The sequence below is a fragment of the Candidatus Omnitrophota bacterium genome (assembly GCA_028715415.1).
Taxonomy (GTDB): domain Bacteria; phylum Omnitrophota; class Gorgyraeia; order Gygaellales; family Profunditerraquicolaceae; genus JAQURX01.
Genome location: JAQURX010000006.1, coordinates 1 through 57671, shown reverse-complemented (window position 1 = coordinate 57671; position 57671 = coordinate 1). Strand labels below are relative to the sequence as shown.

58 protein-coding genes, 2 tRNA genes and 1 riboswitch (1 of these 61 running past the window's edge) are annotated in these 57671 nt (G+C 39.0%); all 60 genes read right to left on the bottom strand.

The window, feature by feature from the left end:
* Window positions 1-249: the 5' portion of a cobalamin-binding protein gene (locus PHO70_03780; protein ID MDD5432089.1), read on the bottom strand. It extends 588 nt beyond the left edge of the window; 249 of the gene's 837 nt are visible here — the first part of the coding sequence; the start codon lies at window positions 247-249; its stop codon lies beyond the left edge, outside the window.
* 99 nt (window positions 250-348) lie between these two features.
* Window positions 349-563, bottom strand: a riboswitch (cobalamin riboswitch).
* A 253-nt stretch (window positions 564-816) separates the two neighbouring features.
* Window positions 817-1269 carry a hypothetical protein gene (locus PHO70_03775; protein ID MDD5432088.1) on the bottom strand — a complete coding sequence of 151 codons (453 nt, stop codon included), beginning with the start codon at window positions 1267-1269 and terminating at the stop codon, window positions 817-819.
* Between the two features lie 2 nt (window positions 1270-1271).
* A complete protein-coding gene (locus tag PHO70_03770; protein MDD5432087.1) occupies window positions 1272-2303 on the bottom strand; it encodes a bifunctional methionine sulfoxide reductase B/A protein in 1032 nt (343 codons plus the stop codon).
* An 18-nt stretch (window positions 2304-2321) separates the two neighbouring features.
* Window positions 2322-3461, bottom strand: a complete 1140-nt coding sequence (locus tag PHO70_03765; protein ID MDD5432086.1) for a PAS domain-containing sensor histidine kinase — start codon at window positions 3459-3461, stop codon at window positions 2322-2324.
* Window positions 3462-3463: 2 nt separating this feature from the next.
* Window positions 3464-3829 carry a response regulator gene (locus PHO70_03760; protein MDD5432085.1) on the bottom strand — a complete coding sequence of 122 codons (366 nt, stop codon included), beginning with the start codon at window positions 3827-3829 and terminating at the stop codon, window positions 3464-3466.
* A gap of 8 nt (window positions 3830-3837) precedes the next feature.
* The gene (locus PHO70_03755; GenBank protein MDD5432084.1) at window positions 3838-4257 is read right to left on the bottom strand and encodes a hypothetical protein; all 420 of its coding nucleotides are present in this window, start codon (window positions 4255-4257) and stop codon (window positions 3838-3840) included.
* Complete coding sequence (locus tag PHO70_03750) at window positions 4250-4714, bottom strand: DUF2062 domain-containing protein (GenBank protein MDD5432083.1); 465 nt, start codon at window positions 4712-4714, stop codon at window positions 4250-4252. Before PHO70_03750 ends, PHO70_03755 begins: the two co-directional genes overlap by 8 nt.
* Window positions 4711-5436, bottom strand: a complete 726-nt coding sequence (locus PHO70_03745) for a hypothetical protein (protein MDD5432082.1) — start codon at window positions 5434-5436, stop codon at window positions 4711-4713. Before PHO70_03745 ends, PHO70_03750 begins: the two co-directional genes overlap by 4 nt.
* Before the next feature lie 27 nt (window positions 5437-5463).
* Entirely contained in the window at window positions 5464-5850 is a 387-nt protein-coding gene (locus PHO70_03740) for a PilZ domain-containing protein (GenBank protein MDD5432081.1), read from the bottom strand.
* Window positions 5851-5986: 136 nt separating this feature from the next.
* Complete coding sequence (locus PHO70_03735; protein MDD5432080.1) at window positions 5987-6370, bottom strand: hypothetical protein; 384 nt, start codon at window positions 6368-6370, stop codon at window positions 5987-5989.
* Window positions 6371-6384: 14 nt separating this feature from the next.
* Window positions 6385-7536, bottom strand: a complete 1152-nt coding sequence (gene gguB / locus PHO70_03730; protein MDD5432079.1) for a sugar ABC transporter permease — start codon at window positions 7534-7536, stop codon at window positions 6385-6387.
* Entirely contained in the window at window positions 7523-9052 is a 1530-nt protein-coding gene (locus PHO70_03725; protein MDD5432078.1) for a xylose ABC transporter ATP-binding protein, read from the bottom strand. The genes gguB and PHO70_03725 overlap by 14 nt, the downstream gene beginning before the upstream one ends.
* Before the next feature lie 10 nt (window positions 9053-9062).
* On the bottom strand, window positions 9063-10067 hold the full coding sequence (gene chvE / locus PHO70_03720) for a sugar ABC transporter substrate-binding protein (GenBank protein MDD5432077.1): 1005 nt from the start codon (window positions 10065-10067) through the stop codon (window positions 9063-9065).
* 73 nt (window positions 10068-10140) lie between these two features.
* Window positions 10141-11691: a carbohydrate porin gene (locus PHO70_03715; protein MDD5432076.1), complete on the bottom strand. Its 1551-nt coding sequence runs from the start codon at window positions 11689-11691 to the stop codon at window positions 10141-10143.
* Window positions 11692-11784: 93 nt separating this feature from the next.
* Window positions 11785-12363 carry a rubrerythrin family protein gene (locus PHO70_03710; GenBank protein MDD5432075.1) on the bottom strand — a complete coding sequence of 193 codons (579 nt, stop codon included), beginning with the start codon at window positions 12361-12363 and terminating at the stop codon, window positions 11785-11787.
* Between the two features lie 18 nt (window positions 12364-12381).
* The gene (gene carB / locus PHO70_03705) at window positions 12382-15618 is read right to left on the bottom strand and encodes a carbamoyl-phosphate synthase large subunit (GenBank protein ID MDD5432074.1); all 3237 of its coding nucleotides are present in this window, start codon (window positions 15616-15618) and stop codon (window positions 12382-12384) included.
* Window positions 15619-15814: 196 nt separating this feature from the next.
* Window positions 15815-16177 carry a response regulator gene (locus PHO70_03700; GenBank protein MDD5432073.1) on the bottom strand — a complete coding sequence of 121 codons (363 nt, stop codon included), beginning with the start codon at window positions 16175-16177 and terminating at the stop codon, window positions 15815-15817.
* 2 nt (window positions 16178-16179) lie between these two features.
* The gene (locus tag PHO70_03695) at window positions 16180-20562 is read right to left on the bottom strand and encodes a PAS domain S-box protein (protein ID MDD5432072.1); all 4383 of its coding nucleotides are present in this window, start codon (window positions 20560-20562) and stop codon (window positions 16180-16182) included.
* 197 nt (window positions 20563-20759) lie between these two features.
* On the bottom strand, window positions 20760-21782 hold the full coding sequence (locus PHO70_03690) for a DUF1646 family protein (protein ID MDD5432071.1): 1023 nt from the start codon (window positions 21780-21782) through the stop codon (window positions 20760-20762).
* A gap of 11 nt (window positions 21783-21793) precedes the next feature.
* Window positions 21794-22720 (bottom strand): hypothetical protein, encoded by a 927-nt coding sequence (locus tag PHO70_03685; protein MDD5432070.1) that lies wholly within the window; start codon window positions 22718-22720, stop codon window positions 21794-21796.
* A 2-nt stretch (window positions 22721-22722) separates the two neighbouring features.
* A complete protein-coding gene (locus PHO70_03680) occupies window positions 22723-23976 on the bottom strand; it encodes a hypothetical protein (GenBank protein ID MDD5432069.1) in 1254 nt (417 codons plus the stop codon).
* On the bottom strand, window positions 23973-25070 hold the full coding sequence (locus PHO70_03675; GenBank protein ID MDD5432068.1) for a hypothetical protein: 1098 nt from the start codon (window positions 25068-25070) through the stop codon (window positions 23973-23975). Before PHO70_03675 ends, PHO70_03680 begins: the two co-directional genes overlap by 4 nt.
* Window positions 25071-25075: 5 nt before the next feature.
* Window positions 25076-26314, bottom strand: coding sequence for a rhodanese-like domain-containing protein (locus tag PHO70_03670; GenBank protein ID MDD5432067.1), 1239 nt, complete (start codon window positions 26312-26314; stop codon window positions 25076-25078).
* A gap of 12 nt (window positions 26315-26326) precedes the next feature.
* Window positions 26327-26674 carry a stress response translation initiation inhibitor YciH gene (locus tag PHO70_03665; protein ID MDD5432066.1) on the bottom strand — a complete coding sequence of 116 codons (348 nt, stop codon included), beginning with the start codon at window positions 26672-26674 and terminating at the stop codon, window positions 26327-26329.
* 15 nt (window positions 26675-26689) lie between these two features.
* Window positions 26690-26926, bottom strand: coding sequence for a hypothetical protein (locus PHO70_03660; GenBank protein ID MDD5432065.1), 237 nt, complete (start codon window positions 26924-26926; stop codon window positions 26690-26692).
* 99 nt (window positions 26927-27025) lie between these two features.
* Entirely contained in the window at window positions 27026-27436 is a 411-nt protein-coding gene (locus tag PHO70_03655) for a response regulator (GenBank protein MDD5432064.1), read from the bottom strand.
* An 86-nt stretch (window positions 27437-27522) separates the two neighbouring features.
* Window positions 27523-28233, bottom strand: coding sequence for a lysophospholipid acyltransferase family protein (locus tag PHO70_03650; protein ID MDD5432063.1), 711 nt, complete (start codon window positions 28231-28233; stop codon window positions 27523-27525).
* Window positions 28234-28237: 4 nt separating this feature from the next.
* Entirely contained in the window at window positions 28238-28591 is a 354-nt protein-coding gene (locus PHO70_03645) for a YkgJ family cysteine cluster protein (protein MDD5432062.1), read from the bottom strand.
* A gap of 82 nt (window positions 28592-28673) precedes the next feature.
* Window positions 28674-29663: an omptin family outer membrane protease gene (locus PHO70_03640; protein MDD5432061.1), complete on the bottom strand. Its 990-nt coding sequence runs from the start codon at window positions 29661-29663 to the stop codon at window positions 28674-28676.
* Between the two features lie 20 nt (window positions 29664-29683).
* On the bottom strand, window positions 29684-31303 hold the full coding sequence (locus PHO70_03635; protein ID MDD5432060.1) for a thiamine pyrophosphate-binding protein: 1620 nt from the start codon (window positions 31301-31303) through the stop codon (window positions 29684-29686).
* Window positions 31304-31453: 150 nt separating this feature from the next.
* Window positions 31454-31870, bottom strand: a complete 417-nt coding sequence (locus PHO70_03630; GenBank protein MDD5432059.1) for a secondary thiamine-phosphate synthase enzyme YjbQ — start codon at window positions 31868-31870, stop codon at window positions 31454-31456.
* 88 nt (window positions 31871-31958) lie between these two features.
* The gene (locus PHO70_03625; protein ID MDD5432058.1) at window positions 31959-32867 is read right to left on the bottom strand and encodes a cation diffusion facilitator family transporter; all 909 of its coding nucleotides are present in this window, start codon (window positions 32865-32867) and stop codon (window positions 31959-31961) included.
* A 50-nt stretch (window positions 32868-32917) separates the two neighbouring features.
* Window positions 32918-34303 carry a PIG-L family deacetylase gene (locus PHO70_03620; GenBank protein ID MDD5432057.1) on the bottom strand — a complete coding sequence of 462 codons (1386 nt, stop codon included), beginning with the start codon at window positions 34301-34303 and terminating at the stop codon, window positions 32918-32920.
* A 50-nt stretch (window positions 34304-34353) separates the two neighbouring features.
* A complete protein-coding gene (locus PHO70_03615) occupies window positions 34354-37275 on the bottom strand; it encodes an autotransporter domain-containing protein (protein MDD5432056.1) in 2922 nt (973 codons plus the stop codon).
* A gap of 36 nt (window positions 37276-37311) precedes the next feature.
* The gene (locus tag PHO70_03610) at window positions 37312-37701 is read right to left on the bottom strand and encodes a DUF3568 family protein (GenBank protein MDD5432055.1); all 390 of its coding nucleotides are present in this window, start codon (window positions 37699-37701) and stop codon (window positions 37312-37314) included.
* Window positions 37702-37752: 51 nt separating this feature from the next.
* The gene (locus PHO70_03605; protein ID MDD5432054.1) at window positions 37753-38007 is read right to left on the bottom strand and encodes a GIY-YIG nuclease family protein; all 255 of its coding nucleotides are present in this window, start codon (window positions 38005-38007) and stop codon (window positions 37753-37755) included.
* 281 nt (window positions 38008-38288) lie between these two features.
* Entirely contained in the window at window positions 38289-38414 is a 126-nt protein-coding gene (locus PHO70_03600) for a desulfoferrodoxin FeS4 iron-binding domain-containing protein (GenBank protein ID MDD5432053.1), read from the bottom strand.
* A 15-nt stretch (window positions 38415-38429) separates the two neighbouring features.
* Window positions 38430-39704: a metallophosphoesterase gene (locus PHO70_03595; GenBank protein MDD5432052.1), complete on the bottom strand. Its 1275-nt coding sequence runs from the start codon at window positions 39702-39704 to the stop codon at window positions 38430-38432.
* 214 nt (window positions 39705-39918) lie between these two features.
* Complete coding sequence (locus tag PHO70_03590) at window positions 39919-40326, bottom strand: peptide chain release factor-like protein (protein MDD5432051.1); 408 nt, start codon at window positions 40324-40326, stop codon at window positions 39919-39921.
* Window positions 40327-40329: 3 nt separating this feature from the next.
* Window positions 40330-40578, bottom strand: coding sequence for a DNA mismatch repair protein MutS (locus PHO70_03585; GenBank protein ID MDD5432050.1), 249 nt, complete (start codon window positions 40576-40578; stop codon window positions 40330-40332).
* Entirely contained in the window at window positions 40575-41210 is a 636-nt protein-coding gene (locus PHO70_03580; protein ID MDD5432049.1) for a hypothetical protein, read from the bottom strand. Before PHO70_03580 ends, PHO70_03585 begins: the two co-directional genes overlap by 4 nt.
* Window positions 41211-41542: 332 nt before the next feature.
* Complete coding sequence (locus tag PHO70_03575; protein MDD5432048.1) at window positions 41543-41701, bottom strand: DNA-directed RNA polymerase; 159 nt, start codon at window positions 41699-41701, stop codon at window positions 41543-41545.
* A gap of 82 nt (window positions 41702-41783) precedes the next feature.
* Window positions 41784-41939, bottom strand: coding sequence for a hypothetical protein (locus tag PHO70_03570; protein MDD5432047.1), 156 nt, complete (start codon window positions 41937-41939; stop codon window positions 41784-41786).
* A 59-nt stretch (window positions 41940-41998) separates the two neighbouring features.
* Window positions 41999-43891 (bottom strand): ATP-binding cassette domain-containing protein, encoded by a 1893-nt coding sequence (locus PHO70_03565; GenBank protein ID MDD5432046.1) that lies wholly within the window; start codon window positions 43889-43891, stop codon window positions 41999-42001.
* A 118-nt stretch (window positions 43892-44009) separates the two neighbouring features.
* Entirely contained in the window at window positions 44010-44210 is a 201-nt protein-coding gene (locus PHO70_03560; GenBank protein MDD5432045.1) for a cold shock domain-containing protein, read from the bottom strand.
* Window positions 44211-44472: 262 nt separating this feature from the next.
* Window positions 44473-45963 (bottom strand): efflux transporter outer membrane subunit, encoded by a 1491-nt coding sequence (locus PHO70_03555; protein MDD5432044.1) that lies wholly within the window; start codon window positions 45961-45963, stop codon window positions 44473-44475.
* 1 nt (window position 45964) lies between these two features.
* Window positions 45965-49117 (bottom strand): efflux RND transporter permease subunit, encoded by a 3153-nt coding sequence (locus PHO70_03550; GenBank protein ID MDD5432043.1) that lies wholly within the window; start codon window positions 49115-49117, stop codon window positions 45965-45967.
* Between the two features lie 26 nt (window positions 49118-49143).
* On the bottom strand, window positions 49144-50265 hold the full coding sequence (locus PHO70_03545; GenBank protein ID MDD5432042.1) for an efflux RND transporter periplasmic adaptor subunit: 1122 nt from the start codon (window positions 50263-50265) through the stop codon (window positions 49144-49146).
* A gap of 7 nt (window positions 50266-50272) precedes the next feature.
* Window positions 50273-50893 (bottom strand): TetR/AcrR family transcriptional regulator, encoded by a 621-nt coding sequence (locus tag PHO70_03540; GenBank protein ID MDD5432041.1) that lies wholly within the window; start codon window positions 50891-50893, stop codon window positions 50273-50275.
* A gap of 170 nt (window positions 50894-51063) precedes the next feature.
* Window positions 51064-51567, bottom strand: coding sequence for a hypothetical protein (locus PHO70_03535; GenBank protein ID MDD5432040.1), 504 nt, complete (start codon window positions 51565-51567; stop codon window positions 51064-51066).
* A 154-nt stretch (window positions 51568-51721) separates the two neighbouring features.
* On the bottom strand, window positions 51722-52723 hold the full coding sequence (locus PHO70_03530; protein MDD5432039.1) for a M28 family peptidase: 1002 nt from the start codon (window positions 52721-52723) through the stop codon (window positions 51722-51724).
* Between the two features lie 43 nt (window positions 52724-52766).
* A complete protein-coding gene (locus tag PHO70_03525; GenBank protein ID MDD5432038.1) occupies window positions 52767-53300 on the bottom strand; it encodes a glycine zipper domain-containing protein in 534 nt (177 codons plus the stop codon).
* A 47-nt stretch (window positions 53301-53347) separates the two neighbouring features.
* Window positions 53348-53989: a flagellar basal body-associated protein FliL gene (locus PHO70_03520; protein MDD5432037.1), complete on the bottom strand. Its 642-nt coding sequence runs from the start codon at window positions 53987-53989 to the stop codon at window positions 53348-53350.
* Window positions 53990-54013: 24 nt separating this feature from the next.
* Window positions 54014-54091: transfer RNA gene (locus PHO70_03515), tRNA-His, on the bottom strand.
* A gap of 9 nt (window positions 54092-54100) precedes the next feature.
* The gene (locus PHO70_03510; GenBank protein MDD5432036.1) at window positions 54101-54559 is read right to left on the bottom strand and encodes an HNH endonuclease; all 459 of its coding nucleotides are present in this window, start codon (window positions 54557-54559) and stop codon (window positions 54101-54103) included.
* Window positions 54560-54687: 128 nt separating this feature from the next.
* The gene (locus PHO70_03505) at window positions 54688-55932 is read right to left on the bottom strand and encodes a DUF748 domain-containing protein (GenBank protein ID MDD5432035.1); all 1245 of its coding nucleotides are present in this window, start codon (window positions 55930-55932) and stop codon (window positions 54688-54690) included.
* 113 nt (window positions 55933-56045) lie between these two features.
* Entirely contained in the window at window positions 56046-56504 is a 459-nt protein-coding gene (locus PHO70_03500) for a group I intron-associated PD-(D/E)XK endonuclease (GenBank protein ID MDD5432034.1), read from the bottom strand.
* Between the two features lie 274 nt (window positions 56505-56778).
* Window positions 56779-57231, bottom strand: coding sequence for a tetratricopeptide repeat protein (locus PHO70_03495; protein ID MDD5432033.1), 453 nt, complete (start codon window positions 57229-57231; stop codon window positions 56779-56781).
* 165 nt (window positions 57232-57396) lie between these two features.
* Window positions 57397-57471: transfer RNA gene (locus PHO70_03490), tRNA-Pro, on the bottom strand.
* A gap of 18 nt (window positions 57472-57489) precedes the next feature.
* Complete coding sequence (locus tag PHO70_03485) at window positions 57490-57630, bottom strand: non-canonical purine NTP pyrophosphatase (GenBank protein ID MDD5432032.1); 141 nt, start codon at window positions 57628-57630, stop codon at window positions 57490-57492.
* Window positions 57631-57671: the final 41 nt, after the last annotated feature.

Sequence of the window (57671 nt, the reverse complement as noted above, 5' to 3'; positions counted from 1 at the left end):
AAAAACATAATCCGGATTTAAAGAAGCTATTTTTTCCAGATTAGGATAACTAAAATCTCCTACCTTTTCTTTATTCTTAGCCTCCGGAGGATAATTGCAAAAAGTGCTTACTCCAACGATTTCTGATTCAAGGCCAAGCGCAAAAAGAATTTCTGTTGTTGAAGGCGCTAGAGAAATATATCTTTCTCCAGCTTGTGCCTTTGATACTAAAAAAACCAACGGAATCAATAATATTAATAGCTTCTTCATAATAAACCTAATGAGTTGTGCTCTTAAAAAAGAAAGCCTCTGACGACTAAATTTGTCATCAAAGGCTTCACCCTAATATTATTCTTAGCCCTTTCCACGAGGAGTTACTTTTTTATAGGCAGGTCTTCTGGCTTCCTAAACACTTTTGGCTTACCTTCCCATCAAATTTTTTGACAGTGGCTTTATCTCTTGCCAAAAGTTTACTTTTCTTTCAAAAAGTACTTAGGTTACAGCGGCGGGACCGCATCAGCATTTACTGATTTCCCTTGTCCTATAATCTCAAGTTGTCAATTGCTACTTTATCAGCTTAAGAAAAACTTGTCAATGTTTATTTAACGGTAGAAATCAAATTATAATTCCTAATCTGCATTTCGCTAGTTTTCAATACTTACTCAAACTTACTCATAGTTACCTATTTTCATATACTTATGTATCACTAGATTTACTCAAACTTACTTTAAACTACCTATTCTTTAAATTTCTACTTACTCAAACTTACTTTATTTTACTTTTATAATAATATATTTTAATCATAACTTACTTATTATTACTTTTATTTACTTATCTTTAATATTCATAAGAGCTCTTTTCTATCTTCTTCTTTGTTACTTTAAAAAATGCAGAGGCAGTTCCTCGTCCCTGATCTTTTAAATAAAACTGCTCAACAGACCAAGTATACGTCTTTGCATCATCAAGTAAAGCTGTATCAATCTTTATCTTTGTAATGTTAGGTGGCAGCCTTTTTTGAAAAATCAAATTTATCTCCTTAGCATCTTCTCCTTCGTATAACCTAAATACTGAATGCCGCCTGTTCACTAAATCCGTAGCGTACATAGCCCAATGAAACTCCAGGAAATCTTTATCCGTAAGGTCAACTTCATCATTAACCGGATAAAGTAATTTAGGGTCAACTACTACACCTAATATTGTTTTCATTCGGCTATCATCCAATGATTGCGCACAAATAGGCGCGTTTAACACAACGAGCAATAATAATAAAAGAATAGTTAGTTTTTTCATTCCTACCTCTTTGTGGGTAATTGACAAGCTGGTTTTAATCCGTGTTTTTCATAATAACGCTGGTGATATTCTTCTGCTTTGAAAAAATCGCCAGCGGGAATAATTTCAGTCACAATCCTACCTTTAAATTTCTTTGATTCTTCAAGTTTTTTCTTAGCTTCCTTTGCTAATTTTTCCTGCTCCGGGGTATGATAAAAAATCACCGAACGATACTGGCTGCCGATGTCCGGGCCTTGCTTATTAAGAGTAGTTGGATCGTGTATACTCCAAAAAACATTCAACAAATCCTCATATGAAACAACCTTAGGATTGTATTCTATCTGCACCGACTCCGCATGCCCGGTTTTATTAGTGCACACATCTTCATAGGTAGGATTTCTTAATTTTCCTCCTGTATATCCGGAAATTACTTCCTTAACTCCATTTACTCCCCTAAAAGACGCTTCTACTCCCCAAAAACAACCAGCTGCAAATGTAGCTAATTCCGTTTTATCGGCTTTGTGTTTATCTATTTTTTTAAACTTAAGGGCAACCGAATTAATACAATAACGCTTACCTGTTGGAGGAGGCCCATCATCAAAAACATGGCCTAAATGTGCATCGCATCTTGCACATAAAACTTCAACCCTATGCATACCAAAACTATCATCGGATTGTGTTTTGACATTTAAATCTGAAACCACTTCCCAGAAAGAAGGCCAACCAGTACCAGATTCAAATTTTGAACCCACTTTAAATAAATCCGTCCCGCAACAAACACACTGATACACCCCTTCTTCGCCCTTTTTAGGAATCGGGCAAGTGCCACTAAAGGGCTTTTCTGTCTCTTTAAGCCTCGTAATTTTAAACTGCTCAGGAGTTAAAATCTTCCTCCATTCAGCATCAGTTTTCACGACTTTCTCAACCTCTCTAACCTCTCCCGTTGCGGCATCAAAGATTTTAACCTTCTCTATATCTTTAGCAAAATCTTTCATATGCCCTCCTAATAAAAAAACAAGCAGTAATAAAGCGGTTTTCACGACTTTATTATTCATTTTTACAACTCCTTGTTTTTATTTTTTAACTGGCAGGGTAAAATAAAACTTTGTTCCTTTGTCTTTACCTTCACTCTCAAACCACATCTTTCCACCATGCATCTCAACGAACTTTTTGCTTAAAGGCATACCTAAACCGGTTCCAGAATATTTACGTGAATATTCACTGTCTATCTGCTCAAATTCCGAGAAAACTTTTTTCTTGTCTTTTTCTTCAATGCCTATACCATTATCCCATACACAAGCTAAGACTTCATTCTCATTGGTCTTTTTGGCTTCAATACCAATATTGCGCCCATCCGGAGTAAACTTCAATGCATTGGAGAAAAGATTGAATATTATTTGCTTAATTTTCCTCTCATCAGCAACAATTAATCCGATATCATCATTAATGGTTTCAGAAAAATTAATCTGATGCTCCCTCATTTTATCTTTTACAAATAGAGAACTGTTCTTGAGAAGCTCTTTTAAATCAAATTCACTTAAATCCAGCTCCATCTTGCCTGCTTCAACTTTAGACAAATCAAGAATATCGTTTATCAAAGAAAGAAGATGCTTGCCACTCTCGTTAATTAAACCAAGATACTCCTTCTGTTTTTCATTAACCGGGCCGATCACCTGATCCTTCATCATTTCTGAAAAACCGATTACCCCATTAAGCGGGGTCCTTAATTCGTGCGACATATTCGCTAAAAATGCGCTCTTTGTCTTATTTGCCGCCTCTGCTGCTTCTTTCGCGTTTAATATTTCTACCTCTGCCTCTTTAAGCCTCGTAATATCATTTCCAATGCAGAGTATTTCTTTAAGGCGCTTATTACTATCAACAATAGCCCTATTAGTCCAAGCAATCCAAACCCGGCTGCCGTTTGAAAGCATATTTTCATTCTCGTTATTAACGTAGCGCTCAGGATGGATCATTATATCGTCAATCATTTTTGTAAGGTCCTGCCCGGATGTATCCTTCAAAGGGACAATCGAACCTATCACGTTTTTCCCCAAGATATCTTCTTCTTTAAACCCGAAGAATTTCTGCGCAAAATTATTAAAGAAAGTAATATTTCCTTTCACGTCCATTCGCAAAATAATGCTATTCGCGTCCTCAACAAGGGTACGATAGTCCTTTTCAATTTGCAATTTACTTTTTTGATTTCCCCACATGATTACTCTCCGGAGAGATTTTTAATTTTAACAAGGAAACTCTTTAAATCATAAGGCTTCGGAATAAAATCATCAAAACCTGCAAGCCTTACTTTTTTCTCATCTTCTTTCATTACCGAAGCGGAAACTGCAACAACCTTAATACCCTTTAACGAGTTATCCTGCTTAATCAATTTAAAAACTTCAAACCCGTTTAATCCAGGCATATTCATATCAAGGATTATAAGGTCTGGAGTAGTTTGTTTTAGAGCCTCCAAGGCATCCTTGCCATCTGAGCATTTTAAAACATTAAACCCGTTAAACTGGAGATAATCAGAGGTTAGCTGCATATTAATCGGGTCATCTTCTGCAACCAGTATTGTCTTCATATAAAAACCTAGAAAGTAACCATTCCAAATTCCCAATTCGGCCGGTACAATGAATCAGAAAAATCAGAATTATTTTTATTCAGCCATTGCACGTATTCGCTCTCTTTGGTGATTTTTTTATCCATCTTTCCATCGTGGTTCTCATCAACATCAGCTGACATGAACTTTCCTTCAAAAACATTGACTACTACATCAACCTTCCCATCGTAATTGGTATCAGCTTCTATTTTATCAATCTTCTTGCCATCAGAGCTATGATACACAATATCAGGTTTACCGTCTTTATTAACATCAACCGATTTGGTTGCTGCCTTTTGCATACTTACCGCAGAGTTTGGCACAACTAGAACTTCCTGCGAATAAGCTGAACAATTGAACATACAGGACAAAACAAATAATACTCCCAGCGTACTAATAAACCTACCCATTCAACCCTCCTTGTTTTTTGTTGTATCTTCTTTTCATAACGCTTTTAATGATAAAATAAGTCAGAAAATAAAAAATCACCGCGCAAACCAATCCTAAGACTATGCTACCTAAAAATAAAGGCGGATAAAGATCGGCTATTTTTTTGAAAGTAATGCCCTTAAAATCAGACCATGCCAAGGAAGGCAAGTCGTCTCTTAAAATAAACTTCCCAATCTCATACCCTGCCCAAGTAATAAAAGGAACTGTTGGAGGAAGAGAAATATTCGTCCCAAGCAAAATCGCAATTTTGTTAGATTTCTTGACAAGGATTGCCGCGATAACAACCATTACCGTATGCAAGCCATAAAGCGGCATTATTGCGATAAAAACTCCAAGCGCAACTCCGAGTGCAATTTCATGCGGGGTGTTATTTAACCGCAGTAACTTAACTAAAACCTTCTTAATCTTCCACTTCAATTGTTTTCTTTCTTTGATTCTGTAATGCGTTCTTTCATGGACAGAGTATACGAAAAGACCCCATCCCCGCGGATTTTTACAGGAAGACGCAAATCATCATCGCTGATCCAGATATCAAATTTATGCGGAGTACTTGTAAAATACAGTGTTTTAAATTTTCCAGCGGGAACTTCAATTTCCTCCTTAGAAACAAGCTTTACTGTAAATTTTTCAGGAAGCCTAATCTCAGTTGACCAGCCTATCTTAAGATTAGGCACTTTACGCAGAGAAAACGGGAGCAAAACACCGTTATTAATAGGCCCGCTATCACTCTTAAATATATGTTTTTCGGTTTCCTTGCCGCTTTCAAATTTCGTTATTTCTACCTTATTATCACTAGGAGAATAATCTTCTACTATATTTTCCTTATGAAACCACATAGAAACGTCCCGCTCAACCTTAAGAGGCAACCCGGAAACCGCATGGCTGTAAATCCTCTCCGTATCATCAAAACCAGCAACACTTGTTTTAAATATTACCAGATTGGCTTTGCTGCCACTAAAAGGCACCAAACCAAAATCTTGATAATCAGAATAGCCAATAGGACTGATATCATAAATAATCTTTTCTAAAGGGACCTCTGCGGCAGGAATATTTCTTAAACAGAAGAAGCAAAAAAATACCAACAAAGAAAAAATATGCTTCAAAGAATAACCATTCTTAAAATCCCTATACACTTTCATTATACCTCTTATTATTTATTAAAGAATTCATTCCTGCTGAAGGCAATGCTGGACTACTCCACGTATAATCTTCTGCTCAATCTCACCAAGGCCAATAAACTGTATGCCTGTATTAAATAAATCCGGTTTAGTGCCATCAGGATTTACTTTTTTAGTCCATATTACAAGCCCATCCGAAACAATCGGAGCAGTCTTTTTACTTGTAATAAATAATTCTAACCTTACTATAGAAGCTTTGCTTAATTCCTTTTCTAAGATTACCCTTATGCCCCCTTCGCTCAAATTCTCGGTATAAGCATGGAATATGTAATCCTTCGGCCTGCCTGAAACAACCGTTCCTTCGCAGATAATATTTATCTTATATTTTAAACTAGCCCTTGGGTATTTTCTACGCTCTCTTACCTCTTTAGCCATTTAAGCTCTCCTTTAATCAATACTATTTATTCTACTCCAAAGGAAAATTCCCTGCAACACCTTTATATCTATTCTAAAAGACCCTTACGCAGACAGCGTAAGGGTCCTAAAAAAATCGGCCGAAAGCAGAAAAAATTTATTGCTGTTGTTTATTAAGCTGTTTCCATGTCTTATTGGGATCAGGCAATTCTGCGCGCGTCCCCTGATTAGCAAATTTGATCTTCTCGCGTTCTATAAGAATATACTGCCTATGCTTCTGGCGCATCAAACGAAATTCTTTCTTTAACTCACTTACTTTGTCCATGGCCAGCTTAACCTGATGATATAATTGCTGCTCTTCCTGTTGGTAGGCTTTAATCTTTTGTTGTAATTCTTTGCGCAGCTTCCCGACTGCTTCTTGCTTACGCTTCTTTTCGCTTTGCAAGCTATTAACAGCCATTTCTTCCTGCGCTAAAGCTCTTAAAGAAAAAACTAATGCCAAACATAGGAAAATTATTGAAAACCCAAGCTTTCGCTTCATATATATCCTTTAACTTATGTTCTTTTTTTTGTAGCAATATCCATCCAAACAGCCAAAAGAAGAATCATGCCCTTGATTATATACTGGTAGGTAATTTCAGTATCCATAAGGCTCATCCCATTATCAAGGCTGGCCATAATGAGAGCTCCAATTACCGAACCTAAAACCGTGCCCTCTCCGCCTAAAAGGCTTGTGCCTCCGATAACAACTGCAGCAATCACATCCAATTCCATGCCTTGTCCGGCAGAAGTTGTAGCTGCGTTAAGACGAGAAGTCAAAACAATCCCTGAAACAGCGGTTATTACTCCAAAAATCATAAACATGAACATGATTTTTTTATTAATATTAACACCTGAAAGAGTAGCTGCGTCAGGGTTTCCTCCTATTGCATAAAGCTGCCTGCCAAAGACTGTATTCTTGGCAATAAAATGGAAGATAAAAGCTAAAAGCATAAGCAACAAAACTGAGTAAGGAACTCCACGGTTTGAGATAAGAATAGTAAAAAATGCTACAATCGCTGCCACAACAAATAATATTCTTAAGCTTTGACGGAATATTGAAGAAACCGCAAAACCATATTTAACTCTCTGCCTCCTGCGGTTCAAATCATAAATTATAAAACAAATTATTGTCAATACTCCTACGGCAATACTAAACTTATGCGAAAGATAATGCTGGCCGATAAGCCTAAAAGTATCGGAAAGCGGGGCGATGGTTTCACCTTTAGTAATCCCTAAAACCGCACCGCGAAAAATCATCATACTAGCCAAAGTAACGATAAATGAAGGAACAAGCCGGTATCCCGACCAGAAACCATGCCAAACGCCGATGAGCAAACCCGACAAAACCGAAGCAAGTAGGGCAAATCCCGTGGGCCAACCGAGCTTTACCTGCAAGAAAGCAGCTACCGCTCCGGTAAATGCCGCAACAGAACCAACAGATAAATCAATATTTCTTGTTACAATTATAAAAGTCATCCCGACAGCAACAATAGCCACAGCAACTGACTGCAAAAACAAATTGGAAAGATTACGCGGAGAAATAAAAACTCCCTTGGTAAGAACGGAAAAAATCAGCCAGATACCAATAAGAGCTATAAGCATTGTATATTGCCTGATATTTCCGGAAAAAAGCGTTTTTAGATATGTCTTCTTATCTTTCTCCATGGCTATAACTTCCTCCTGTAGCAAAAAACATTATTTTTTCCTGCGTTGCTTCTTCAATCATAAGCTCTCCGCTAAACCTACCTTCATGCATGATCAAAACCCGGTCACTTATCCCTAAAACCTCCGGAAGATCCGAAGAAATAACAATGACTCCAACGCCCTTATCCACTAATTCATTGATAATGTTATATATTTCGGACTTGGCCCCCACGTCAATGCCGCGGGTAGGCTCATCAAGTATTAATACTTTAGGCAACGTCATCAGCCATTTGCCGATGACAACTTTTTGCTGATTTCCGCCGCTTAAATTTCCCGCTTTCTGCTCAATAGAAGGAGTCTTGATCTTTAATTCGGTTACATATTGCTCGGCAGACCTCACCTCTTCATTCTGATTAACGATGCTATGATTAGATATTCTCTCAAGGCTGGCTAGCGAAATATTCTTTTTTACATCTTCCTCAAGCACAAGCCCAAAACGCTTCCTATCTTCTGAAGCAAGGCTTATCCCTGCGTTTATCGCGTCTCTTGCGTCGCGCAATCTTAACTGCTTACCCTCAAGAAAGATCTTACCGGAAATTACACGCCCCCAAACATTAAACAAGCTCATCATCAATTCTGTGCGCCCTGCTCCTACCAAGCCGGTAATACCCAATACCTCACCTTTTCGTAAAGTTAGATTAACATCAGCGATTGTTTTATTAATCGCTGGATCAAATACTGTCCAATTCTTTATTTCAAGAAGCACTCCATCCAAAGCATGAGACTTGCGCGGATAAATATTAGTTAACTCCCTGCCAACCATTAACGCAATTAATTTATTCTCATTTAGATCAGTTTTATTATGCGTTGCTACTGTTTTGCCATCACGCAAAATAGTAATCCGGTCAGCGATATTAAAAACTTCTTTTAACCTGTGTGAAATATAAATACAAGTTACCCCTTTTTCTTTTAAATTCTTCAAAATCCCTAATAACTTTTCAGCTTCTCCTTCGGATAATGATGCGGTTGGCTCATCCAACACAAGAATCTTTGCATTCTTAGACAATGCTTTTGCAATTGCAACTAACTGCTGCTCACCTACGCCTAAATATGAAATTGGAAGCGCTGGATTTACATTGAGCCCAACAAGGATTAACACCTCGCGCGACTTGACATAAGAAACATCCCAATTGATAACTCCATACTTTGCAATTTCATCTCCTAAAAATATATTCTCCGCAATGCTCATTTGCCTGACAAGAGCAAGTTCCTGATATATAATGGCAACTCCTCTGGATTCACTGTCTTTGGTAGCCCTAAATAACTGCTCTTTACCATCAATAATAATATCCCCGCCATAAGTTCCAGCAGGATACACCCCGCTTAAAATTTTCATGAGTGTAGATTTCCCAGCACCATTCTCACCGACAAGAGCATGGATCTCTCCGGTCCGAACGCTAAACGTAACATTATCCAGCGCTCTTACCCCGGGGAAATCTTTATTAATTCCCCTCATTTCTAAGATGTACTCGCTCATATTTTAAACTCTATTTTTTATAAACGTCTGCTTTCTTTAAATATCCGCTATTAATCAAGACTTCATCAATATTATTCTTATCAACTACAATAGGTGTAAGTAAAATTGAAGGAACTTCAAGTTTATTATTACTGACGTGCGAAGTTATACCGGGGTCCTGCCCATTAACCATTTTTATTGCGGCATGAATTGCCTCTGTAGCTAAAGCGCGAGTATCTTTAAAAACAGTCATTGCCTGGGTTCCTTTAACAATCCTTTGTGCTCCGGTAAGCTCCGCATCCTGGCCAGTAACAGGAACCTTGCCTGCTAAGCCGACCTGCGTTAAAGCCTGAATAATGCCTCCTGCCGTATTATCGTTAGGCGCTAAAACTCCGTCAATTTTATTATTAGACATAGTAAGCGCATTCTGCATTAAATTCATTGCAACTGTCGGCTGCCAATCAGTAATCCATTGCTCCATTACTATTTTAACATCCCCTTTATCAACAAAAGGCTTTATAATTTCCATTGCCCCTTGTTTAAATAATTTAGCATTGTTATCAGTTGGAGCTCCGCCAAAAATGGCATAATTTCCTTTAGGCACCATTTTTGTAAGATACTCTCCCTGAAGCCGGCCAACCTGCAAGTTATTAAAAGAAATATAAAGGTTAACATCGGCATTTAAAACTAAACGATCATAAGAGATAACTTTTATACCTGCTGCGCGCGCATTATCCACGATAGCCGCGGCACTAGTTGCATCATGAGGAGCTAAGATTAAAATATCAATTCCTTGAGCAAGCAGATTCTCGCATTGCGACATTTGTTTTGAAGCATCATTATCTGAAACCTGTAAAAGAAGCTGGATATTTTCTGCTTTAGCAATCTCCCGCATTTTATCAGCATCTCTTACCCATCTTTCATCTCTTTGCGTAGGAAGTGAAACACCGATACGCATTTGCTTTGCCCAAACCAGATTATTCGCTGCTAATACAAAAAATAAACTAACAAATAACAAACCTACAAATCTACGCATACATTCCTCCTTAATTAATCAAATTCTATATTCTTGTGACCTTGTTCCTTGTGACTTGTGCCTTATATGTCTCTTACCACCAATGCTCTGCCTGAACTCCAAAATTTAAACCATTTGTTTTATCACGGTAACCTTCCCCTCCTATGGGAACTCCCTTAAAATCATCTCCCCATCTGCCATAAGTCGCATAGAGCCTAAACCTCGGATGGCTTCCAATATCAGTTCCCGGAGCAAGGCGAAGAGCAGTAGTAAACTTCATAAGAAAAGTATCATAATTATTTCTTGGAGAATTGATGTAATCAATACCCGGCTCAATTTCTAAGGCCAAATGTTTTGTAATTCCGATAACCGGCCTAATACCAAAGCTCCCCCAGATTTGCTTTGAGTTTGTGGCAAAACCGGTATCAGTAAATTGGTAAACACCATCTGCCTGCAAAGAAAGCCTGTTATTAATCCTTCTGGTTAACATATCTGTAAGCCGGATTGTCCATGAATTCTTATCATTGGTCGCTGTCGGAATATTGCCTCCTGCTGATAAAGAGGTACAAGCACCAAAACCTGCCTGAAAAGCAAACTGGTTATTATTAGTATCATCGGGAGTATTATGCATAAAACCAAAATCAACTCCCGGTACGCTTGGATAAGTGGTACTCTGGTAGCTACCTCCTTTAATATAGCCACCATTAATCCAAAATGTACCAAATCCTCCGGGGACTTTAACTTGTTTAAGAATTGCGCTTAAATTATTCTTTTCAATTCTTCCATGGTTAGTTGAAAGATTAACGTCTTTATCAGAATATCCGATATAAGCGATATCCAATTTTCCTAAATTGCCTACCCTGATATCTTCAAAACCTCCGCCGTAACCGCTTAAGTCATACCACCAAAAATCATTAAGGTCTAATTCCGGAAGACGGTAGAATCTTTCTCCAGCCCAAACCTTCAAATCGGGATCGCTATCAATGAAATTCCCCATCTGCGCATATAATTCGCGCAAACATACGCTATTGGTATTATCTTCTGATTTATTCTGCTGCGTTTGGTAGGAAACACGCATCTGGGTCCGGAATGCAACTCCAGTGGGGTCCGGATTCCAGTTGTTTTGCGCGAATATTGCTTCTAAGTAGGTATCCTGTTCATTGCCTAACCTGTATTTTGCAGGTGCTAATGGAGCCTGGAATGCTCCCATTTTTCCACCGCGGGCGTTAGTTCCATAGCCAGCCCTGTAAAAGCCTCCAAATTCAAATCCTTTTGTAATCTTTAAAATATCATCGTTAGATAATCCAAAAGGGCCTTGCCTTTCTTCTCCCCCGCTTACGCTTCTTGCAGGAGCCGGAGGCTGAGGAGATATACAATCTCTGGAGCTTTGTATCTTACAGACAGAAGATGCTGTTAGGTTAGGCTGCACAGCATTTATTCTTTTTTCCAGCTGTTCAAGGCGTGACTCTAATTTAGAGTTTAGCTCCTTATACTGCTGGCATTCTTTTCGCAGGGAATCAACTTCATTTTTTAAAGCTGAGATATCATCTGATACGGCTTGCGCGAAAACTGACGAGAAAACTACGAGGAGAAAAAAGGACTGGAATACAAAAACAGTTACCAATTTCATTAAGCGTGCTTTCATCCACCCTCCATTGTGTAAGGATTCGATAAAGCAATGCTAATTAATATATTTATTATACTTGCTTTTAAAAAAGTGTCAATGCTCCCAAGGGTATCAATAATTCTCAGCAAGAACTTCAAAATACGCTTGAGGATGTTTACAAGCAGGGCATTCTTTAGGAGCTGCCTCCCCTTCTACTACATAACCACAATTAATACAATGCCATTTTACTGTTTCTTTCTTCTTAAACACTTCACCATTAACAATATTATTAATTAATTTTCTGTATCTTGATTCATGGTATTTCTCAACCTTTGAAATCTGCTCAAAAGAACGCGCCACTTCAGGGAAGCCCTCATCACGTGCTGTTTTTGCAAAATCTGAATAAAGAGTTGTCCACTCCATATTCTCTCCGGCAGCAGCCTCTTCGAGGTTAGTTTTAGTATCCTTAATCATGCCTGCAGGGTAAGTTGCAGTAATCTCTACATCTCCGCCCTCAAGATGCTTAAAAAAAACCTTAGCGTGTTCTTTCTCGTTTTCCGCAGTTTCAGTGAATATATTGGCAATCTGCTCAAAACCCTCTTTTTTTGCAGCAGAAGCAAAATAAGTATACCTATTACGAGCTTGAGATTCTCCGGCAAAAGCCTTTAAAAGATTCTTTTCGGTTTTAGTCCCTTTAATTGAAGCTGACATAGTAACATCCCCTTTGTTTTAACATGCAATGCTTTTTTCTACTTCACTTTCCTTTAATAGCGCGTGATACTCCTGCAAAGACTTTGGCTGGCTCTGCTTTTTCTTTACAGCTTCAATACCATCCACAGTTGCACGGGCTGCAGACATTGTTGTTACATAAGGAATCTTATATTGAATTGCAAGCATACGAATATAACTATCATCGTGGACACTCATACGTCCAACAGGAGTATTAATAATCAAATTAATTTCTCTATTTTTGATACTATCAGAAATATTTGGGCGGCCTTCGTGTAATTTCTTTGCCAAAACCGAATCCACCCCTTTTTCTTTTAAAAAGCGCTGAGTATTTTCCGTAGCAAATATTTTAAACCCCAACTTTGACAATTTAGCAGCAATCGGGAAAAGCTCTGGCTTATCAGCATCTCTTACTGTCACCAAACAATTTCCCTCTACAGGAAGCTTCGTACCAGACGATTCCTCGGCCTTAAAAAATGCCAAACCAAAATCTTCATCAATTCCCATTACCTCTCCGGTTGCGCGCATCTCCGGGCCTAAAACAGGATCAACCTCCGGGAACATGTTAAAGGGAAAAACTGCTTCTTTAACAGCGACGTAAGGAAGTTTTTTATGCACAAGCTCGGGAAAATCGCTTAATTTTTTACCCAACATTAAAAGTGTAGCAATGCGGGCAATCGGAATCCCGACTACTTTTGATACTACCGGCACTGTTCTAGAAGCGCGCGGATTTGCCTCAAGGATATATACTTTATCGTCACAAATAGCGAATTGAATATTAATCAAACCCGCTACTTTTAATTCAGCGGCAATTTTCTTTGTCCATTCGTCAATTGTTTTTAAATGCTCCGGCTTTAATGTACGCGTTGGAATAGTACAAGCCGAATCTCCAGAATGAATCCCGGCATGCTCAATATGCTCCATAACCGCTGCAACAAATGTATCCTTCCCGTCGCAAAGCGCATCCACTTCACACTCAACTGCTTTTTCCAGGAATCTATCAATAAGCATCGGATACTCCGGGCTCACCTGTATCGCTTCTTTGGCATATTTAACAAGCATTCCTTCATCGTAAATAACTTCCATGCCGCGGCCGCCCAAAACAAAAGAAGGCCTGACCATTACCGGATAACCTATCTTTTTAGCAATCTTTACAGCTTCCTCCAGAGAAAATGCCGTCGCTCCCTCAGTCTGCCGGATCCCGAGCTCAATCATTTTCTGGCGGAAAAGTTCGCGGTCTTCTGCAAAAGCAATGCTTTTTGTGCTGGTTCCTAATATTTTTACGCCATTTTGTTCAAGTTCGGAGGCAATATTAAGCGGCGTTTGCCCTCCAAACTGGACAATAGCGCCTATTGGCTTCTCTTTCTCCCAAATTGCCAAAACATCTTCAACCGTCAATGGTTCAAAATATAATTTATTGGAAGTATCATAATCCGTTGAAACTGTTTCGGGATTACAGTTAATCATAATTGACTCTAAACCCTCATCTCGTAAAGCGAATGCAGCGTGGACGCAAGTATAGTCAAATTCAATTCCCTGCCCGATCCGATTAGGCCCACCGCCTAAAATCAAAATCTTCTTTTTATCGGAAACAGGGACCAAATCTTTACCCGGAGTATAAGTAGAATAATAATATGCTGCGTTTTCAACCCCGCTTACAGGGACTGGCTCGAAACGCGCGTTACCGACAACCTTTTTCCTGCGTGCCCTTACATCCTTTTCCTCTAATTTAAAGATTTTCGCAAGATACTTATCGCTAAAGCCCCATGCTTTTGCTTTCTTTAAAACATCATCCGATAATTTACTCCATCCGCATTTAAGCATCTCTTCTTCAAGTTCTACCATCTCCTCCATTTCCTGAATAAATGGCTTACCTATATATGTTAGGCCATAAAGCTCGTCTACACCCATACCTTTACGTAACGCTTCATACATGATAAACAAGCGCTGGCTGGATGGGAAAGAAAGCTTCATTTTTAGATCTTCCAAAGGTAAGCTATTAAAATCTTTTGCGAAACCTAAACCATACCTTCCTATTTCAAGCGAACGGATGGATTTCTGAAACGCTTCTTTGAAATTCTTAGCAATACTCATTACCTCGCCTACCGCCTTCATCTGAGTACCAAGAATATCTTTTGCTTTAGGGAATTTCTCAAAAGCCCAGCGCGCAAATTTAATTACTACATATTCCCCCCATGGCTCATATTTCTCCAATGTACCTTTTCTCCAATAAGGGATTTCGTCAAGATTTAAACCTGCAGCTAATTTTGTAGAAACGCGGGCAATGGGGAAACCCGTTGCCTTTGAAGCAAGTGCCGAGGATCGTGAAGTACGGGGATTGATTTCAATAACCACCAGTCGATCATCCTTAAGATTATGGGCAAACTGGATATTTGTCCCACCCACGACCCCGATAGCTTCAACTATTCTATAAGAATAATCCTGCATTTTCTTTTGCAATTCCTCAGGAACAGTCTGCATGGGAGCAACACAAAAACTATCCCCCGTATGCACTCCCATCGCGTCAATATTCTCAATAAAACAAACAGTTATCATCTGATTCTTTTCATCACGCACTGCTTCAAGCTCAAGCTCTTCCCAACCAATAACAGCTTCTTCAATTAAAATTTGATGTATAAGACTGGCATTTAAACCACGAGTGGTTAATGTGCTTAAGTCTTCATTATTATAGGCAATGCCGCCGCCAGTACCTCCCAAAGTATATGCAGGCCGGATTACTACAGGATAACCCATTTTTTGTGCAACCTTAAGAGCTTCTTCAACAGAAAGACAAATCTCTGAAAGAGGCACTGGGATACCAAGCTTCTTCATCGTAGCCTTAAATGCCTCCCGGTCTTCTCCGCGCTCAATCGCATCAGCCTTTACTCCAATAATCTTTACTTTATATTTCTCTAAAACCCCTGCCTTATTTAAAGCTGAGGCGAGGTTTAATCCTGTTTGCCCACCCAAGTTAGGCAAAAGCGCGTCTGGTTTTTCTTTGGCAATTATCTTAGTTACGCTTTCAACTGTTAAAGGCTCAATATAAGTGCGGTCCGCCATACCCGGGTCAGTCATAATAGTCGCCGGATTAGAATTAACCAACACAACCTCATAACCTTCCTCACGCAGCGCCTTACATGCCTGTGTACCTGAATAATCAAATTCACACGCCTGTCCGATAATTATTGGGCCGGAACCGATAATCAAAACCTTTTTAATATCATTTCTTCTTGGCATTGAAAACCCCTTTCAAGTGATTAAAATTTAAGCAGCATTATGCAAAAAAAATAGGCAGCCCTCAAATTTTTGAGAGCTGCCTAGAAACTGCTTCATTTAGCTTCGTTAATACATACATTAAACCAAACCTTTGTTTCCCTACATTAATTGATTTGCAGTATTATATTAGGGTTTGGCTTAAGAGTCAAGGATAATTTCATTTAAGAGCTTTCTCTATCATTTCAATTAACTCAACCGACTCAAAAGGCTTAACAAGAAACCCATCAGCTCCGCTTTCTTTAGTTTTTTGGGCAAGAGACTGGGTAGTAGCAGAGATTAAAATTATAGCTATATGTTTTAGCTTTAAATCATTTTTCAATATTTTAGCTACCTCATCACCATTTATTAGAGGTAAATACACATCAAGGATTATCAAATCCGGCTTAATTTGGTGCGCTAAATTTAAAGCCTCCTGTCCGTTTAAACCGGTAAAAACTTCATAACCTGATTTTTTAAGCCTGATTTCTAAAACCCTAAGGACATCAGGCTCATCATCAATAATTATAATCTTCTTTCTCATAATTAACCTCTGCGCTCTTTAACAGGCAAAGCAAAATAAAATGTAGCCCCTTTGCCAAGCTCAGAATCCGCCCAGATTTTTCCTTTATGCGCTAAAATTATATCTTTTGAAATTGCTAATCCTAAGCCTGTGCCGCCTTTTTTCTTATCCCTCGGGCTATCCAACTGCTCAAAAGCATGAAAAAGCCTATTCAAATCTTTAGCATCAACACCCGGCCCGGTATCCTGGACCGCTACAATTACCGAGTTGTTTACATACTTAGTGCTAATCTTAATACTTCCTTTTTCAGTATATTTAATAGCATTGCTCACCAAATTAGTAATAACCTGAATAATTCTATCCCTATCAAACCTTATCTTTGGCACATTATTATCTAAATCCAAGATAAAAAACAAGTTTTTTTCTTTTGCTATTAAATCCATGCTTTTATGAATTTCTAATACGACATTATTAATATCATCTATCCGAATATTAAACACCATTTTTCCAGCTTCTATTTTCTGAAAATCCAATACATTATTAATCAGCCTTCCCAGCCTATCAATATTATTTTTGGCAGTTTCAAGCAGTTCTTTCTGTTCAGGATTAATGCTTCCTGTTAGCCCTTCAATAACCAAGTTGATACCTTCCTTAATAACCGTAAGCGGGCTTCTCAATTCATGAGAAACCATAGAGGTAAACTTTGTTCTTAGTTCGGAGGAAGTTTTTTCATCCATTACGCGCCTTCTATCTTCCTCTGCCAGCTTCAATTCAGTGACATCATGAAAAAATCCCATAAGATATTCCTTGCCGGAAATTACGATAGGTGAAGAATTTATATCGGCATAAAAAATACTTCCATCTTTTCTTTTTACCGGTATTTCCCGTGCCAAAGAAATTTCTCCTTTTGCCTGCTTCTTAAATTGCTCAATAACATAAGAAATATCCTTTTCAGGATGAATATCCATAACAGTCAAATCTTTGATTTCCTCATTGCTATAACCAAGCATCTTACAAATTGCATTATTAGCCAAAAAGAACTTCTGGCTAACCTTATCGGCTAAAATAATCCCATCCACAGCATTATCAAATATGGTTCTAAACTTTTCTTCGGATTCCCTTAAGGCTATTTCGCTTTTTTTACGATCAGTAATATCTCTTCCTTCAGGAACAAGAAAAGTTACTTTACCATTCTTATCCTTAACGGGCTTAAGCGAAAAATCTATATAATGAAGGTTTTTATCAGCAGCAATATTAGTTGCCTCAAAACTTACAGATTCTCCACTTGCGGCTTTTGTTATTGCCTTGCGTAATTTATTCTGCATTTCTGCCGAATGTGTCCACCAAGGGGTATCCCAAAAAAACTTCCCTAAACAATCAGATTTCTTAATTCCGGCAAACTGCATCGCAGTATTATTTGCCTCAATAAGTACGCCATCGAGTGTCATCAAGCCGATAAACTGAAAAGACTGGTCAAAAATAGCGCGAACCTTGCTTTCGCTTAAACGCAATGCCTCTTCTGCCTGCTTAAGCTCAGTTATATCCCAAAAAAGCCCAAATAATCCTATAACATTACCATGATCATCTTTAAGAGGTGCTTTAAGAGTATGAACAAAAACCTCTTTGCCTTCCTGAATGTATTTTTCTTCAATTTCCTCTGTTTTGCCAGCTGACATAACCCGCTGGTCATCTGCTTTGTATTTATCAGCTAATTCTTTTGGGAAAAAATCAAAATCTGTCTTCCCAAAAATATCCTTTGGCTTAATCTTCAAATTTTTTGCGAAATTTTCGTTACAAGATATGTAATTTGAATTTATGTCTTTAAGAAATATCATTTGAGGTAAATTTTCAACAAGCGCCCTGTATTCCCGCTCCTTTACGCGGGCCAATTCATCCTCGACATACTTACGGTCTGTAATATCAACAAAAATCATAACTACGCCATCAATCTTATTATCTAAGGTACGATACGGCCTTATATATACCGAATACCAACGCATATCTTTGCTTTTTATCTGAAGGGATTTAGAATGGAAAGTATCTACAACTTCTAAAAGCATATTTTCTAAATCAGGGATATTTATATTAAGTTTAATACTTGTAATCGGCTTGCCGATATCAGAAGAGGCTACATTAAGCACCTTCTCTGCCTGAGGGGTTATCCTGCGAATTGACAAGTCTGTCCCCATCATTACTACCGGCATATTGATACTGCTAAGCAAATTTACTAAATCATTATTTAATAAAGAAACTTCGGCGTTACGATTCTGCAGTTCCTCGTTAGAAGTAATCAACTCTTCATTCGCAGACTGCAATTCCTCTTTAGCAGTTTCCAGCTCCTCATTAGTGCTTTGCAATTCTTCATTACTTGATAATATTTCTTCATTTGCGGTTTTTACTTCTTCATTAGCGCTCTCTTGTTCTTCTATAACTGTCTGAAGGTATTCTTTTGTTTCCAGAAGCTCTTTTTGCAGGTTTGCGTTTTTATCATTGCTACGCGCTTTTGGCAAATTCCTAAACTCTTCAGTTTTAATAACCTCATCAAAGAACACCAGGAAAAATTCTTCTTTTGGAATTCCATATTTTATAGGAATAACAGTTATCTGAACTTGCCTCCTATGGCCATTATGTTTTACATCCTGCGCTACTTTTTTTACTGTATGCTTTGTTTGCCTTGCCTGTGTGATTGCAGCTCGTAAAGGTAAAAACAGTCCATCTCGCACCAGCTTAAATACATTATGGCTTGGCTTACCTACCGCTGACTCAAGGAAACTACCAGTGTGTCCGCGGAAAGAAACAACTTCCATATCGCTATCTATCAGCACCCCGCAAGGAGCATACTCTCTAAGCATTGCCTGTTCTATTAAGCTCTCGAAATCAGTTTCTTTTTCTTTCTTAATGCTAACGCTTTTCTTAATTTCGACTTTCTTTAGCGGATAAAATCTTTCCTCCAATTGAAGCTCAGGCCCTATTGATACATATTTTTTTATAAAAATTTTCTCTTTCCTATCCAACGGCTTAAATAAATTTAAATAGCCTCCCACCGATTCTGAGCTTCCCAGGAAAAGAAAACCTCCGGGCTTTAAGCCATAATGAAAATTATGGAAAGCTTTTTTCTGTAAAACCGGCTGGAAATATATTAGTAGGTTCCTACAACTAATAAGGTCTAAATTTGAAAAAGGAGGGTCGCTAAAGACATTCTGTTTAGAAAAGATACACATATCTCTCAAGTTCTTTGAGATCTTATAAAAATTGCCTTGTTTAGAAAAAAAACGTTTTAAGCGCTCAGAGCTAACTGCGCCTTTTATGTTTTCGCTATAGATACCGCGGCGTGCCTTATTAATACAAATTTCGCTTACATCAGTAGCAAAAATCTTGATTCTTGCCGTGCTTGATTTATCCCCAATCAACTCCACAAAACACATAGCAATTGAATAAACTTCCTCTCCCGTAGAACAACCCGGAATCCAAATTCTTATCTGTTGATTTTTTGCCTGATTTTTAAGGATTAACGGCAATACCTTTTTCTTTAATACTTCAAAGGCTTTCTCATCCCTAAAAAATCCGGTAACCTTCAACAATAAGTCTTCGTAAAGATTACTTAACTCTTTTTTATCATCACTTAGTAACTTTATGTAATCTTTAATATTCTTTAGCCCTAATAAAAGCATCCTGCGCGATATTCTCCTACTAATAGTAGTGGCTTTATAATGTGTAAAATCAAGGCCAAAGTTTTGGCGTAATAAGGCAAAAATACTTACAAAACCTTTATCTTGCGACAAAGCTAATTTATTTGCTTTAATAATTTTAACGGACGACATAAAAGGATGCTTTACTATACGCCTTAGCTCAAGGACTATTTTTTTGGGCGAAAGGACAAAATCAACGCATCCGGCAACAACAGCACTTTGCGGCATTCCGCTATATCTTGAGCTTTTCTCATCCTGAGCAAAAACAATACCACCTTCAGCTTTTATGGCTTCGGCTCCCAGAGTACCATCTGAAGCTGTCCCTGAAAGAATAACTCCAATGCTCCTATTGCCTAACTCCTCTGCCAAAGAACGGAAGAAATAATCTATAGGCATATGCTTAAAATCATTATTGCTCCTCTTGCTAAGTATTAATTTTCTGCCTTGGATAGCAAGATTTGTATCCGGAGGCTTCACATAAACATGATTAACTTCAATAAGCATACCGTTTTTTATTTCTTTTACCGGCATTTTTGTTGTCCGGGCAAACAATTCCGGCAACAGACTTTTATGATTCGGAGATAAATGCATAATAAAGACAAACGCCATTCCCGGTTTATCAGAAAGATTCTTTAGTAAATCTTCGGAGGCTTCAAGCCCTCCTGCAGATGCCCCAATGCCAACTATTGGAAAAAACGGCACTATTTTACCTTTCATACCATCCTCCAAATAAAAAACCCAAATTCTGTATTCTTACAGAACTTGGGTTAATTTTTAATTTAACTGCCTGCATGTTTATCTCACAATATATTTTTTTAGAATTATTTGTCAAAAAACTCAAGCAAGCGTATTAATAGATTATTTTACCACTATGATAGAGAGCCGACAATAGATTTTATTCTTAAGTTGAGGCTTTACAACAAGAAGAAACATATAAACATTACCAGCAAGCCGAGTGGAACACCAATTTTAGCCCATTCCGAGCTTTTTATCTTAAGCTTACCTGCAGCAATAATATTTGGAATATTACCCGGTATAAGCATCCCACCTGCTATCAATAAGCCCAACAGAATTGACTTTAATTGAACCAAACTTAAGCTTGGGCTTATTTCAGCAGCAGCCAAAGTTGCATTATCCAAAACAGCTGAAACAACATTAAACCAATAAAGCCCCTGATAAGGCATCCTTACAATATAGGTATCAACTATGGGCTTAAATCCCTGCCCGAGAAAAATTAGAGCTACAACAAAAAAATAAACCTTAACCGTTCTTATTAAGATATCCTGCACATCTTCTTCCTTGTCCTCTTTTAAACCATATTTATTTTGGCGCTTTTTTGGCATTAAAATAAAGCCTGAAATACCAAATAAAAGAATCCCCGGAATTATAATAAACTTAAGGTGCTGGAATAAAAATAAGAAGCCGGCATAATAAGGAGCTCCCTTAAGCTTTGATACGGTAATAGTTGAGAGCGGCTCTCCTATCGGAGTTAAAGCGGCGCCTAAACCGATAGCAAAACAAGCAAGAACCACTAACAAAATCTCGTTCTTCCTATCCAATATCAAAAAAGTAACTATTTCAACAAGGATAAGAGCTGCGATGATAGCGGTGATAATACTTGATAAGAACCCAAGAGAAATTATCAAAAGGAAAGAAAAAAGTTTTATGCCAATTTTATCGGCAATCTTATTTACCTTATTTTTAATAAATTTCTTAAGGACAAAAAAAACTAAACCGGCAAGAAAAACCGCAAGAGTTATCTTTATCGGCTCAACCAAAGCCTCTTTAACCAAAGGGATGCTCCATTGCGATGTAACCGTAACCGCAATACATCCCATAATAAAAAGAAAAACCTCGAGCTCCTCCTCAATAATTTTTACCGAAAAAGGAGCGAATAAAACAAGAGCTAAAATAATAAATAACCCGACAATAACCATTTTCTATAAACTTATTCTTCTTTCTGATTAACCTGATTTGAACTAAGCACTACTGTTGCCCATAATTGAAATCTGTCTCCATGATACCTTCCGGAAGGTTCCATATCGCCACCGGGCACTGGCCCCCGAAACTCTTCTTTCATTCCACCCATACCAGCCATTGTTATTTCCAATCCTAAGCCTATAGGCTTATCCGGTTTTATCTCTATAGCATACGGCCGATTAGCTGATTTAACAAGCGGGACTTTCAGCTCATAAACAAAATAATCATTTTCTCTCCCGACCTTTGCTTCAATGCCCAATTTACAAGCTTCCTCCAAAGATAATTCTTTAGGATCATCCTTTAAGAATCCTTCTTTCTTTTTAGTATCGCGTTCTTTGCCAGCTTCTACCGGATGCGGCGGCCTGTCATGCTTACCTTTACCCTTACCATCCATAAGAGGGCCTTTTAGAATTTCCAATCTTTCCTGCAAACCTTCAAGAGCCTCAAGGCGTTTGTTGAATTTTATATCTGTCAATCTTTCTTTGTCTCTATCAATTAAACCACTCATATCTTCCTGATTGCGCCAATCCCTGCTCTCATCCCTTTTATCTTCCGATAGAGCAATCCCCATACTTCTTAAACCAATTGGGAAACGTATCCCAAATATTTTATTTTTCCCTCCCTGAGGATCAAACCACGCCACAAAGCCCGATTCCATCAGTTTGCTTTCTATCTTACGGTTTTTGGTAATCAAACAGATATACAGATAATCACTATCGTTAAGAAGATTAATAACCACTCTTTCTTTTTCATTATAATATGACTGCGAGCTTCCCCAGTCCGAATATTTAGCGTCAATAGTTACCGGGCATTCACGCCAATCGCTGGAAAGTTTTAAATCATCACATCCGGATAACAACATTAAAAAAACAAATATAAGCAAGATTTTTCTCATAATTATATTTTAACCCGAATAAACACTAAAAAAGATTTAGGAGTATGCGAATAAACATCTTCTAAACTACTTGCTATAAAATGCGTACTGAATGAACTCCCTATACCCGCATCAATACCTTTTAAACTTAAGAAATCATATATATAACCTATGGAAAACTTTTTAACATCATAACTTTTCCCTGCCAACGGCTCACCATCTTCAAAAAGCTCATCTTTTTCAACATATTCAAATCGACTAAAGATTGTATGTGATTCCAGAAATTTGATTGCGGACTCAAGTAAAAATGCGTTCGTAGCAAGGCCTGGCTTCTTATCATTACGCCCCCAGGCAAATGTAGTCTGCCAGTTTCCATCTTGAAAATTACGGTTATACATCGCAGAAACCGTAACTCTTCCGACATTTATATTTGGCTCAAGCTGCTCCGGACTGTCCAGATAACCATAGCTTGCCTGAAAAGACAGATTCTTGTCGGGGTTAAATGTAACTCTACCAGAATATGAATCAAATTTAGGTGATTCAATATCCCAGCGATTTTCATTAGGCTCTCTTCCTCGAAAAGCAGAACCTTCCATCTTAAACTTATCTAAAATACATCCAAAAGTAATAACTCCGTAAGTAATATGCGTTGAATCCAGCCAATGATGCCCGAGCGGCGCTTCAGGATTATCCATCGCTGAAAAACGATGCATAAAAGCAGGTGGGCCTAATGCCGGCTCACCAGGTAAGCCAAAATATCCAAACAAAGAATTTTCCCCGGAAAGCGGCAAACTATATGTCAAAGCCTCCTCCATAAAAAAATCGTGCGGATGCTGGCGATCTATCAAAGGATGAATTCCATCATAAGTTTCTCCAGTCTGGAATAACAAAGGGTACCCCTTCTTTCCCATCAAAGGATCAAGCGAATACATACTGCGATATCCAAATGTTCCGGGCCCTAATTTTCTATCAGCCATCAACATAAACATGCTAGAGCTAAAACCCTTATCTTTCCCCCTCTTGCCTCCCTGATTATCGTAAATCCCAAACACATAACCGTGTAACATAATATTCCAATCATGAGAGACAAAATGCTTGCCTTCCATTGGAGAAGTCTCCGGCTGCCAGCTTGTCCCGCTTGCCTCGCGAGTTTCAGGATAGCTTCCATAAAAACTTAACATCGGCTTCATTCCATGAGCCATATGCATATCCTGTGCATTTACGGATACAGGTAAAAGAATAAATCCTAAAAAAATAATAGATTTTTTAAATTTCATCCGCCAGAATCTGGTTTGACTGTTTTTTCAATTAACGGTAAAACGTGTTTATAAATCTCTTTTGTGACTAACTGCTTTGCTTCCTGACGGGTATGAACCGTATCAGTAAAAACCCAATCAGGATAATCTTTATAGATATCACTTAAGTCTATTAATTTACCAAAATTATTATTTTTTAGTTCTAAAAATAATCTTTTGCGCATATCAAATTCAAAAAGTCGATCTTCCACTTCAGAATTCTTCTTTTCATTAGGAGAAAGAATATTTTTAAAGGCAAGCGTGGGTTGAAAAAAAGCAATAAAATCTGCCCCAAAAGCACCGGAGACCTTTTCTGCTTTTATCAAATTATTAACATATGTAGTCACAATAGCATCCTTCCATTCAGAAGAAAGATAATTAACCTGCTTTCTTAATTTATCCAGAGGGACAAGAGTGTGCACAAAATAAGAAGGAAATGAATGCCTCAATAATGTGCTGCCAAAGATAAAATAAGTAAAAGCAGGATAACCTTTTAAATTATCTTTTATCAACGGATTATTCTCATAAACCAAGAAATTAAAAGGATACCCTGGACGGGGATCAAAACCCTTAGATATATTCATGTCGTTATTTCCGTCATACATGATTATTAAATCCGGCTTAAAATCAGATATCTCAAAAAGAATTGAAGCTAATTCCTGAGAAGATGCCCCGGCAATTATTCCAAAGTTATAAACATTAACGCCCTTAAAACCGGACTTTTTAAACTCGTTTTCTAAAAGAGCTGGAATGGGCGGTTTACCTTCAAATACCGTTGACCCCCCAAGCATAAATATTCTATATTCCCCGGGCTTTTTTTCTTTTTCCGGAAGCTTACCTCTATAGCCTAAGCTGTTCAAATACTCATTATCTTCTATTTGTATGTTCTTAGTACAACCAACCATTACGTATGGCTTAAGAGTTAAGTAGGCAGAAGAGAATCTTTCCATTATCGGATAAGAACTAAACCTAACCCTTGCTAGTATTTCACAAAAAGTAAAGACAATAACAACGGCAATAATGGAAATAAAAATTCTTCCTAATAACCTCTCAATTTTATCAAATTTATTATTCATATGTTTTAGCCCATTGCACAAGTGCCGCCGCCAAGCTTAGTTTTATAAAGTTTCTTATTGTAAGGAAGCTTCATCAAAAGCATACCCATGTAACAATTGTCGGTAATCCCGGAATAGATTAGGCCGCAGCACACAAATATTGATATTGCAATAAATCCCGGATGCAAGAATAAAGACAATAAAATGCCTGACAAAATAATTGCCCCTGCAATCAAACGCACTTGCCGCTCAAGAGAGATCCCGCCCTCTCCTTTTTCAACCGGCAGATGTTCTTTTTTCCATTCAGTCATCCCACCTTTCATGATTTTGACGCCCTTGATTCCCGACTGAATAAGCATATCAGCAGCCATCGGAGAACGATTCCCCGTCCGGCAAAGCACAATATAAGATAAATCCGGCTGGCTAAATTCAGCCAGCCTCAACTTAAGCATATCAATAGGAACATTTAATGCTCCTTTTATATGTTCCTGAGAAAACTCCAGCACTGATCGGACATCTAACAATTTAACCTTCGGGTTTCTCACTAAATCTTCCTGAGCCTCTTTTACTGAAATCATCTCTAAAACCGCAGCTTCTCCCTTCTGGTTAACACGAATAATATTATCAATATTAAACGGTTTAGGAATCTGCTTAGAACGCATATTGGCAACAAATATACCCTTGTCAATTTCCATTAAAAAAGGGTTTGATTTAAGCTCAGACTTGAGAGTAGAAGAATATTTTCCATGGTAATCATGCCCCGGATAAATAATTGTATTTTCTGGCAAAGATTTAATACGCTGCAGAGTATCAAACATTGACTCGGGTGAGCCATTCTGGAAATCGGTGCGGCCAACGCTTCCTATCAAAAGCACATCTGCGGTAAAAAGCATTCCATCTGCAAGGATACTAATTGCATCGTCCGTATGCCCGGGGCTATATAATATTTTTACAATAGATTCCCCAAGTTTAATTTCTTCATTATCCTTAAGCCGCTTGTCAACTACGCCTGAAATTGCTTTTTCGTACATTAAAACTGGAGCATTTAATTCTTTTTTAAGAACTGCTGCTAAAGAAAAATGGTCTGCATGAGTATGGGTATCAATAATATATTTTAAATTTAAAGTATTCTTCTCTAAATATGCTTTGTATTCATCAAGCAGGCTAATATGCGGGTCAATTATTAAAGCTTCGCCTTTAGAATGCAGAATATAAGAATAACAACTGCCTGCGGAGAACTGTTTCATTTTAATATCCTTCATCATACCTCTCCTCCTCTAAATCGAATACCCCAGCTTACGCAAAGATAGGCTAACTTTCTTACAATGGTCACCCTGCAATTCAATCACATAATCTTTTACTGCTCCACCCGTACCAAGCTGCTGCTTTAATTTTTTAGCCAAATCTAAAAGAGCCTCTTGGCTTAAAGGTAAACCTGTAATCAAAGTCATCCCCTTTCCTTTACGGCCTGCAGTCTCATAGCGTATGCGCACATTACCACTTGCTTGCGGCACAGCTTTTCTTTTTAATTGCCGGCAAATACAACTATTCTTCGGCTTGCCGCAGTCAGGACATACTGCGCCAACTTGAGTTGAATAGACTAAACGAGAATCACCAGTTTTCATGCCTATATCTCCACATCAATAATTGAAGAGATCCTTAAGTACAAACTGCTTATCTAAGGCCTTATTCAAAGCATTAAGAATCTTTTGCTGAATTTTAGGAGTCAGGCGCCTGCCCTTAACTGCTCGGGAGACCATCTTATGCGTAATCTGTTCTGATGAATTATTTACTAAATCATTTGGCTTAAGTCCATATTCAGCCATGATTCCTGCAATCGGCTGCTCTCCTAAATCACGTTCAATTTTATTATCCATAAGAATTAAAAATATCTTCAGGCATTATTATACCCCAGCCATAAAAAATCCCAAGCATTTTTAAAGCTTGGGATATCAAAAAGCACAGATGATTTTGGATTATTTTAGTTCCTTTTCATTCAAACGATTTTCTATCTTTTTAAGCAATTCTTCGGCGTTGATAGGTTTTACTATATAGTCATCTGTTCCTATAAGTTCAGAAGGGTCCATCCACGGCCTGTCATAACCGGTAAGCATAAAAATAGGCACACCTTCCTCATTTTTTATCCCCCTAGATTGCTCTTCTTTCCTAATTATCGTTAAAACTTCTATCCCGTTTATATCCGGAAGCACAATATCCAAAAGAATAAGAGAAATCGGTTCTTCGTCATTCAAAGATTTGACATATGCCCCAACTGCCTCTTTTCCGTTAACTGCAAATTCAACCCCATAACCTGCATGCTCAAGCCTGATAGTCAGCAATTTAATAAAATCTAACTCGTCATCAACAATTAGTATTTTTCCCCCCATGTCTCCTCCATTTTAATCCCATAGGGACGCAACAGCTAGCAAAATAATTATAAGCCTAAATAAAAATTATACAACAAATATTGAAATTAAGACAGCTGTGCTTTTGTTAAATCGCGCAAACGCCCAAAATCACGCATAAGCAAACCCGAGGTTTCTATCGGTGGAAGGACTTTTATAACACAGGAAATCTTTGTTGTGAATTTCCAATCACCTTTCGGGATAGCATTCTTGGTCCCTTCAATTAAGATTGGCAAGATTGGTACCTGCTCTTTGATAGCAAGTTTAAACGCCCCATTCTGGAACTCTCCCATTTCGTGGTTATCACTTCTGGTTCCTTCAGGAAAAAACAGGACTGATACGCCTTGATGCAACCAATCGCCAGCCTGTCTATAAACTTTTCTTATGCTTGAGAAATCCCCGCGCTTAAGCTGTATATGCTTGGCAAGCATCATATTCCACCCTAAGATAGGGATCTTAAAAAGGCTTTCTTTTGCCACCCACTTAAACTGCATCTTTGTTTTATACATTAATACAATATCAGCCAAACTCTGATGATTAGACACGGCAACATACGTCTTACTATGGTCTATGTTCTCAAGGCCGCTTACTTTTACATCCCAATAAGGATTTAAGGCTGTTACGGCATCTGTCCACCAGAAACACTGCGCGTGCACAATCTTACGCTTCCTATCGAATGGATAAAGGATTATGGAAAGAAGCAACATAACAAAAAATAATAGCACAATCAAAAAAATCCCAACAGCCCATATTAAAACCGACTGAATTGCTTGTTTCATATTACTATTTTCTTTTCTTAGTCTTTCTTTTTGGTTTGGCTAGATGGCACAATGCCTCTGCTAACGGGGATAACTTTCCGTGTTCATAAGGGAATTCCTTACAATACCTTGGCTTTAATTTATAATCAACTTTATGGATAGAACATAAACCGTCCTTGGTGAGGAAAGAACACCTGTTATCCTCATAGCTCGTTCCTACTTTAAATCCGGAAGGGAAACTATCGTCATTTTCAAGATGATAAAAAATCCCTTTTAACCCAAGAGTTGCAATTTTCTTTGCTTCTTCCAAATCAACCCAAGCTCCAAAATCACAACAGGCATGTTGTTTTTTGCATTTAACACAATCAATTTTTTTCATCTCTTCTCTTTTCTATAAAAGCATTGAGAAAGTATTATACTCTCCCAATGCTTTTATTACAACTATTCTTCTTTACTTCCTGTTAAAACTTGTACCCCACTCCCATCCAGTAAATAAACTGCTTGGTATCTATGCTTTGGTCTAAATCCCAATTAGAAGAGCTATTCTCCCAAGTCCTTCCATCCATCCTGATAAGAGCAGCATCAGCACCTAAGTTTGCTTCCCAATTTTTAAGAAATTTATAAAAGAGGACAAAATTAGCCATAAAGACATTCGGCTTCTTTTTGTAATCCGCATAAAAGTTGAGCTTTCTTAAATAATGGTTATCATAATCCTTGGCGTGAGGCTTAAAACCATATTTTGCATTCATTTGAACGCCCATTTTTTCATTGCCAACATCCATAGCCAAACCAAAATAAGGCAAATTATATTTTACTTTATATTCAGAAACCAACTCACCATCTCCATAACTACTGTCAGAACCATTTGTCTGATACAAGCCATAGTCTTTATAACCGAACCTTTCAAAACGATACCCCATCAAGAACCCTAATTTTATATTTTCGGATCTTTTACATTCCTCTGCGGAACTCTTCTTACCAAAAGAAAATTTAAGAAGATTATAACGCATACTTAAATCCCAGATAATTGCATTCATATCCGAATACGATTTAGTATCAGATTCCAAGTTCCCTGCAGAATCCCAATCTTTATCTTTAGTATGCCATCCGGCACTTGGATCATCAAACAAAGATGACCAAGCCTCAGCATTGATTGATAAATCTTTATAACCTATATTAATTTTTCCGCCCCCCATGTATGTCCTAAAAGGAAACTCGAGTTCGCTAACATGGTGATTCATATCGTATGAATTCTGCCCATAGATATACCCAAAACGCATCCCCAAATCTAAATACCCTCCATTTGATTTGAATGTCTGAGTAAAGCTTTTAAAAGGCCCGGCTGAAGACTGTTCTTTTGTTTCAACAGCACTAATATCGGCATCTGCTGCAGAAGCCAATAAAGGAACACATAAGACCATTAACACAAACAATTTTACTCTAAGTAACATTGATACGCCCTCCTTTCTTTCTATACCCGCTTTTTAAGTTTATCTGTCAGCTTTCTTAATCTTTCAGAACAATCATTCTTTTCAAGTCTTACATCTATAATAGTAGGAGAAGAATTATTATTCTTGGCAGCCAAAAGAGCAGCTGATAGCTCTTCTTCCTTTGAAACAGTATACCCCTCCCCTGCTCCGATAACTTTAACAATCTCCGCGTATCGCCAGGGCTGGACATCATTAAATTCTCCATCTATCATCGAACGAAATGTGCTGTAACCACCATTGTTAAAAACAATAACAACCGGGTTTAATTGATAACGCGCGGCGACAGATAATTCTGCCGCTGACATTTGAAAAGATCCATCCCCAACAAGAATAACTACGCGCTTTTTAGGCATAGCAAACTGGACACCAGAAGCTGCCGGGATTGCAAAACCTAAAGAAGCATAATAAGCAGGAGAAAAAAATTCAGTTTTACCATGAACACGCAAATCAAGCCCTGCAAACAAAGTATCTCCAACATCAGCTATCACAACAGTATCGTCAGTGATAAAAGAATTAACACAAACAATAAGCCGCTCTACGGATACTGCCTTATCAGGTTCTGGGACAAATGAAGGAATTTCATAATTATTTAATGACTGAGAAGTTAGCTTGGGTTGCGGCAGCAAAGTTATAAGTTCAAGAAATTTCCCCATACTAATACCAGGATATGACTGAGACCCTACAAAGAGGCTGTCCGGTGATGAAACTATAGCTTGATTTGGATTAATATGATATGAAAACATGCCTGTAGCCAAATCAGTTATAAGTGGCCCAATAGCAATAACACAATCAGAATCTTCTACTGCAGATCTTACATTCTCCGGGCTCATAGCTCCGGCATAGACTCCGATAAACTGAGGATGGTTTTCTGCAATTACCGATTTTCCTAAGACCCCTGTTACAAAAGGCAATCCTGAGCGCGTAATAAATCTTAACAAAAGTTCCTGTAACCCAAAACGATGAACCTCAACACCAGCGATTATAATTGGCCGCTTGGCTTTAGCAATCATATCCAATGCCTTGTGGCAAGCTTGGTCAATAATATTCTGGTCTATGGGCAACGGTTCTTTCAAAGGTAAAACCAACTCATAGGTTTCTTCATTTACCATATCCCGGGGCAACTCAATATAACCCGGCCGCTTTGTTTCCTTAATGGCATTAATTACACGATTAATTTCAGAACCTGCGGTATTAGAATCTTCCAAAACAGCCTGCGCTACTGTCATCTCTCTAAAAATATTAAGCTGTGCCTGAAAAGAACTGATCTTATGATGAAGCAGAGGATTATGTTGGCGTTCAGAGACTCCCGGTGCACCGCTAATTACTAAAACAGGAGACCTCTCAGCAAATGCCTGTGCCGTACTATTAGCTAAACTAAGGCCACCGACGCCATACGTAACACATACCACCCCAAACCCTGTTATCCGGGCGTAAGCATCCGCGGCAAAACCAGCGCCTTGCTCTGTGCAAGTATTAACAACCCTAAGATTACTTTCACAAAGCTGATTATAAAAATTAAGAATATAATCTCCCTGTATGCCGAATACGTGCCGCGTACCTGTATCCTCAATTGACTTAATTAAATATTCACTAATTTTCATGTATTAAATACTATCACTTTATTTCCTTCTTAACAATTAATTTTCTTGTTTATTTTTTAACTTTTTATACATAAAAGCTTATCGCTTTAATTTAGAAACCCCTTAACAAATGCTCTTTACTCCAATCTAATTAATTGCGTTCATATTTCTTTACTCACCGATAATCTTTATTAAAACCCTCTTCTTGCGCCTGCCGTCAAATTCAGCGTAAAATATCTGCTCCCAGGGGCCGAAATCAAGCTTACTATTAGTAATCGCAACTACAACTTCTCTGCCTAAAATCGTTCTTTTTAAATGCGCATCCCCATTATCTTCACCGCTAAGATTATGTCTATACTTATCTTTACCGTATGGTGCGAGCCTTTCAAGCCACTGGCTAAAATCATCATGCAATCCTGATTCATCATCATTAATAAATACTGAAGCGGTTATATGCATTGCGTTTACCAAACAAAGTCCTTCTTTGACCCCGCTCTTCTTAACTGCCTCTTCAACCTGAGCCGTTACATTTATAAACTCCTGCCTCTGTTTCGTATTAAACCACAAATATTCTGTAAATGATTTCATGTGAATTCCTCTTAGTTATTTTAATATTCGTTACTATTATTACAAGTAATTTATAAACTCACGGATTTAATTAATTAACTACTGTCTTTTACCGTGCTATTACCGGATAAAAATATACAATAACATCGTACTTAGGAAAATGCTCGGCTACATCGGCTTCAAAAGCCTTAACAAATTCCTGTGCCTGAAGCATAGTAATATGGCCATGCATCTGAAAACAAATATATAAAAATACCTTTTCATTTACTTCCCTCATTCTAATACTGTGAATTCCAAAAGCCCTCGCCTTGTGCCTATCAACTATTTTTTCTACCTCCGCACGTATTTTATCTGACGGAGCAGCATCAAGTAATTGGCGTAAATTTGTTTTAATGAGTTTTATCGGGGTCCAAATAAGGATAGTTGCGAGAATTATCGTCATCGCAGGGTCAACATAAGGAGTAATACGATGATAACCCTTCTGTTGCATATAGTAACCGAAAGCAAAACCAGAAACCATAGCAAAAGAAAAGAAGCTATCCACAAACCAGTGCAGAGCAGAAGCCTTGAGCATGTGCGAACGCGTTCTTACAGATACATTACGGATAAAGAATGCAATAATCAAAGCGATAACACCAGAAACCATAGAAGCAATCATCGGGATATCATAACGCGCCACATCTTCAGCATGGACGATATCCTGAATAGCAAAATACAGAGCAACAACACAAGAAAACATTATCATCCCGCCTTGCATTACCACGGTAAAAGGCTCAAATTTATCGTAACCGAAATTAAAAAAACTGTCCGGTGGCCTATCAAGTTTCTTTATATTGGAATGCACAACAAAAGCCATAAATACTGTAATAAATCCCGCGGAAGCATCCAAAAGAAGCGTAATTGAATCCGAGATTATCCCCGCAATTAAAGCAATTAAGAAGATAGCTATTGAAAAAAACATTGAAACACGAATCACTCTTACTTGTAAATCTTTCTCTTTCTGGGTTAAGTTAACCATTTTTTAATCCATCCTCCTATCTCGCCAGGCTGCAATCATTTTTTCCTTGTCTATTCAATAGAAATCACCCGGAAAGAAGTACTGCCTACAGGCAAATAATGTTCTGAAGTCTCGAAACCGAATAAAAATCCTTCTGGATTCCCCAATACACTAAGTGGAATCTTAAAAATTACCGACTCCGGATTAAAATCTAAAGATGCTCCAGCGACACAAACCTTGCTATCTTCTGTCGCATTATAAACACTAAACTTATTATATTTAATCCGCACAAGGGTATTCGGCATCTTGGCAAAAGGCACATCATATCTATAGCCAAAAATAGAAAAAGTGACATTAAGCCTATGCTTAAGTTCTTTGGGCTTCTTAAACCTAATCCAAAGATAATCATTAACAACTGCGTAACCGAACCATTGCGTATCCGAAGTAAAAACCACATCATGTTCCGGCTTGTCAATAGGATATTGCCTTTTTAAAACGATACTAGGAAAATCTCCGAATAGTTCATTCTGGCGCACAAAGGCCATAAGATAAAAGGCACTAACGCGAACCTGGCTATCATACGCCAACATAGCCTGATGCTTCTTTTCTATTTCTTCTTTTGTCAACCTAAGCTGCCGCCAATTAACAAGCGCTAAAGCATCTCCAAAGAATTTGTAAGAAGGCTCTATTTCAAGCTCAGGGTGGTAATGCCGCGGAAGTGGCCAGCCGGGGGCATGGACAAGATATGGGTATATTTTTGGAGCGGGAACCTGCTTGTTTAAATCCGCAAGAGAAGCCATTAAATATAAATAGTATGCCCAATGGTCGCCATTAACATCAGAAGAAGATGAAACAAAAATTTTAGTCGGTTTATAATTTGAGACCACTCTCTTCACATCTTCTATGACATTATCCGCGGTATATTCTTTTTTATAACCTATGCTCTCTTCGTAAGGAACATTTGCGTGCCCGCTAAAAGAACTTCTGTATGGCTTTTCATGCTTCCAGTTATAAACAAACATCTGATCGGTCCCATGATCAGGATAACCTAAAAATATAAGATCCTTCTCATTCAACCCCAATACTTTCATTGCCTCTATTGCCTCATGCACACGCTGATGGCCCAAGTCAATAAAATCTTTTTTCTTCAAAAAAAGCAGCTTAAGCGGAAATAAGAATTTATTGTAAAATATTATTGAGAATATATTATTGTCTCCACAGGTCAGGTATACCACTTTTACCTGAGAACCGGATTTAAGGGCACGCTGAATTACGCCTCCACATCCTATATCTTCGTCGTCAGGATGAGGAGCAAGGACAAGAACGCGATCCTCTTTAGTAAATGGCTCAAGAAGAGGAATCTCTTTAGTCTCGGCAGAAACCCTGGAGGACAAAATAATAAAAATTACAAGAAATCCCACAAATAAAAATAGATAACGCTTAAATCTTACTTGCATTTTTGCTCCTAAACAAGCCCATATTTTCTCAAAAAACTTACCTTTTTTACTTAAAAATAATTCCTACTGGTGACACTAAAAACGTGGTTGGAAGCAGAATCATAAACTTCGGCATTATACTGAAATGATAAAGCATTGTGATTCTTTCCGTAAATAAAATTTGCCGCCACCCCTGCTCTTACGGCATTGCGGTCAAATACATTTGCGTGAGTAGTGAAAGCTCCTGAAGATTCACTGGAAAAAGAAGCATTCACATCGCCTAAACGGCCTAAATACTCATGCTGCCAACCCACATTGAATTCCGGAAGAAATACGCTATTCTTTAAGTCTATACGGCCATTGAACCGGACTCCAAGCACAGAAATAAGAGAATTAGAGTTAAACGCGTCAACGCTTAAATCCGCTGACCCCGCGCCTGATTCATTATATGACTGGCTATGCATCCAGTCATATTGCAAAGAAATATTGGGAACAATTTCCAGATTTTTCTTAGGCCTGAAAATATACCCAGTTTCAATTAATGGAGAAATATCATGCATACTGTAATCCGCGTCTGCCTGCCGGTTAATTATGCCAATATTTATTTTACGATTAGCTTTAACTCCATGATAACCATAAGTAACAGCCCCCGTGGCATACAAATCCTTGCGCATCCATTTCCCGCAAGGGCCTATGCGCACAGAATTAATATCCTGAGAACCGGTTTCCTGATTAAGCTTAACATTATTAAACATATACCCGCCAAGAAACCCTAACATAAATTCATCATTGGCACGGCGGTAAAACCCGAATTGAGTCCCTCCACCACCGCTCTCGTAACCAACAGCATTATCGTGATCAGACTGAAAACCCATTACACCAAAGCCGGTAGCAAAAACTTCCCAATTTTGCGGACGGTCATAAGAATTCTCAAGAATTGAATTACTATTGTAAGCAAGTAGATTATGCGCAGCACTATTTGGTAAGAGCATCTCTTTATCGCCATTTACCGCATAAACCTCTATTTCAGAATCATCGTTATTAAGGCGCGCCATCTGGGAAGTAAATGCATTCACAAAATTACTCAACGTTTGTATCACCGTATTAACAATAGGTAAGGCTGCCACCGGTTCTAGCTTTTTGGTATTCAACGCATTACCTGAATCATCAAGCGCCCCGATTATTTCTGACATATCAACGCTTGCAGAATCAGCCAAGCTATCAAGAGCAGAACCTAACGAACTGTTACTACTATTATTTTTATAATAAGTATTGTCGCGGGTAGCAATAAGAGAAAGAGTTTCCCCGCTTTTACTCGCTGAAAAAGTTACCATAGGAAGGGTAGGATCGTTTTCAACAGAGATTTTAGCCACATCAGCGTTAAGTTTTGTCTTGGCATCAACAATCAGAAAACTATCGTTAGTGCGAAAGTTGCTTGTACCCACTGCTGCAGTAACAGCAAGCGTTGCCTTATTATCAGCAAGAGTAACTGTTTCCGCGTTTACAAGCTGCGCTGAAGTGCGCGTATCACGGTTAAGAAAAAAATTAAGAGTCGCTGTTCCTGCTACCTCAAATGTATCTGTACCGGTTCCCAAATCTATGCTTCCGGTTAACTCGCCGCCGTTTATCGTAACAGTATCATCACCCGCAGCAGTTAGAATTGCATAATTATTTCCATAAATTATGCCACTTCCATTATTAGTAATATCTGTATTCCCGGCATCTGCCTCTATAGCGGTCCCGGGGCTGGAAATCGTGCCTGAGTTAGTAAGTATATTTTTACCGCCAGCTATACTGCCGTAAGTAGTATCCCCTAAGAAAAGTAGTGCCACATTCACCGTATTGCTCATGCCTGGACGGACAGGATTTACATTAGCATCCTTAAGCTTATTATCCGTCGCTCCGCTGATTGTCCCTGAGTTAGTAACAGTGTAATTCGGCGACCAAACCAGAATGCCCTGGCCTCCGGAAATCGTCGCGCCGCTGGCGATGGTAATCGTGTTCGGGCTAGCCGAATTTGTGCTGGCTTCAGACTGAAAAGCATTTCCCGCCCAGACAGTATCACAGCCTCCCGTAACATTAAAATTTGCGTATCCATTGCCATATTGACCAGAATTTTTAGTATAATAGTAAGACTGCGGAGAATATATACCGATAATTTTCACTGCCGTAGTCCCTAATATAATAAATTCGCTTAATCCTTGGATACTGTTAAGAGCCGTAGAACTTTGGCCCCAGTAATATGTATAGCCCAATTCCGTCCAGGGAAAAGTGCCATTAACCAATGCAGAAGTCTGCCAGGCTCGTAAATAAGCCTGCGCATTACTAAAAACCTCGGGATCCATAACCGCAGCTCCGGGGTTTACCGCTGTAAAAGAATCATGATAAGTGTAATCAGTATTAGTTGTAGAATAAGGACTTTTAATAGTCAGCAGGTTGGTCGGACGGATAAGCTTATTATTATTTGCAAGCACACCGTATTCCACTACTGCAGTATGCGTCCCTGCTCCACTCATACCTAAACCGCGTTCCATAGAAGTGGTTAGATTAGCCGCAGAAGAAACATTATTATTAATAAAATTTGTGGCATCATTACCGGTAGTAACCCAAGTGGCAGATGCAGAAGCTTTTCCGAAAGTGGTATAATCCCCTGTGCCGTTTGTCAGGGCCCCGGTACTACTGCTGCAATAATAACCCGAATTGGTAAGAGTCCTAACTATAAGGTAATCTTTTCCATCTCCGTAATTACTCTTATACGTCAAGCCAAAATCAGGATTTTCCGCTGCCGGGCTGCCTTCAATAGTAATCATCGCCTTATTGCCACGTGTAGGATAATTAGGGACAAAGGCATTGGTACCGGATACATTCTTGATATTGGCTAGTGCGTTTGCGATTGAATCAGCATACGACTCAGCGAAGAGCATAGAAGGATTAAAAAGAAGAACCAGGATAGAACTAAAAAAGCTGAAAGATTTTAAGTAACGCACCATCATAAACCGATACCTTTATAGATAGAAACTGTTTCTACTTTATTTAGTTATTGTTTTTGTCAAATCGTAGTAATCAGCAATAGCCTTAAGAATATCTTCTGCATCTTTTTTTCCTGCACCGGTCATGCCAGCGCGCACCGCTATCTCAGACTCTGTATCACTAACCTTAGAAATTAAAATCCGGACTGTTCTGCCATTGCTATACTTGCCTTTTACTTGCGCTATATCCTGCCTTATATCCGCTCTTTCAAATTCTATATCTAGCGTCTTGAGTGCTCCCTTGACTACATCTAAAGCCTGAGAATAAGGAATATCAAAATTTTGTTTTGCTTTCGCTGATTCAGCCATTACCCCCATAGCCACAACACAACCGCAAAGATTAACTGCAGTAAAACTTACAAGCAAAAACCTAAACAATCTTTTAAGCATTTTCATCCTCCTCACAAAAAAAGGCAATCCTCTAATTTTAGAGAACTGCCTTCAATCTACATCTACCCTTTTAATCAACTTGAGCTTCGCTTCCCTTGATAGCTGCTTAATCTGAGCCTCTCTCTTAAGCGCTCGCGACCTGTTTAATGCTTTTTCACTATGTACTAATTTAACCGGAGCGCGACAACTGGTATACTTGCAACCATTACCGCTATCATGCTCTCTTAATCTACGTTTTAAATCTTTAGTTATGCCTGTATAAAACTTTCCATCTTTGCATTCAATAATATAAACATGCCAGGCCATAGGTAATTATTATAAATCCGGGGAAGACGATAATCAAGGTTTAATGCATCAATGAGATACTTTCAAAAAAAAATAGCCGCAGCTACTTTTTGTAACTACGGCTATTTTGTACGTAAATATATTATGTTTAAACCAAGATGTCTAAAAATTATTTCTTACAAACGCATTCATCAGCTTTCTTTTTACAGCCTTCGCAAACTCCATTCTTGATTGGCTTACCGCATTTCTTACATGGAGAGCACCCGCAAGAGTCGCACATGCTAATCACCTCCTTCCTTATTTTACCCTTCGATTTTTTCCATCGCTTGAGCGCAACAAACAAGTTCTCCGCCGCCAACCTTTGTTACAACAACCTCATTACCGCAAACATTACACCTATACTTCTCTCCTGTTTTCTCAACAGCCATTTTATTCTCCTTATTTTACATTCTGATAATCTTGTCTAAAGGAGCGCCGCATATAGGACAATGCTCCAGTTCACCCTCAAGCCGTCCCGTATTGCCACAAGATGTGCATACATAATAGCCATATTGGCCTATATCTTCTCCTTTACTATAAGCTTTAATTGCTTCCGGCAATAATCCGGAATAGTTATTTTTTGCACCATATGCCTCGCCGAACGCATACCGGGCTAAAGGCAAATTTGCTTTGATAGAATACGGTAGATATTTTAAAAGAAGCTCAGCTGTATCTGCTTTTTCAATCTTCCGGCTCAATTTAAGATTATGCCCAATACCCTGCAGATTATTTAGAATACTAAAATAATTCTTCGCATGAAAAAAAGCCGACTTGGATAATGCCAAAAAAAGTTTTTCTATCCCGATAAAACCCTTTTCATGCGCATCATCTGCAAAAAATTGATAACGGATATGTGCCATTGCTTCGTTTCGAAAAGCCTCATCAAGATATTTTTCAATTTTCTTGTTTTTGATCTCGCGGCCATATGATACATCTGCTAGCGACATGTATTCATATTGCAACCTGGAATTCTTATCAAAGTAGAACCTTAATACATGATGAAATGAACTATTCTTATCTGGTAAACGGCCAAAAAATTCCAGCCTTGCCCCGCCTCCGGCTGATACGATTATCTTATAACCATCTAAATTATCCTCAAAAAAAGAATGAACATGCCCTGCGAGTATATACCTGATATTATTTTTGTAGGGATCCAAAATCGGTTTTAACTTCCGCCATTCTTCAACCTTCATGCTATTGGTAGAGAAATTGTTCGGAGGAGGGATATGGAATAATATCAGTATATTTTTACGCTTATAGCCTTTTAAAGATTCATCAAGGAAATCGAGAGTTTCGGCTTCAAAAAATCTTTTTGAATTATCCAGAACAACAACCAATAAGTCATCGTTTACCAATATATAATTCTTCAGGCCAAAATATGTTACGTAATAATCAGTATCATGATTGCCGCATAAAGTATAGACACGATTTGGAGATACATTATTTATAATTCCGTAAATGTGTTTATAAAACTCTTCCAGCCCAAATGGGACAAGATCACCCAAAATAATCTTAAAATCTGTATGCGTACAACTCATTGCTTTTGCAAAAGTAGTCATTATCTCTACACCAAGCCCATCACATCCGGGATCGCCAAGAACAGTAAAAGATGAAACTTTGTTTATAAAGTTTACCTTTTCTTTTACTTTGACAACACCATTAATCCTTTCTTTTCTCAAAATAGTTCCTCCTATTAAAAAAATAAGAGGCAGATATACTTAGCTCTTAATCTGCCCCTTAAAATTATTCTTTATTCCGCAACTCATAACTATCTCCTCTGTTGCGTTTTTATTATTATATCATTTTATATATAATATCAATATTTTTCCTCTTTATGAATATTTATTACTATAGCTTCAGCGGAAACTGCACTAAGCTGAGTAACTACTTATTTTATTCCCCGGTTTCCCGCACACGGGCCCTTAAAATTTTCTTTGCGCCATGAAGGCGTTTTGATTCCAATATCTTTAATTTCGCCCTGCGCGACCTTCTTCTTTTCTGCCGGCGAATTTTTTCAATGCGTTTTTGTTCTTCAGAAAGCTTTCCTAAGATCAAATTCTCAATTTTCTTTAATAGAATCTGCCGGGCACGATAACGGTTTTGAGCCTGAGAACGCTCTTCCTGGCACTTAACTTCAATGCCCGTAGGAAGATGGATTAGCTGCACACAAGTAGAGACTTTATTCACATTCTGCCCACCCGGCCCTTGCGCACGGACAAATCTTTCTACAATATCATCCTCACGCACGCCCAAGCGCGCCATAATGCCTTGTAGTGATTTTTCTTTATCTAATCCAACCATAAATTAATCTTGCCAGCGGAAATGCACGTAAATCCTTCCCCAGCCCTTATCTGTTTTTTCATAACGAGAATAAAGCTTGCGGATTTCTTTTTTATTCAGAAAAACCAAAATGCGCTTTTTAATGCTCTCAGCAGCTTCTCCGTAAGCAATCTCAACAATCCTTGCGCGGCTATCCACTGCTTTCTGAATAATCTCTGCGAGTTTTTCCTCCATATCCGGAATTACCGGATACACATTCAATTTCAATCTCATCGTTTATAGCCGCCCGGCTTACTTCGTCCTTTAAACCGTGGTTTTTGCGAATGCTCACCGCCTGCTTTCTTCCATGGCCGCGCTTCTCCCTCAGTTTTCTTCCAAGGCTTACTCTCACCCGCACTCTTCTGCCAAGGTTTTGGCTGATCTCTTCTTTTACGCCAGCGCATTGGATTTTCCTGACGATTACTTCGCCATGGCTTAGCTTCTTCCTGAATTCCAACTAAACCTTGCCGTTTCATATAACTATTCGTGCGCCTGCCGCCCCTGAATGTACCGGGTTTGTTTAAGACTGAATTAAACCGGTTTTTTTTCTGTCCTCTTTCTTCAACTGCAATCTTCGGCTGCCTGTTGCCTCTTAAACTGCTTGCAGCTTGAGCTTTAGTTTTAGGACGCGAAGGATTCACAACAAGAACACGCCCCATAAATTCCTTATCGTTAAGAGCAGTAATCGCGGAAAGCGCCTGCTGTTCATCAGGCATCTCCACAAAACCGAACCCTCTTGACTTGGGCGCTTTTTTCTCTCTCTCCATCACGATTGTCACAGAAACAACATTCCCAAATCCTTGAAAAAGGTTCTTTACATCACTCTCATTGGCGTCAAACGACAAATTACCTACGAAAATATTCATCTTAATCTCCTGTCCTCCTTACTTACTATCCATAACCTTCTTAAAAAAATTAAACGGCAAGAACTTTCTTTGTTTCTTTACTTAAGATTTCTTTACATTTTGCACATACTATCATTCTTGTCATTTTATCATTTATAATCGTTAATATTGCTTCCAAATAATTATGTGACATTTTTACACCACATCTCATACAGCTATTCATTTGTACCCCCTTTATAGGAAAAAATAGGGCTCGGCACTGACAATGCCGAGCCCTTATTAAGTTTTAAAGTTAAAACTAGACGACATAGGCCGTCAGTTCGCCCTTAGGACAAGGAACACTTTCCTTGCTTTTAACGACCTTCGTTTTTACGTTTTGAATAACAATCCTTGCAATATATCGGACGGTCTTCTCTAGGCTTAAATGGAACTTCGCACTCTTTTTTACATTCCGAGCAAACTGCCTTGTGCATTTCTCTTGGTCCGCCGAAACCACCACCTTGATACCCCATGTTTCCTCCTTTTATTTCTGTTTAAGGCTTTAGCCTTAAGTTGTAATTATATGTCTTTTTAACAAAACTTGCAAGCGTTTCTTTATCCTAAAACAACCTGATCTTCAGGGGCTTGCTCAGGGCCAGAAATGGCCTCTGCCGCTTTTTTCTCCAGCTTTCTTTGTTTCTTTTCTTCTGTCTTCTTCTTCCTGTCTAATTCTTTCTGGTACTTTTTATAAGAATAATTGTCTCTGGCCACAATAGTCTCCTTTATTTACTGACTTTACTCCTAAGAACCACTTTCTGCAAGCTTTTAATTCACTCTGCCAATTCTGCCAAATAATCCCACCGGTCATATGCTGCTTGAAGCTGCTCAGACAGAGATTCGGACCTGGCTTTGGTTTGGCTGATTTCCTCAGGAGGGCGCTGGTAAAAAGAAATATCTTCAAATAAATTGTAGAGCGTTTTTTGTTCCTCTTCCAACTGCTCAATCATTAAAGGGAGTTTATCTAATTCCTGCTGCTCTTTAAAATTAAGCTTTCGCGGAACAATAGGTTTTGCTTTTATTACAGGTTCTTTCTTGATTTTATTTTTTACAGGCGTAGGCTTTGCTATTGGCTGCCGCTGATTCAACCAATCATCATAGCCTCCGGGATATTCCTTAATGACACCTTCTCCTTCTAAAACAATCGTTGAAGTTACCACGTTATTTAGAAATGCCCTGTCGTGGCTGACTAAAAGCAGCGTTCCGGGATAATCAAGAAGCAATTCTTCCAGAAGTTCTAAAGTCTCAATATCCAAATCATTAGTAGGCTCATCCATTACCAGCACGTTAGAAGGCTTGGAAAATAACTTTGCAAGAAATAAACGGTTGCGTTCCCCTCCAGAGAGCACCTTTATCTGCGTACGCGCGCGGTCAGGAGCAAAAAGGAAATCCTGTAAATATCCCAAGATATGCCTAGGTTTGCCGTTAATGATTATAGTTTCACTCTCTCCGTTTATATTCTCGGCAACCGTCTTATCTTCATCCAACTGCTCGCGCAGCTGGTCATAATAAGCAATTTCTAGATTTGTCCCCAAAACAACTTTTCCTCTTTGGGGGCTAAGCTTCCCAAGTAAAATCCGCAGCAGTGTAGTTTTGCCGCTGCCATTAGGGCCAATCACTCCGATTTTATCCTGCCGCATGATCCGGGTAGAAAAATCCCTAATCAAACACTTATCATCATAAGCAAAATTAAGTTGAACTGCTTTAATCACCCGGTGTCCGGAAAGAACTGACTTTTGTGCGCGCATACGCACAAGGCCTTCCTGCTTACGCTGAGTTTTCTTTAATTCTCTTAAGCGTTCCAGAGCCTTAACCCTGCCTTCATTACGGCACCTTCTGGCCTTAACTCCTTTACGAATCCAAATCTCTTCCTCGGCTAATTTTTTATCAAAATGATTCCACTCTGATTCTTCAATATCCAATGCCGCTTGTTTGCGCTCAAGAAAAGTATTATAATCGCATGCCCAGCTAAAAATCCTTCCACGGTCAAGCTCAACAATCCTTGTTGCTAAGTGCGTCATAAATAACCGGTCATGGGTAACAAAGAAAATTGTTCCCGGATAGCTGGAAAGAAATCCCTCCAGCCAATTAATTGAATCAATATCTAAATGATTGGTGGGTTCGTCAAGGAGCAAAACTTCAGGCCTTAAAACAAGAGCCCGGGCTAAAAACACCCTGCGTTTTTGTCCTCCGGAAAGGCTCTTAAAATCCATATCCCCGTCAAGTTTCATCTTGCCAATAACATTCTCAACCTGATTGTTAACATCCCAACTATTGGTATGGTCCAACTCTGCCTGGAGATCGTCAAGTTGTTTTAATAATTCCGGAGTGTGTTCCCTATGAAGACGATGGGTAACATGATGGTACTGGCTTAATAAATTGGCGCGAGCACCCAAACCAGAAAGGACGATATCAAAAACACTTCCTTCCATATCAACCGGGACTTCCTGCGGCAGATGCGTAACCTGAATGCCTTTTTGAAAAATTATTTTCCCGCTATCAAGCTCAAGCTGGCCAGTCATTATTTTCATAAGCGTAGTCTTGCCTGCGCCGTTTCGGCCAAGCAAGGCAATACGCTCCCCGGGCTCTAGCTGCAGATTCAAATGATCAAAAATAAGCGGGCCGCTGAATCTAAGAGTAGCTTCTTGGATACTGATTAAAGACATATCTTTCCCATTTTCTTACATGATACACCCGGCCGTATATGATCGGCCGGTGTTTTTTTTGTAAAAACAAAAGGCCCGAATCTTAATAAAGATATCGGGCCTTGTTTAGCCTAATAGTTTAAAGTTTAACTAAATTAGCAGCCTGTTCGCCTTTTGGGCCCTGTACGATGTCGAACTCGACCTGAGCACCTTCAGCTAAAGACTTATAACCTTCACCTTGAATTGCAGAATGATGTACAAAAACATCTTTTCCGTTCTCCGGAGTGACGAAGCCATAACCTTTCTGATCACTAAACCACTTTACTGTTCCTTTTGCCATTGTTTGTTACCTCCTTTTCTCGAAATTTAGTAAACTGCTAGACATCTACACATCATCTTCACCTGCCCGGACAGGGCGCACCCGCCTATCCTTTAAGGCGAGGTGCCGCTTCGAATTCTTAGATTCCCAGCTAGACAAACAATGACAAACAAAAAACCGCAAGGTCAGATATCCTGTCCTTACGGCTAAGACTTCTAAACTTTTACTTTATTTAGTATATCACAAATCCACCGTTTGTCAATGATTATTAACTTAAGTATTTCTATTTTCTAAACTTTTGATCTAACAATGAAAGAATCTTTTCCTCAAAGGAACCACGGTTATCCCGCCTCTGCTCAACCGTATCATCCAATCCTCCTCCACCCAATACCGCATAAGCCTTTACCTCGTTAACCAACTTGGATAACTGCATGAGGATGAGCTCCCGCTGTGCCCTGTAAAGCGATCGCTGCGCATCAAGAACACTCAAGTAGCTATCAATTCCATTTGTATAGCGCTTGCTTGAAAGGGTATAAACTTTCTGCGCGGAATCAACCATAGATTGCTGCAACACTATTTGCTGGTTAACTGTGCCTTGCACAGCAAGGACATCAGCTACTTCCTTGAAGGCTGTTTGAATGGTTTTTTCATATTGAGCCAGTGCTATTTTGCGAGACGTTTCACTAACTCTATATGCAAACCATATACTTGGATCAAAAATTGGCATCACAACTTGTGGCGCATAGCTCCACGTACCCCTACCGCCTGAGAATAAACCAGAGAATTGATTGCTTGCCGAACCAAGAGTAGTTGTAAGTGAAATAGTAGGGAAAAAAGCAGCACGGGCTGCCCCAATATTAGCATAGGCGCCTTTTAATTTGTGTTCCGCACTTATAATATCCGGGCGCCTAAGCAATACCTCGGAAGATAGCCCGGGGAAAATATCGGTAAGCGGAGTAATTTCTGTCAAGCCAGCAGGCAATAGATTTTCCGGCACTACAGAACCAGCCAGAAGATTTAACGCGTTTTGATCCTTTGCTAACTGTTGCGTGTAAAGCACGACATCTCCCATAGCAGTATCCACCTGGGTTCTGGACCGCTGTAAATCAATTTCATTTACAAGATTAAGTTTATATTTTTGCAATACTAAATTATATACGCCTTTCTGCGCCTCAAGTGTGGACTGAGCTAATTTAAGATTCTCCCGGTCTGCAGCAATAATCATATACGCTCTGGCAACTTCAGACAAAAGCGTAATCTGCGCGCTGCGACGGGCCTCCTCTGTAGCAAAATAATCTTCCAATGCCTGCTTACTAAGGCTACGAATACGGCCGAAAAAATCAATCTCCCAAGCAGCTATGCCTAAATTAGCGCTATATTGTTTGATTGTATCCGGAGTTCCCGCGGCCACAAAATCAGAAGAATATTTTTGCTTACTATACCCTGCATCGGCATCAACAACCGGCAACAACTTAGACCACGAAATTCCGTATAATGCCCGTGCCTTTTCAACATTCAAAACAGCAAGCCGCAGGTCTCGGTTATTATGTATAGCCGTCTGAATAATCGTTTGCAATCTCGGATCAGTAAAAAATTCTCGCCATTTTAATTTAGTAACATCCTTAACATTAGCTGCCTGTTTGTCTGTAGAATAAGCATCCCCTGTAGGCCAATTGCTGGAAATCGGAGCTTGCGGCTTCTTATACTTCGGAGCCATAGTACAGCCACTCAGGAAAATAGCAATTCCTATAATCAAAATAAGTATTCGTTTCATATTATTTTTCTTTTACAGTTTGCAACTTACCCTTATTTGCGAAAAAACGGGTTACAATGATAAAAAATAGCGGAATAAAAATAAGATCAATAAATGTAGCAGAGAGCATACCTCCGACAACTGCTGTTCCAATCGCATTCTGTGCCCCTGCCCCTGCGCCAGTAGATATAGCTAAAGGCAAGACTCCGAAAAAGAAAGCCAATGAAGTCATTATAACCGGACGGAATCTGGTTTTTACCGCTCCCAGGGTTGCCGCAACAAGTTCTTCTTTATGCTCCAAGCGCTGCTGTGCAAACTGAATAATCAGGATAGCATTTTTAGTGGACAAACCCAAGGTAGTAAGAAACCCAATCTGGAAGTAAACATCGTTTGGCATTCCGCGTAACGAAGTTAACAGCGTCGCTCCAAAAACACCCAGTGGCAACATCAACATATTAACAATAGGAATCGACCAGCTTTCGTATAATGCCGCAACACACAAAAAGATAATCAAGATGGAAAAAGCGTAAAGCGGGCCTACCTGGGCACCGGCTTGCCTCTCCTGATAAGAAAGCCCTGTCCAATCATAGCCGAATTCGCGAGGCAGTTTCGCAGCAAGCTCCTCCATAACATTCATCGCCTCTCCGGAACTTTTTCCTTTTGCAGCTTCACCCGAGATATTGATAGACGGAAAACCATTGTAACGCTCCAGCCTCGGAGACCCAAAGACCCAGTGGCCCGTAGCAAAAGCAGAATAAGGCACCATCTTGCCTTTTGTATTCCGCACATAAAGATTTTTCAAATCATCCGGAAGCATGCGGTAAGGCGCGTCAGCCTGGATATCCACATGTTTAATCCTGCCATCTTTAATAAAATCATTGACATAAGCGCTGCCAAAGGTAGTAGAAATTGTATTCTGGATAGAAGCAACAGAAACACCCAAACTTCCCGCCTTATCCCAATCCAAATCTATTTTATATTGAGCAACATCATCGAGCCCGTTAGCTCGCACGCGAGTAAGACGTGGATCCTTGTATGCCATGCCAAGAAGTTGATTACGGGCTTCCATCAATTTCTCATGCCCGGCGCCGCCTCGATCCAACAACTCAAACTCAAAACCTTTTGAACTACCCAATTCAACGATGGCCGGTGGAGAAAAAGCAAAAATCATCGCCTCTTTATATGAAAGAAATTCCATCATGGCGCGATTTGATACAGCGTCAGATTTAAGCTCTGGCTTATTACGCAAATCCCAATCCTTAAGCTTAATAAATGCCATACCGGTATTTTGCCCGTGGCCGGAATGATTCATACCGGAAATCGTTAAAATAGACTCAACTGCTTCTTTTTCATTGTCTACAAAATACTGTCGGACTTTTTCCATCACCTTCTCAGACTGTTCAAGCGTTGATCCCGAAGGTAAATTACACATAATCAACATTACCCCCTGGTCTTCATCCGGCAGATAACCTGTAGGCATCCTTAAGAAAACAAACAACATCACTGCGACGATTAAAAAATAGTAAAAGATATACCGTTTACTCTGGTTAAACGAGCGTCCAACCAGCCGTATGTAAAAATCGCGGGTCTTAAAGAAATTCTTATCGAACCAACTGAAGAAAGGGCGCAAAATCGCAATACCACCCTCTGCAGGCTGATGCCCTTTTGGCACTGGCTTTAGAATTGAAGCGCAGAGAACCGGAGATAAAACCAAGGCCACGACTACTGAAAGAAGCATTGAAGCAATAACGGTTACTGAAAACTGCCGGTAAATAATACCTGTGGATCCCGAGAAAAATGCCATCGGGCCAAATACCGCTGAAAGCACTAAACCAATACCGATTAACGCAGGGGTAATCTGCTCCATAGATTTAGCAGCGGCCTCCCGAGGCAAAAGCCCCTCCTCGCTCATAAGCCTTTCCACATTCTCTACAACAACAATAGCATCATCCACCAAAAGCCCGATAGCCAAAACCATGGCAAACATCGTCAACATATTAATTGAATACCCAAACAATGCTAACACCCCAAAAGTGCCCAACAAGACCACCGGCACTGCGATTGTCGGAATAAGCGTTGCGCGAATATTGCCCATGAACAAATACATAACCAGAAAAACCAAAATAATCGCAACAACTAAAGTCTTAGCTACCTCTTTTATAGCTACACGGGTAAAAGGAGTAGTATCGTAAGGATATGTTGCCTTTACGCCTTGCGGAAAATAACGGCTCAACTCTTCCATTTTTGCTTTGATTGCATCAACAGTCTTAAGTGCGTTAGCTCCCGGCTCTTGACGAATTGCAATAGCTGAGGAAGGCTGTCCTTTATTAAAAAATACTTTTGTATCGGAAATATCGCTACCCAATTCGGCACGGCCAATATCCTTAACACGGATAGTTGAACCATCCGGATTGATACGAATAGGAACATTGACAAACTCTTCAGGAGTTTTAAGCAAACTCTGTACAATAATAGAAGCATTTAAACGCTGTCCCTTTATAGCAGGAGCGCCGCCGAATTGCCCGCCGGAAACTTCAACATTATAATCTTGCAATGCCCGAATAACATCTTCCACTGTCAATCCGTAACTAGTCAGTTTTTTAGGATCAAACCAGATACGCATTGCATATTCACCGCCCATTGCCTCTGCTTCGCCAACTCCGGGCACACGCGCGATTACCGGCTGTATAACGCTGCTTAAGTAATCACGCAAATCAACTTCGTTCATACTGCCGTCTTCAGAAACAAGCCCTACAATTATCAGATAATTCCTGGTGGATTTCTGGACTGTTATTCCCCTGCGTTGCACTGAATCAGGAAGGCGTGGCATTGCCAACTGAAGTTTATTTTGTACCTTGGTCCAGGCAATGTCCGGATCAGTACCCGGAGCAAATGTCAATTCAATGGAAGACATACCGGAAGAATCACTACTGCTAGACATATAAAGCATCCTATCCAAACCGGTCATCTGCTGTTCAATAATCTGCGTAACGCTATTTTCCACTGTTTCCGCCGAAGCACCGGTATAAAAACCACCGATTCTGATTGATGGCGGAGCAACAGGGGGATATTGAGCAATAGGCAAAGTATAAATTGCCAAAAGCCCGAGCACCATTATAACAATGGCAATTACCCAGGCGAAAACAGGACGCTCAAGAAAAAATTTTGATATCATAATTCTCCGTTTACTTCTTACTCAATTTATTTTTCACTTCCAGTGTCAAATGAAATAACCTTTACCGAAGATCCAGGCCTAACTTTTTGTATTCCCTCAACAATTACTTTATCGCCAGGATTAAGCCCTGAAGTAACAAGCCATTTATCTCCGATAGCTCGATCAAGCACAAGTATGCGTTGCTCAACCTTATCCTCAGCATTTACGATCAATGCAAGGGCTTCGCCTTTCGGGTTACGTGAAACCCCCTGCTGCGGAACAAGAATAGCATTTTCATTAACGCCTTCGGTGATAATCGCCCGAACGAACATACCCGGCAATAGAACGCTTTTTGGATTTTGAAAAATTACCCGTAAGATAACTGAACCAGTTGTCGGGTCCACTGTAACATCCTGAAACTGAAGCACGCCTTCCGAAGAATATACTGTGCCATCTTCAAGGATAAGCTTTACCTTATTCTGATTCTCAATATCATGTTTTAGATGCCCACCCTCCAAACTATTTCTAAGCCGCAGTAATTCTGCAGTTGATTGAGGAATATCAACATATATAGGATCCAACTGCTGAATAGTCGCAAGAGCCACAGGTTGATATGCTGTCACAATATCACCATCAGTTACGCTGGAAGCCCCGATTCGCCCTGCAATCGGAGAAACAATTTTTGTATAATTAAGATTGATACGCGCCATTTCCATTTCTGCTTCTGCCTGTTTCAAAGACGCATCCGCATCATCAAATTCCTGCTGACTGACTGCTTTTTCAACGAGTGCTTCCTTGTAACGATCAACTTTCAACCGCAGAGCAGGCAAGTTAGCCTTAGCTTTATCAAACGCCGCTTGGAACGGAGCAGGATCAATCTGATAGAGCACTTGTCCTGCCTTGATTTCAGAACCTTCCGTGAACAAACGCTTCTGGATAAGGCCATTAATCTGGGGACGGATTTCATCAGTAAGAAAAGCAGTTGTTCGTCCGGGTAATTCAGTCGTAATAACTACCCGTTCAGGACGCATCTCTACCACAGCCACTTCAGGTTTATACGCAGGCCTTTCGCCTTGCTTCCCACACCCAGTTATCGTCAAAAACAGAGACGAAACACCTGCAAAAAAGATAACGAATAATATTTTATTGGAATCCACTTTGCTGTACATTTTTCTCCTATCCCGGTTCCACCCCTTTAAAAAAAACTTGAAGGATAAAATCTGTCATATCAATTATTTTTTCTGTTTTGCTTATTCCTTTAAAACAAGGGATAATAACCGCGTTTAACATTGAAATTAATACATACGCTAATTTTTCTGATTCTAAATCCTTCCTGATCAAAGATTTCTCTTGCGCATCTTTGAGTAATTCAGCAATGTAATCTATGTATTTCACAAACCTGTCAACCGAGGTCTTTGAAATCCTGTCTTTGATCACCCAACGAAGCCCGCCTCTTTCTGAGAAATAAATCTTAAAGAAATCAAAATTCTTTTCAAAATACGTCAATTGCTGGCGCACCAAAACCTTAATCTTCTCTTTAGTGTCTCCTGTTTTATCCACTTCTTTTTTTACTTCCGTTATTAAATCTCCTAATTTTCTTTCAATAAGCTCTAAATATAAAATTTCCTTATCCGTAAAATACTGATAAATTGTCCCCACAGCATACTGAGCCTCTTTAGCTATATCCTGAATTGTGGTTTTATAATATCCTTTTGCGGCAAAAACACGTTCAGCAGCCTTTAATATATCGCTTTGACGCAACAACTTGTCTCTTTCTTTTCTGTTAAATGGAACCATTTTGACCTCAGCTCTTTAACATTATGATTCAATTAATGAATACTTATTCAAAAAAGAGTATACCATTCTACTGTTATTTTGTCAAGCTGTTGTTCAGAAAAAAAATGCGCTGTTTTCCTATATAATATAAGAAATCAACGCAATTATATCTATTCCGGGAAGTTCTCAGGTTAAGAATCCTTTGGTTTATTTTGAAAAAACAAACCGCTGATTTTTCCTGTCCCAAGCGCCTTGCCTAACTCCCTCATCCCAAAAAAAGGAATAAAGATAATGGATACTGCAAGCATCCCGGCAAACCATTCATACGAAAAGCATTTAATGAACGAACCAAAGGTTAATGCAGGAGCCCCGCCGCGCAAAAGCATAGAAACTATTGCTTCAATTATGCCTAAGATAGCAACGCATATACTAAAAACGAATGACTTAAAAAGAGTAGGGAAAATTAATGGCCTGTTTTCAAATCCCTGCCCTACCTTTAAATGCTCTCCGATTAATATAACCTTAGCCAGCACTAACCCTTTTATAAAACTGATTCCGAAATGCCCATAGCTAATATTATAATGCGCTAATATTAACCTTTTATAATTTGTGAAAATGCTGAAAAATATAGTTATATAAAGCACATTGACCCAGTAAGTCTTAAATTCACTCCATATCTTCTGTTTTAGTCCCATAATAAAGGTTGTTTGCAACAAACTAACTATAATTATTTAATCTTGAATCATTTTTATAACAACTAAAGGGAAATTTCTTGGAATTTACTAGATTAATTATAGACGCAATACCTCAATATATCAATATTATTCTGGATTTAGAAAAATGATTCTTTTATTGCTTACGGTTAGCTAATTCAAGCAATGAAACGCTAAACCCCTCTACCACGCAAGCCATGCTATCAAAATCCAGCGTATCCCATGTATCGGCATTAGTATGGTATTTATTATTTCTAAGAGAACTCGTATCGCTTACCATCACCGTAGGATAACCCTCTTTCCAAAATGCCCAGTGGTCGCTGAAATCTATAGTAGGGTCAAAATTAGTTGCTAACAATACAATGGGGAATCGAGAATTCCTCTGGAAAGATTTTATAAGGAAACTACTCAAACCGCTGGACCGGGAATTAGAGAATACGGAGATAAAATTCCCTCTGTTCGGGAGAAACAAACCAGTTATTAAAGGAAAGTATCTTTGAGAATTCATTTTATCCGTGTAATAACCTACCATATCAAAAATCACAGCATACCTGATATTCTTTGCTTCGGCGCGGGCTAATCGGACAAATAACCGGCTGCCCATAAGCTCCGTCTTAAAAAACGGATCCTCTTCGCAGGTAAAAAAACAAAACTCTATACTTCTTGAAGTAGGGCTATTTACTAAGATCCGGGCTAACTCTAAAACTACGGCAACGCCGCTTGCATTATCATCCGCTCCGGGAGTAGCAACAGTATCATAATGCGCGCCCACAACAATGATTCCATCAGGCAAAACTGATCCTTTTTTCCGGGCAACAATATTCTTTACTGCCTTGCCCTCTAAAAAATATTCCTGAAATTTAACTGTATAGTCGTAATATTCAAGTTTTCTTGCGATATATTCTGCCGCCTGTTCCAGCTTCGGATAATGATCAAGATTACGCTCTCCTATCTCCTCAGAAAGTTTATGCACATGCGCCTTTAGCCTTTCTGCAATCCGGGCATCCTTTGGCTTCGGCCTTTTCTTTGTAGCAGTAAAATTTAATCCAAAAGTAAAAGAATTCGCTACCGCCAGTAAGCACAAAATAATAAGTACTAAATCTATAAACCTGCGCGTTACTTTTTTATTAATTTTCACTCCTCGTTATCCCCCAGAATTCTAACGCAAAAAGGGCATTTAATTAAATCTTCTGTAAAGTTATGCTGTGTTTTTCCGCAAATATCTCCAAGGTTGCGTCGGATAAGCTGAATTTATCATTAACAATATACCCATCATTATTAAAAATCAGAGTATCTCCGACAATCCTGTATTTTTCCGTAGTTTTCTCAATCTTACCGTCCTCATGAGTCTTGGTTGTAACCGCTGTTCCGTCAGGATTAAAACGCACCACCGTTGAAACAACCGGTTCCTTGGGCTGCGGGCTAATCTTAATCACCTGCCAGGCTGTCCCGGAAAGCGGCTTTAATTCATCTTCAGAAACTTGCTGCATTTTCTTAGCTTTGTCTTTATCCATTTCGTTACCGATAAGATATCCGACTCCAGCACCTACTCCTGCGCCGATTAGAGTTCCAGCTACATTACTTCCAATCAAATTTCCTGCCAAAGCTCCCAGCCCTCCGCCGACAATAGCTCCGGTTCCGCCTTTAGTAGAACAACCAGTTAAAGCTGCAACGCAAAAAATTACCGCAACAAACCCGCCAAAGATTCGCTTCATCCTAACCTCCGTTTTTGACATTAAGTGCCTTATAGCAACAAAAGTTTTTAATTTTGTTCTGAATCTCCGGGCATAAGATCTTCATTGACACGCCGAGCGTCAAACAATTTGCCATTTTCATCGAACCTAAGCTGCATAACCCAACAAAAGACTTCCTCTGGCCATTTACCATCGGGCAAAAGCTTTGTAGGGTCAGCCCCAAGGGCGGACAAAAGTCCCGGGATTTTACCGTGGTGCCAGCAAATTAAAAGATTCTGTCCGTGCGGATAATCTTTAATTTCCTGGGCTAGTTTGGCGAAATCATCATCCTGAAAGCGGCTTTCGATTTTCATACCGAGTGCCTTGCTAAGCGGCTCTATAGTCAAGCGTGGACGATGGCTTTCTTTAGAATCAGCTGTGGAAAATAAATAATCGAGTTTTACGATTTTCCCATCAATCATATATTTCTGAAAATATCCTGCGTAAGCTTTGGCTCGCGCTTCGCCGGCAGGAGATAATTCAAAACCTTCAGCTGGTTTTTCAGCATGACGAATAATAAGAATAACCGCATTCTTGAGCGGATTGGAATCGTTTGTGTACGATTGCACGTCTTGAGATTCAGCAAATGCCGGTATTGTTATTCCAACCAGAGAAAATATAACAATAAGGAATAAAATTATGTTTTTCCGAAATAAATTATTTTTAATCATATCTGCTTCCAATGAAATAAAAAATGGGGTGGCTAACGGGGATCGAACCCGCAAACCTTCTGAGCCACAGTCAGATGCTCTAGCCAATTGAGCTATAGCCACCAAAAACTACTACGCATGAATAACGGCGTGGCAATTACAACAAAGCCGTTCTAAGTTATCAATAGTGTTATTTCTACGGTTACCGTCTTTATGATGAACGATAAGGACTCTTTTATCAGAAATACCACACATTTTACATTTTAAAGGTATTTTATATCTATGCATTAAATCGCGATACGCGCTTTCTCCAGCAACCCAATTTGGAGCATTCACACCACAGCGGACATTCTTATTTTCCCACGAGCAATGGCAGCTAACTGAACAGAAGAATCTTTTGCTTTTTGACTTTCTATAGTCACGTGGGGTTCTATAAATTTTCTTTCCACAATAAGCACATTCTACCCACTTTCCGTTGAATTGAGACTGAGAACGGCATTTTATAGAGCAATACTTACCCCAACCCTTTTTAGCATGAAAAGGTTTTGTATAGAATTCCTCACCACAAATCTTACATTTTTGATTTGGCATGAGATTATTATATAAAAGAACAACAAAACTGTCAAGATGATGGATTAGCCTACAGTCTAATGCTCTAACCCAGCTACAAGCTTAATAATTAAAACATTTTCAAAGTATACCCTAGAAGGAAACTAAAATCAAGGAAGCTTCCTTCTTTTATGTTTTGGTTCAAAATTCTTTTTAGCCTCATTACCTACGGCAAAAATTCCATCAATTGCCGCTTTTGAAAGATCAGCCGATCCCTTAAATACTCCTTCAAGAAGCCTGCTGGGAAATTCTAAAATATCCTGCGCCCTGAATCCTCTGTAGGTCTTTGGCTCAGCAACCTTCTCCTCAAAAGCCATCTTTATACTGCCAAAGCCTAATTCGGGCTTATCCATTTTTGTCCTTAACGTAAAATCCAAAACCACCTTGCCTTGATCCATTGCTTTAAAAATATCTAAAACTGACAAAGAAACATTCTCGGGCTTTTGCCCTTCTTCAACCTGTTTCTTTTTCCTTACAATATTTGATAATTCCAAATGGCATTCAGCTGTAACATTATTATTTTTGCCATTTATATTGCTGGTAAAATCAAGATTTGCGCTTGCAATACGCGCCTTCTCCAAGTCAACCCATGCCGAATAATAAGGATAAAGATAAACCCCATCTATATCGGATATTTTTAATTTTGCCTTCATATCCTTTTTATAAAAATCAATCCAGCCTTCAGCATTGATCTTTCCTTCGGCCTTCCCTTCTTTCCATGGAATCTTTCCGCTTAAATCAAAATTCGTATTAGAGCTAAATGGAGAAGTCAAAAGATTAGTGAGGCTGAAATTAACATCTTTAACCACAATTTTAATACCAGAGGAACCTGCTGCGTTATCTGTAAAGTTTAACTTGCCATTCTTTACAAAAACTCTTTTTAATATAATGCGGCGGTGTTTCCTTCTTGGCCTTTCCCCTGTTTTGGTTCTTACGGTAGATGATGCTGTAATGTTATTTGCTACAGCAACAGGCACATTTATATTTTCTTTATCTCTGTGTAAATTCAATTCCGGCTTATCAATAACAAGCCTATTTATCCCGATTTTCCCAAAAATAAGATAAGGGATACTTAATGAAATCGAAAGATGGTCTATCTTACCCAGCTCTCCGATATTCAGGTTCTTAATTTCCATATCCATCGGAGGAACTATATAAAAAGAACCGACAGTTACTTTTTCATGAGTAAACCGCTCGATTTCTCTAATCGCAATCTGCCGGCCGGTAAAACTTAAAAATACATATGCAATTAATGTAAAGACTAAAAAAACTAAAACCGCTATCAAAACAACTTTTTTAAGAAAACTCATTTCTTTAAAGGTATGGAATTTTTGGAGAGGATTTTTTATTTCCATATTTTAAGATGAAGTACTGCCGACTAAAATAATGCGCCTGGGCCGAATCGAACGGCCAACCTACGGCTTAGCATACCGCACCGAATTTCTTCGGCCAATTGTTGCGGTCTGGACTATGTCTTCACCATTTCAGGTGTGTGGCGTTTAGTCTCTGAGGACTCCCCTTTTATTACAAGATAATCTCTCGCCCATCTAACGTATTTTTTCTGGTTATTATGAGTTTGATCAAAACGAATTGTCTTTGGGCAATTTAAGGAGTTAGGAATATACAGAACAATATCTTTCTCAGGACAAAATATAGCGTAAAAATCAAATTCTTTTTCACTATATCTCCTGGTATGGGACCCATTTTTATCGGCCCAACTTGTTCTAAATTTTACCTCAATTGCTCCATTCTGTTTTAAGGTAGCATATTTTACTTGTAACTTTACTATCGCCCCTTCATTCAAAACAACTACTAAATCATAAGGTTGATGTTCAGATAAAGGAACACAAGGAACGTGGCCCTTACTTACTAAATCAGCGATAGTTTTTGCTACTCCTAAATCAGCTTTTTCTTTCGTATGATGCAAACCCATCTCCTTTTTTGGGCTTTGATTACCTGTAATAGTTGGGTTGCCTGCAAGTTACCATAGTTTCAAACCTTAGGCTTTCTTGCATACAGCCACATCCACTTTATGCGTTTCTTTCCGCATAAAGGCTCCTATAGAAGGCAGTTGCTCTATCCATTTGAGCTACAGGCGCATATTCTGCTTATCAAATAATTAAATTCTTAGATTGCCCGCCAAAATACTTGGCGGGTCCGCCACGATTTGTGGCGGAAGCTACAGGCGCAACATCTATTATCTATTTTTTAGCTTTCGGGAGACCTTCATCAACGAACAATTCCCGAGGTTTCCGCTTCTCTAAATTAAAAACTTTAGCCCAATACTCCAAAGATTCACACTTACTTCTACGTTTATCAATGATTAAACCAAGATTTAGCTTTGCAGGAGTATAATCTGGGTCCATACGCAAAACTTCTTTAAATGCTTTCTCCGCAGTTTCCAAATCTCCGCTCTGTGCAAACATTACTCCGCGATTATTGAGAATAAACTTATTCCATTTTGTATTATTAGGGTCCATTAAGAGAGTTTTCTGGTAATTCATATTCGCAGCATCAAAATTACCTGCTTTTTGCTCTTGGACTCCCTTAACGTAATAATCGGCTGCCTCTTTAGGAATTAGTTCTTGAGCGAAACAAAATTTACTGCATAAAACCAATAAGCTGACTAAGAAACAAACTTTTCTAAAGGACATTTTTTTGCTCCTTTGCTTCGTGCTCCTCCTTGCTCGCATATGCTCGCAAGGATTTCGCTAAATCAAAATTAAGGTGCTCAAATTCGCACAACTGAACTTGCCCTGCTAAATCTCTACAAATACATGAAGCGGGACTGCGTCAACAGTCTGATACCCGTTAAAACATCGGGGCGACAGGACTTGAACCTGTGACCTCCTGCTCCCAAAGCAGGCGCTCTAGCCAAACTGAGCCACGCCCCGTAAAGTTTATAGATTATATCAACTTACTGCTTGTTTCTCAATATATTTCTGGATTATTTTTTTAGCCTTTTCTAACGCACGAAAACGATGGCTTATCTTATGTTTTACAACTAACCCCAATTCTCCAAAAGTTTTCTTTTTTTTTGGGTTATTAAACAAAGGTTAATACCAAAAACAATGCCTCCTTTGAAATTTAAAAC

Coding starts and splice junctions, on each gene's coding strand:
- PHO70_03770 (MDD5432087.1), bottom strand. CDS start 2,303: ATGAATAATAAAGTCGTGAAAACCGCTTTATTACTGCTTGTTTTTTTA.
- PHO70_03550 (MDD5432043.1), bottom strand. CDS start 49,117: ATGATATCAAAATTTTTTCTTGAGCGTCCTGTTTTCGCCTGGGTAATT.
- PHO70_03710 (MDD5432075.1), bottom strand. CDS start 12,363: ATGTCAGCTTCAATTAAAGGGACTAAAACCGAAAAGAATCTTTTAAAG.
- PHO70_03620 (MDD5432057.1), bottom strand. CDS start 34,303: ATGCAAGTAAGATTTAAGCGTTATCTATTTTTATTTGTGGGATTTCTT.
- PHO70_03590 (MDD5432051.1), bottom strand. CDS start 40,326: ATGGTTGGATTAGATAAAGAAAAATCACTACAAGGCATTATGGCGCGC.
- PHO70_03635 (MDD5432060.1), bottom strand. CDS start 31,303: ATGAAAATTAGTGAATATTTAATTAAGTCAATTGAGGATACAGGTACG.
- PHO70_03545 (MDD5432042.1), bottom strand. CDS start 50,265: ATGTACAGCAAAGTGGATTCCAATAAAATATTATTCGTTATCTTTTTT.
- PHO70_03660 (MDD5432065.1), bottom strand. CDS start 26,926: ATGGATAATAAAATTGAACGTGATTTAGGAGAGCAGCCGATTGCAGGA.
- PHO70_03765 (MDD5432086.1), bottom strand. CDS start 3,461: ATGTGGGGAAATCAAAAAAGTAAATTGCAAATTGAAAAGGACTATCGT.
- PHO70_03640 (MDD5432061.1), bottom strand. CDS start 29,663: ATGTTACTTAGAGTAAAATTGTTTGTGTTAATGGTCTTATGTGTTCCT.
- PHO70_03670 (MDD5432067.1), bottom strand. CDS start 26,314: ATGATGAAGGATATTAAAATGAAACAGTTCTCCGCAGGCAGTTGTTAT.
- gguB (MDD5432079.1), bottom strand. CDS start 7,536: ATGGAGAAAGATAAGAAGACATATCTAAAAACGCTTTTTTCCGGAAAT.
- PHO70_03605 (MDD5432054.1), bottom strand. CDS start 38,007: ATGGCCTGGCATGTTTATATTATTGAATGCAAAGATGGAAAGTTTTAT.
- PHO70_03740 (MDD5432081.1), bottom strand. CDS start 5,850: ATGGCTAAAGAGGTAAGAGAGCGTAGAAAATACCCAAGGGCTAGTTTA.
- PHO70_03645 (MDD5432062.1), bottom strand. CDS start 28,591: ATGAAAAAAATTGATTGTGTTAAATGCAAAAAACAACATGCCTGTTGT.
- PHO70_03510 (MDD5432036.1), bottom strand. CDS start 54,559: ATGCCAAATCAAAAATGTAAGATTTGTGGTGAGGAATTCTATACAAAA.
- PHO70_03580 (MDD5432049.1), bottom strand. CDS start 41,210: ATGAATATTTTCGTAGGTAATTTGTCGTTTGACGCCAATGAGAGTGAT.
- carB (MDD5432074.1), bottom strand. CDS start 15,618: ATGCCAAGAAGAAATGATATTAAAAAGGTTTTGATTATCGGTTCCGGC.
- PHO70_03495 (MDD5432033.1), bottom strand. CDS start 57,231: ATGTCCTTTAGAAAAGTTTGTTTCTTAGTCAGCTTATTGGTTTTATGC.
- chvE (MDD5432077.1), bottom strand. CDS start 10,067: ATGCGTAGATTTGTAGGTTTGTTATTTGTTAGTTTATTTTTTGTATTA.
- PHO70_03540 (MDD5432041.1), bottom strand. CDS start 50,893: ATGGTTCCATTTAACAGAAAAGAAAGAGACAAGTTGTTGCGTCAAAGC.
- PHO70_03520 (MDD5432037.1), bottom strand. CDS start 53,989: ATGATTAAAAATAATTTATTTCGGAAAAACATAATTTTATTCCTTATT.
- PHO70_03555 (MDD5432044.1), bottom strand. CDS start 45,963: ATGAAACGAATACTTATTTTGATTATAGGAATTGCTATTTTCCTGAGT.
- PHO70_03535 (MDD5432040.1), bottom strand. CDS start 51,567: ATGGGACTAAAACAGAAGATATGGAGTGAATTTAAGACTTACTGGGTC.
- PHO70_03665 (MDD5432066.1), bottom strand. CDS start 26,674: ATGAAAACTGGTGATTCTCGTTTAGTCTATTCAACTCAAGTTGGCGCA.
- PHO70_03575 (MDD5432048.1), bottom strand. CDS start 41,701: ATGGGGTATCAAGGTGGTGGTTTCGGCGGACCAAGAGAAATGCACAAG.
- PHO70_03655 (MDD5432064.1), bottom strand. CDS start 27,436: ATGGGGGGAAAAATACTAATTGTTGATGACGAGTTAGATTTTATTAAA.
- PHO70_03610 (MDD5432055.1), bottom strand. CDS start 37,701: ATGCTTAAAAGATTGTTTAGGTTTTTGCTTGTAAGTTTTACTGCAGTT.
- PHO70_03695 (MDD5432072.1), bottom strand. CDS start 20,562: ATGAAAGGTAAAATAGTGCCGTTTTTTCCAATAGTTGGCATTGGGGCA.
- PHO70_03600 (MDD5432053.1), bottom strand. CDS start 38,414: ATGGCTGTTGAGAAAACAGGAGAGAAGTATAGGTGTAATGTTTGCGGT.
- PHO70_03685 (MDD5432070.1), bottom strand. CDS start 22,720: ATGAGAAAAATCTTGCTTATATTTGTTTTTTTAATGTTGTTATCCGGA.
- PHO70_03690 (MDD5432071.1), bottom strand. CDS start 21,782: ATGGTTATTGTCGGGTTATTTATTATTTTAGCTCTTGTTTTATTCGCT.
- PHO70_03650 (MDD5432063.1), bottom strand. CDS start 28,233: ATGAAACAAGCAATTCAGTCGGTTTTAATATGGGCTGTTGGGATTTTT.
- PHO70_03760 (MDD5432085.1), bottom strand. CDS start 3,829: ATGAAGACAATACTGGTTGCAGAAGATGACCCGATTAATATGCAGCTA.
- PHO70_03755 (MDD5432084.1), bottom strand. CDS start 4,257: ATGGGTAGGTTTATTAGTACGCTGGGAGTATTATTTGTTTTGTCCTGT.
- PHO70_03700 (MDD5432073.1), bottom strand. CDS start 16,177: ATGAGAAAGAAGATTATAATTATTGATGATGAGCCTGATGTCCTTAGG.
- PHO70_03725 (MDD5432078.1), bottom strand. CDS start 9,052: ATGAGCGAGTACATCTTAGAAATGAGGGGAATTAATAAAGATTTCCCC.
- PHO70_03525 (MDD5432038.1), bottom strand. CDS start 53,300: ATGAAGCGAATCTTTGGCGGGTTTGTTGCGGTAATTTTTTGCGTTGCA.
- PHO70_03675 (MDD5432068.1), bottom strand. CDS start 25,070: ATGAATAATAAATTTGATAAAATTGAGAGGTTATTAGGAAGAATTTTT.
- PHO70_03630 (MDD5432059.1), bottom strand. CDS start 31,870: ATGAAATCATTTACAGAATATTTGTGGTTTAATACGAAACAGAGGCAG.
- PHO70_03565 (MDD5432046.1), bottom strand. CDS start 43,891: ATGTCTTTAATCAGTATCCAAGAAGCTACTCTTAGATTCAGCGGCCCG.
- PHO70_03505 (MDD5432035.1), bottom strand. CDS start 55,932: ATGGAAATAAAAAATCCTCTCCAAAAATTCCATACCTTTAAAGAAATG.
- PHO70_03585 (MDD5432050.1), bottom strand. CDS start 40,578: ATGAGATTGAAATTGAATGTGTATCCGGTAATTCCGGATATGGAGGAA.
- PHO70_03715 (MDD5432076.1), bottom strand. CDS start 11,691: ATGAAAGCACGCTTAATGAAATTGGTAACTGTTTTTGTATTCCAGTCC.
- PHO70_03625 (MDD5432058.1), bottom strand. CDS start 32,867: ATGGTTAACTTAACCCAGAAAGAGAAAGATTTACAAGTAAGAGTGATT.
- PHO70_03775 (MDD5432088.1), bottom strand. CDS start 1,269: ATGAAAAAACTAACTATTCTTTTATTATTATTGCTCGTTGTGTTAAAC.
- PHO70_03735 (MDD5432080.1), bottom strand. CDS start 6,370: ATGAAGCGAAAGCTTGGGTTTTCAATAATTTTCCTATGTTTGGCATTA.
- PHO70_03745 (MDD5432082.1), bottom strand. CDS start 5,436: ATGAAAGTGTATAGGGATTTTAAGAATGGTTATTCTTTGAAGCATATT.
- PHO70_03615 (MDD5432056.1), bottom strand. CDS start 37,275: ATGATGGTGCGTTACTTAAAATCTTTCAGCTTTTTTAGTTCTATCCTG.
- PHO70_03560 (MDD5432045.1), bottom strand. CDS start 44,210: ATGGCAAAAGGAACAGTAAAGTGGTTTAGTGATCAGAAAGGTTATGGC.
- PHO70_03680 (MDD5432069.1), bottom strand. CDS start 23,976: ATGAAATTTAAAAAATCTATTATTTTTTTAGGATTTATTCTTTTACCT.